Raw genomic sequence first — 53,564 nt, forward strand, 5'->3', positions numbered from 1 at the left:
GAGAATTTGGCCGGCATGCCGCTCCTGGCCGTCCGGGCCGTCAAATGGCAAGACAGGCAATTCAGGGACCTCGGCTGCCAGCCCCGCATCCATCGGACCCAGCCGCAAGAGTGCCTGAAACAGGTCTGCTTCTCCATAGGCCCAGCCTTCACGCTCAAAAAGCTGCAGGAGTGACACCAGCCGGCCCAGTTCCACACGGAAGTTGTCATAACTCGGTGTGGCCAGGGAGTAGGGCACCGTTCCTGCCTGGACCATCAACTCGCTTTGACGAAGGATGTGGATTGCGGCCAAAGGGCTCGCCGAGCCAAATGGGTCGTCCGTACCCGAGGGGCGGGACAGTGATGCCCGGACCAATGCGGTCAGATCCCGGTGAGCGGTCAGGTCGTGCTCCCCTGATGCCCACATCGCCAAGGCAACCTCCGGGCCCGGGCTTGCCCACCGCCGCCAACTCGTCGGCGGATCCGGCCAGCGCCGCCAGCTGGTCGGCGCCCCCGCAAGTGCACGGTACCGCTCGAAGCCATCTGCGTAACCGGTCTGAGCAGCAAATCTTTGGCGATACCAGTCCCGCACGTTTGGGGCACGGCGGTAAACGGTCCGCAGGAAGCGATCAATGTATTGCTCTTCGGCGACGGAATGCTCGCGCGGTCCGGTCCAGCGCGGCAGCGGATTCTTCGAATCGACCTCTTGAGCCACGTATCGGGGAATTTCCGGAGGCTGTCGGACCCCCGTTCCCCAGAGCGATGCGGCGTCCAGCGGCTCTTCAAGGTCCGTGGCCAGAGGTCCCCCCGCCATCTCCTCCGCCGTCGCCCGGACTAATAGATCCGCGGATCCCGCCGCCGCTTCCCAGCAGGCGGCAAGGACGTCGCCATCGTATGGCTGCGAAGCTTGGAGCGATTTGAGGTGCCGAACCAAAAGCTCTTGGGCCTTCTTCTCCGGCCTGCCGAACACGGCAACACTCAGGTCGCAGAGGTCGCCGCCGCCCATGGGCGACTGGACCAAGAGTCCAAGAACCGGGAAGGACAGGAATCCGGGGGCTGTGGCGACTGTGGACAGCAGGAGCGGAATGCTCGCGGCGACCTCCCCAGGACTGGGCGGACATGACTTCAGGACATCGGCCAGCACTCGCTGGGTCGGGAGTCCATCGTCGCGTGCGAGTGCCGTGCGGAGCTTGCCGAAGACCTCTTCGCTGAGGAAGGTTCCCCTGTTGAGGTAGCCGCGGATTGCGGCCCCGACGGTCCACTCTTTCGGCGTTCCTACCTTGGCCAGGGGTCCCAGCGCGTCCGGCAGGTCAAAGCAACGCAGGAGTGTGTTCGCGGCGGTCAGATCCTGATCCCACAACTCCAGCAACGATTTCTGCATCTTCGGAAAGACCACCGCGCGTCCGGCGGGATCGATGCGGAACCCCAGTCCAGACCAACCGGGGTACTCGAAGTCCGCCGCAATCTCATCGCTCCAGACCTCGTGCAGCCGGCCGGCCGCGAGCTCCCGATAATAGAACGCCCAAAGCCGCGGATACGCCTCAAATTTTTCAGTGGCAACTCCAAAGTGCAGAATCAGCGGCAGGCAATAACGGATGACGGTGGTGGCGCTCTCCTTGCCGGCTCTTGCGTTCCCGCTGATCGCCGCGGCCACGAAGCGCCGACACCAGTCGTCGCCTTTTGAAACAAGAACGTCCAACAACATCAGGATGTGGACGTTGCGGTTCCATGCCATCGCCCGCCAAGGCAGGAACCTGGCAGCATCGGCAGGTGCGCTGACGGCGACGGTGACCATCTCCCTGACAATTGACCGGGAGCGCGAGTCGACAAGGCTGATGACCCCATGGAGCCGAAAGTCCAGGTCCTGGGTCAGCAGGGTCCGGCCGCCTTTGGCGAACCACGTCCTCGTCTCCGCGAGATGAGCCGGCGGGGGCGCTTTGATGTATTCGCGAAGGGCAATCCAGTCTTCGGCTGTGGCGAGCCGGCGTATTTCCTGCACGAGCGGCGGGTCGCCGCGGCCCTCCGGCCCCGTCACGTGTTTTCCAGTCCGTGGCCCGGTGCCGTCTCGAGCCGCACAAGCTCCACGGCGAGCGCATGCTTGCAGGGACCCCGGGCGCCGCGAAAGTCGTACCACCAGGCACAGGTGCACTGGTAGAGTCCGGCCCTGGCCGTGACCCGGTACACATACACTCCGTCTGCGGCCAGAACATCCCAGCGGTCCTCCAACCGGGATACCCCGCCCCGGGCCACAATGCCGCGGGCTGCCTGCAACCGCGGATGGTCCTTGACCGTCCGGTCCTGGTCCAGCGGCAGTTCCCGGTGGAAGTAGGCATTTTCCAGCAGGTCGAAACCCACCTTCCCGGACGCACCTAACCAGGCCAGCCCGTGGCTGACGCGCTCCGCCGCAAGCCGGGTCCTTGCGCTGAGCGCCTCGGTCGAAATGACCGCCTGCCATCCTAGGAAGTCCAGGACTGTCATCCCCGCTTCCGTGACGCCAGGGGCGGCGAGCGCAGCAAGGATCCCGCCTTCCCCCGAGAAACCCCGGCCGGCCGCCGGCGACAGCAGCAGTGTGAAGTCGGCACCGGGGAGCCTAAACACCCAGCCGCTGGCCCCGTTGTCGTGACGGAAGATGTCCAGGCGAGAGGCGAATCGGGCGACCCGCCTGGCGGCGGCAAGCCGTCCTGTACCGGCCAGCGTGACCGTTGACGGCTTCGCCGCCGCCACTTCGCGCAATCCCCGGACCGATGGCAGCAGGAAGACCGTGCGCCCGGGCTGGGCTGCCGGCAAGGAGGCCAGGAACTGACTGATGGCGGGGCCGGTAAGGGCAGCCAGATGCGTCATACCTGCAGCGATGGCGGGTGTTTCGGCGAAGCCGCGAACCCACCGGTCGGGCAGATCCACCTTCCGTTCGACATGGCTCTGATCGGGAGTGGAGACCACCAGCCGGTCCCGGCCGACGTCAAAGTGGAGCAAGTCGTTCCGGTGCACGTTGGCGAGCGCAGAGCGCAGTGGGCTGTTGATGTCCACGTTGGTGGTTCCGAAGCCGATCTCACCGCCGTCCAGGCCGCTGCCCAGCAAGTCCAGCCGCGCCTGGACCCCGTTGCATGCCGAAAACGACTCACACCGCAGGCGGTCTCCGCCTGCGGTCATGACCGGGTCCACGACATCGCTGAGCCGGAACCCTGCATCGTAGTACCTCGACGCCGCGACGTCGGCAACGGCGAGCAGCGCGCTGGACACCACGTCCGGCCTTGCCGCAAACCCGTGAAAGAAGCTGGGGTTTTCCACCAGTCCTTGAGGGGTGGCGCCCAGACCTGACTCCAGGAGGAGCCGCTTGGCGCCGTGAGCTTCATCGAGTACGGATTCGGCTAAATAGCCGCTCATTCCGGTTCCCGCAGCCGGCGGGTCCACACGCGGTCAGTTCCCCGTGTGGACAGCACCTCAGGCACGTCCGGAATTGGTGTTCGCTCCCCCATGTCCGGAAGTATAGGCCGCGTTTCCGGACTAGCAACACCCCCCCGCACGGCGGAGGGGACGCGCTGTCCGCGGGACATGCCCACTGCTGTCCGCGGCCGGTGGACATACGACCACCCTGTCCGATGCTCTCCTCGAGGAATGAGCATGTCCCGCGGACCCCGCCGCGAACAATGAGCATGTCCCACGGGGGGAGCCGGCAGGCGGGAAGCTAGCCGACGCCCCCGGAGCTGAGCGCGGCGCGCAGCTGCTGGACCGCCGTCGTGCCTCCCGCGATGAACCAGTCGAGTCCGTTGACCCGCACGACGTCGGTCGCGCCGCCGGCCGCCTCGACGATGGCCTTCCCGGGCAGCCAGTCCCACTCGGGGCAGCTGTGCTGGAACCAGCAACCGAGCTCTCCGTCCGCGACCCGGCCGAGGTCGCAGGAGCCGGACCCGAACATGCGCAGCGCGGCCGCCGACGTCGCTGCCGCATGCCAGGGCATGGCACACATCGGATCGGCAAGCCACGTCGGGTGGATGTAGGTTGCCGCGCCGAGGTCAGACAGCGGCGTGTCGGAGCGTCCGGCGCTTCCAGACGCTCCGGGCACGAATGTGACCAGTTTTTCGCCGTTGAGCGTTGCCGCCCGGGACGTCCCGCCCAGCCAGAGTTTGTCCTCCTCCGGCTGGAAGATGGCGCCGAGCCCTGCACCGTAGGAATCCTTCAGGGCAATGGCCGAGCACCAGTACGTGGATCCATGCAGGAAGTTGAAGGTCCCGTCGACGGGGTCAATGACCCAGGTCCGGCCGCTGCTGCCCGCCACAGAGGCGCCCTCCTCGCCCAGGACGGCGTCATCGGGCCGGCAGCGCCGAAGCTGTTCCAGGACATAGGATTCGGCGGCGTGGTCGGCGGCCGTGACCACGTCCGAGACCGATGTCTTCTGCCTGCCCTCAAGCCCGGCCTGCCGCATCAACAGCGCCAGCGTGCCTGCCTCGCGGACCAGGGCCTCGGCCAGTTGGTAGTCATCCAGTGAGGGGTCGAGATCTGCGGTGCTGTGCCGGCCGAGCCGGTGTTTTCCTAGTTCGGTCACGCATCCCAGACTATCGGCGCCCGTTGGCAGTGAACAGCCGGCGCGGACGGCCGGGCAGACGGCGGCGCGGAGGGGTGTGCAGGACGGGCGATAATGGAGCCATGGCCAAGACACCCGCGCAGCGGATCAAGAAGCACGGCGCCAACGCGGCGGTCCCCCAGCACCATCTTCCTCCGGTGATCAATCCGACCACCAGCCGGACACCGCAGAAGGCACAGAGCAACAGCAATCTGATTGTCATCGCCGGGGTCGTGGCCAGCCTGTTCCTGTTCTGGTATCTGCACCTGCTCACCCTCAACCAGCTCACCCAGTTGTCGGGCGGCCAGGCAATGCCCGACTCGTTGGTGGGCGGCTTTGACCTGGGGTTCGTGGAGCAATTGCGCGCGGCCATGGACGCCGATGCCCGGGGCCAGCTGAACTATGTCCACAAGACGGCCGGGATGCTCTTCCCGCTGATCTTTGGCTTCACCTGGCTGCTGCTGATCGGAACCAACGTGGCACGGAAATCCCTGCGCTGGGCGCTGTGGTCGCTGCCGCTGCTTTTTGCTGCGGTCCGGCTGTGGGGCAACACGGTGATCGATGAAATGATGTCCGCCGACACTCTCGACGGCGGTCAGGTCGCCGTGGCCTCCGGGCTCACCGTGGCCGGCTGGGTCCTTCTGGCGCTGAGCGTCGTGGCCGGCGTCGCCGCCGTGTTACTCGGACGCAAGGCTGCCGCGGCTTCCCCCACCCCGGGACATGTCCAGTCCTGATTCGCGCGGCAGGGCTAGTTCTCTATTCCCGGCATAGGACACGGGACATGTCCATTCTTGGTCGCGGCGGCAGGGCTGTTTCCCGATCCGCGGCATAGGACACGGGACATGTCCATTCTTGGTCGCACCGGCAGGGCCGTTTCCCGATCCGCGGCATAGGACACGGGACATGTCCATTCTTGGTCACGGCGGCAGGAGTCGTCCCTCGAACCCGGCCTCGAGCGCGGGACATGTCCAGCGTTCGGCCCGGTCGGTGGACAACTTGCCATTTTGTCCATCCCTCAAGTCCAGGGGAGAGCATGTCCAGTTCAGTGCGAAGTCAGGGTACTTCGGTCAGGAATTCAAGGGCCTGTTCCGCACGTTGGGAGGCTCCTGCTTTCTCAAAGTAGTCGGCAGCTTCCATCAGGTACTTCCGGGCTTCGGCCCGGTTCCCCAAGGAAGCATGGGATCGGCCCAGAAGCAGGAATGCCTCGCCCAGAATCTGCGGGGAAGGCGTGTCCAGATCAACACAGATCTGTTCGAGCAGTACGGCTGCGGCGGCGGATTCGCCTGCAAGGTAGTTCCAGTGGCCTCGATTTAATTTCAGTAACAAGAAATCGTTGGGGCTGCCGCCAATGACGTCTGTGGCGAGTTCCGCGCGTTCAATGCAGCGCAGGGTGTCCGCGTCCGCAACATCGGCGGCGAGCCGCATGGCCGCTGAGGCTTTGTTGAATTTAGCCCAAACAGTGAGGTTCCGGGCTGGCGAAAAAGTGGCCGCGGCGAGCTCGTGATAGTGCAGCCCCTCGGCGACCTTACTGCAAAGAAACGCGACGTTTCCAATGACCCAGTAGGCCTTGCCCACCAACTGGTCATCCACTTCGCCCGAAATGATTTCGGCCATGATGAGGCTTTCGGTCCATGCTTCGTCGAGTCGCCCGCTATCCGCGAGGGCCGCGATAAGCGCCTGGCGGGCTTTTACGGCGATCTCGATGTCGTCTTCGCCGTTCAGGAGGTCGGCCGCTGCCCTGGCCTCATCCGCCGCTTGTTCCAGGCGCCCGAGTCCTTGATGCGCCTTGGCGAGGAGGATATGCACCTGCGCTTGGAGTTGCGGCATTGCATCGCCGGGTTCCGCAAGTAGGGCACCGGCAACATCTGCGCTGGCTTCAAAGTCACCCGCGGCAAGCAGGCACTCGGCACGAAACAATGTCATGTTCCACCAGGACGCGCCATCGCCATCCACCCGCCCGATTTCGGCGGCCGCCTGCGCAGCAGTGGCGGCCTCTCGGAACTCGTGATTAGACCGGTGTTCGCGCGCCTGCAGCTCTGCAGTGGCGTACGAGGGCGAAACGGAGCTCTGTTGCATGTCTCAATTATCCGTTGCCGCGGGAGCGGAAACGAACAAACCGCGCAAGCAAGACCTGCACAATATTGACTCAGGACTTCCGAAGCTTCGCGCGGATAACACGAAACCACCCATTGCGGAGCGAATCGTTATACAGCGGCGTGTCGTTTGGCCCTATACTAAATCTGCACCACAAGTCACATGAGTCACATCAGCCTCTTACGTATCAGGAGTCCTAATGAAGAAGACCATTGCAACACTCCTCGTCGCCGGTGCGCTGGCCGCCGCTGGCCTGTCTGCCACATCCGCCATTTCGGCTAGCGGCAGCACCTCAGGTCAGGGCTCGGTCGAAGCTGTGAACTGGTGGCCGGACTCCATCAAGAAGTAACGGAGACTGCATTGACAGGCGGCGGGTGTCGGAAGTGATTCCGGTACCCGCCGTCGATGTTTAACCATCGTTCAACCCGCCCCGCCCAACGTCCATCAACCCGGGGCTACAAAAGCTTTCCACCCCCCGCAAACAACGCCACAATCTCGCCCGCCGGCGCAGGCCGGCCAAAGTAGTAGCCCTGCCCGCTGCCGCAGCCCATCTCGCGCAGTACTTCCGCCTGTTCCGCCGTCTCGATCCCCTCGGCCAGCGCCTTCAGGCCGCAGGCGTGGATGAGGTGCAGCACCGCGGCTACGAAGTCCCGCTGTTGCTCGTCGTCGCCGAGGCCACTGATCAGGCTCCGGTCGATCTTGACCACGTTCACCGGCAGCTTGCGCAGGTAGCTGATGGAGGAATAGCCGGTCCCGAAGTCATCGATCTCGAGCTGCACGCCGAGCCGGCGAAGGCCGTTGAGCGAATACTGGTCGACGTCGCCGCCGTTGACCGCCATGGACTCGGTCAGTTCCACGATCAGGTTTGATGCATCCACGCCGGTCTCCCTGAGGATGTCCCGCACATGTTCGATCAGCTCGAGGTTTTGCAGTTCGGTGGTGGATATGTTGACCCGGACGTTAAAGGTGCTGTCCACCTGCAAGTCCTTCTGCCATTTGCGCAATTGGCGCACGGCATTGCGCAGCACCCAGTGGCCCAGGTCCACGATCATGCCGGTTTCCTCGGCCAGGGGAATGAACTGATCCGGCATTAGCAGACCGCGCCCGGGGTGGTTCCACCGGACCAGCGCCTCCACGCCCTCGATCCTGCCGGTCGCGAGGTCCACCACCGGCTGGTAGTGCAGGGTCAGCTGGTCCTGCCGGATAGCTTCGCGCATTTCCGTAACCATGACGCTCTGCAGCCGGCGCGCGTACAGCAGGGCCGGCTCGAAGACTTTGATGCTGCTGTGCTGCTGCGCCTTTGCCGCGTACATGGCCGTGTCGGCCTCCATGACCAGGTCATCGACGGACTGGCCGGGTTCCGCTATCCGCAGGCCGATGCTCGTTCCGCAGGTGACTTTCAGGTCCCCGACGTCGAGGCTTTCACTGAGTGCCTTGAGGATCCTGTTCGCCACCCTGCGTGCCCGGACCAGATTGGACTTCGGCAGCATGACGGCGAATTCGTCGCCGCCAAGGCGCGCCACGGTGTCAGTCTCGCGGACGGCGTCCTGGAGCCGGCGTGCGATGGCCCGCAGGACGTCGTCGCCGGCGCTGTGCCCCAGGGTGTCGTTAATGCCCTTGAAGGAATCGAGATCAAGAATCAGGAGGGCCGGCGGCATTTCGCCGCGTGAGGACTCCGCCAGGGCGTGGCTCAGGACCGAGTTCAGTGCGGTGCGGTTGGCGAGTTGGGTCAGGGGGTCGGTCAGCGCCATGCGTTCGAGCTCCACCTGCGCCTCGCGCAGCATGGCCGTGCGGCTTTCGACCCGCTCTTCCAGCTCCTGGTAGATGGTCTGCAGGTCATCGGCCATCAGGTTGATGCCGGCGATGACGGCGGCGACGTCGTCGCGGGCTCCCGAATGCGGGATCCGGGTGCTCAGATCGCCTCCGGCGATCCGCACGATGCCTTCCACGAGGGCGTGCAGCCTGGGGTCCGGTGCTTCATTCTTCACGGGTGTACTGCCTTAGCCACTCAACGGCCGCGGATTCGGAGGTGAAGAACTGGGCCGGGATCGTCTCGCTTCGGGACCGCAGGAGGTAGTGGGCAATGACCCTGTCCACCGGGCTCTCGCCCACCAGGGCGAACGCTGTGGCCGCTATGGAACCGCTGTAGACCCGGCGGGCCTCCATGCTGACACCGACGACGCCGGTGATCACCAGGAGCACCGGCATCCGCCGTCCCGCGGCGAGCGTGCGGACGATGTCGCCGGCGATGCGCGCCTCCGGACCCTCGATCTCCTGGTTGGCGGGCAGCAGGACCTCGATGATTCCGCCGTCGATCATCCGCACCCCGATGCTACGGGCGGCACCGTCGGTCGCCCGGGCCGCGGTCACCGCCGCCGCCCCCAGAACGACGCCGGCCGCGGCCGCTGCCGTGTTCGGCAGGCCCTCCGGCAGCCACCCTTCGGGCCCGGCCAGGGCCTCGAGCGTCATCGGACCGCAATTCGACGGCGGCGGTCCGCGGAGCCTCGGAGGTCACGGTTCAGCCGTCGGTCGCCGTGATAGAGAATCGTTTCCCAGTCGACTTCCTCGGCTGTCTTGGCAATCACGGGACTCTCCTTCACTTTCTTGGGCCTGGGACTGACATACAGCCAGTTAACCACCCCGAGGAAGACATCCACCGCGGAGTTGAAGGCGCTGTTGGGGCTGAAATGGTCGCGGAAACCGCGAAAGGCTCCTGGGCGGACCACACACATTAGGGTCGAAAGCGTCAGGAATATTACGACGACTGGATAGGAAATCGCCCCAACCCGACGCCCGCGAACTGCGTTCGGGTGGTCGGCGTGCGCTTTCAGGGCGGTGGAAATAACGTAGCTGGTCGGAGCGGTCAGCGAGGTGAGAATTCCTAGCCGAACAGTGACCATTTTGCACATGAACAGTCTCAGATGACCAAGCGACAGCGCCCCGGGACGAACTTCGGGGCCCCACTGACGGGGCCGGAACGCAACCTTTTGTTCGGTCGTCACGCTGTCCGCACCGAAGAGCGGCAAGACTCGCTGATTTAACATTCGTCCCCGTATGACTGCAAAGTCTGCATACTGGCGCGTTGATGGACAAACCCACACGCCCGCACCGGGATGTTCCGGTGGGTGCCCTCATGATAATGCAAGGTCAGACCCCTGCCGGTTATCTGACACCCTGAAGCCCTCAGCGGGCCTGGGCCCGGGCGAGCTTGCGTGCCGTGCGTTCGTGCTGGACGCGCTGGGCGATGACAAGGCCTGCCGCGGCGACGCCGACGGTGATGGGATAGCCCATGAGCCGTTCGAGGGCACCGGGTTCCGGCACGTGCATGCCCGTCAGCCCGCCCGCGATGAGCGCCGCCAGGGACACGGCCCCGCAGCCCAGGATGAACCACCCGAGCGGCGTCTGCCGGAGCCAAAGCCAACCGAGGATCAGGAGCGCCAGGGCCCCGGCGGCGAAGTACATCAGGGCGCCGGCCACGTGCCAGGCCGATCCCGTGTCCTCGGGCACCAGCCCCACGATGACCGTTCCTGCCCCGGCGGCGCCGGTCAGCAGCCGGGCGGCGGCCGCTGCCATCACCCCTGCGCCCCAGCGCGCGCGGCCGTGCGCCCGCGCCGGCACCCGGCCGCGCCGGAGGGGCACTCCGGTCCGCGCGGCACAGCACAGGAGCGCCGAGCCGAGCAGCAGCGCGCCGACCACCATGCCAAGGCCTTGGACCACAAATGACGCGTTCATCAGCAGGTGCGCCGGCGAGCAGACGTCCCGGCCGGAGAACTCTCCGCACGCCACGGCGCCGAGGTCGCTGATGTAGCCCGTGCGGCGGCTGTATGGCTCCGCTCCCGCCCAGGCGCCGATCACAGCCGACTCGGCCACGAAATACTGCAGCACGCTCAGCTTCGCCAGGGCCCCGACGTAAAACCTGGTGGCGGCCACATCGGGGTAGTAAAGGGCTCCGGCGGAAAGCTCGGTGGTTCCTGCAGTCATGCCAAGAGCGTAGTACGCGCGCTCACCTTGTATGCTTATATCCGTGTCCGACCGGACCGGCCCCGGCCGCCCGCGGACATCCGCCCTCGTAGCTCAGTGGATAGAGCACGGCTCTCCTAAAGCCGGTGTCGTTGGTTCGATTCCAATCGAGGGCACTTGAACATTCCTTTCCCGGACGAAACCCCGGACACGGGTCCGGGCTTTGACCTCCGCGCCTACCTGCGCGGCTCCTGGTCCGTCGACCGCACCCTCCTGGACCGCAGCACCGGCACCAGCGGAACCTTCACCGGCGTCGTACGCTTCACTGCCGACGACGACGGCGGACTGTGGTGGCGTGAAGAAGGCACCGTGCGCTGGGCGGCCCTGGGCGGTGCGCCGTTCGCCGGCCCGGCGAGCCGGGAATATCTGCTGCGGCCGGCGGACACCCCCGATGTCCTGGACGTGTACTTCCCGGACGGCCGCCCCTTCCACCGCATGGGCTTCGCCGGGCAAACCAATCAGGACGAGCACTGGTGCGACCCTGACACCTACCGCGTGACGTACACCTTCCGCGGTCCGGACCAATGCGGATACCGCTGGGACGTCACCGGGCCCGCCAAGGACCATCTGCTGGAGTCCGTCCTGCGACGGCTGAAAGCAAAACCAGACGCAAGACCAGAGGCAAGCCCAGGCCCGGATCCCGAGACCAGGCCAGGCGTGACGCCGGGAGTAACCCCGGATATGACGCCCGATGCGACGCCGGATGCCGCGCCGGATTCAGGGCGCGCCGGGTGAACCCGCGCATCGTCGTCTCCGCCGTCTGCGTTTTCGATCGCTCCGGACGCCTCCTGACCGTCCGCAAACGCGGCACGGACAAGTTCATGCACCCCGGCGGCAAACCCGAGGCCGGCGAAACAGCGGCCCAGGCTGCGGCGCGCGAGCTCCAGGAGGAAGTGGGGATCGTGCTGGCCCCGGACCGCCTGGACCTGCTGGGTTGCTGGCTGGCGGATGCCGCCAACGAGGCGGCCACCCAGATCGAGGCAACGGTCTTCACGGCGCCCGGGGTATGGAGCGCCCGGCCGTCGGCGGAAATCGCCGAGATCCGCTGGCTGGACCTGTCCGCCGAGCTGCCCGGCGACCTCGCCCCGCTACTGACGGACCATGTGCTGCCGGCCCTGTCCGCCAAGCCGTCCGGCTAGGACCCGTACCGGCCAGGGCCTCCAAAGCCGGCTTCTAAAATGCCGGCTTCCAAACGGCGGCTCAGTAGCCGGGCACGGATTCCTGGGCCACCGCGCTGGCCTCGGAGAACTGCGTCCGGTACAACTCCGCATAGCGGCCCTCGGCGGCGAGAAGCTCCCGGTGGGTACCGCGCTCCACGATCGAGCCGTCCTCCACCACCAGGATCGCGTCCGCCGCACGGATCGTCGAGAGACGGTGGGCGATCACGACGGCGGTACGGCCTTCCAGCGCGGCGCCCAGCGCCTCCTGGACGGCGGCCTCATTGGTCGAATCCAGCGCGGCGGTGGCTTCGTCGAGGATGACCACCCGCGGCTGGGCGATCAGCAGGCGGGCGATCGTCAGGCGTTGCCGCTCGCCGCCGGAGAGCCGGTAGCCGCGCTCCCCCACCACGGTGTCCAGTCCATCGGGCAGGGACCGGATCATGTCTTCGAGCCGGGCACGGCGCAGCGCATCCCACATCTGCTCTTCGGTGGCCTCCGGCCGGGCCAGACGCAGGTTGGAGGCGATGCTCTCGTGGAACAGGTGACCGTCCTGCGTCACCATCCCGAGGGTCGCCCGCATCGAGTCGAACGTGAGGTCACGGACGTCCACGCCCGCGCCGGGCGTCGTGCCGCCGAAGCGGATGGCGCCGGAGTCGACGTCGTACAGGCGCGACAGGAGCTGCGCAATGGTGGACTTGCCCGCCCCGGAGGAGCCGACGAGGGCCACCGTCTGACCCGGCTCCACCCGGAAGCTGATGCCGTGCAGCACTTCTTCGCCGCCGCGGGTGTCCAGGGTCCGCACGTCCTCCAGGGAGGCCAGCGAGACCTTCTCCGCCGAGGGGTAGGCGAAGCGGACATTGTCGAACTCCACCGAGAGCGGACCTGGCGGGGACGCCACCGCATCCGGCTTCTGCTGGATAAGCGGCTTGAGGTCCAGGATCTCAAAGACGCGTTCGAAGCTGACCAGGGCGCTCATGATCTCCACCCGTGCGTTCGAAAGTGCCGTGAGCGGCGCGTACAGGCGGGTGAGCAGCAGCGCGAGCACGACGACGTCGCCCGCGTTCAACTGCCCGGCGAGTGCGAGCCAGCCGCCCAGGCCGTAGACCAGTGCCAGGGCCAAGGCCGAGACCAGTGTCAGCGCCGTGACGAAGGTGAATTGCAGCATGGCGGTGCGGACGCCGATGTCCCGGACGCGGCCGGCCCGGAGGGCGAACTCGCGGGATTCCTCGTCGGGGCGGCCGAAAAGCTTGACCAGCGTGGCGCCGGGCGCGGAGAAGCGCTCGGTCATCTGGGTGCCCATGGTGGCGTTGTGCTCGGCGGCTTCGCGCCGCAGATCGGCCAGCTTGGAGCCCATCCGGCGGGCCGGGATCAGGAAGATCGGCAGCAGGATCATGGCGAGCACTGTCACAAGCCACGATTTATTCAGCATCACCGCAAGGGTCAGCGCCAGGGCCACGACGTTGCTGACCACGCCGGAGAGCGTGCCGGCGAAGGCCGACTGCGCACCAATGACATCGTTGTTCAGCCGGCTGACCAGGGCCCCGGTCCGGGTCCTGGTGAAGAACGCGATCGGCATCTTTTGGACGTGGTCGAAGACCTTCGTGCGGAGGTCCACGATCACGCCTTCGCCGATGGTGGAGGACATCCAGCGCGTCACTAGGCCGATTCCAGCCTCGGCGACCGCCACGATCGCGATCAGGACGGCCAGCCAGATCACGGTTGAGGCCTCCGCGTGGGCGATGATCTCGTCAACCACCTGCCCGGCGAGGACCGGGGTGGCGACCGCCAGGAAGGCCATCACGATGGACAGCAGCACGAAGGCGATCAGTTTGCTGCGGTGGGGGCGGGCAAAACTGAAGACGCGCTTCAGGGTCTCCTTCGAGAACGGCTTGGACCCGCTGGAGGCGCGGGTGATGTTGTAGAGGGAGCTCCAGGCGACCCGGTCCATGCTCATTTGGTGTTGCCTTTCGGGGCATCGGCGTGCAGTTCGGTGACGACGCCGTTCTCGACGTTCCAGCGCACGTCCAGGCGGACGTTTTCCAGCAGCCGGCGGTCGTGGGTGACCAGCAGCAGCGCGCCGTCATAGCTGTCGAGGGCTTCCTCGAGCTGTTCGATGGCGGGCAGGTCAAGGTGGTTGGTGGGTTCATCCAGCACGAGCAGGTTCACGCCGCGGGCCTGCAGCAGCGCCAGGGCTGCCCGGGTCCGTTCCCCCGGGGAGAGGGAGTCCACGGTCCGATTGGTGTGATCGGCTTTGAGGCCGAATTTGGCCAGCAGGGTGCGCACCTCGGCCGGGGTCTGCTCCGTCAGGACGGCCTCAACGGCGTCTGCGAGCAACAGCTCGCCGGCCAAGAGGCCGCGCGCCTGGTCGATCTCGCCGACGGCCACGGACGCGCCCATGGAGGCGTCACCGGAGTCGGGCAGCTGGACGCCGAGCAGGAGCCGGAGCAGGGTGGATTTGCCGGCGCCGTTGGGACCCGTGATCCCGATCCGTTCCCCCGCATTCAGCTGCAGGTTCACCGGGCCCAGGGTGAAGTCGCCCTGCACCGCGACGGCGTCGCGCAGGGTGGCCACGACGGCGCTGGAGCGGGGCGCCGCCCCGATGCTGAACTGCAGCTGCCATTCCTTGCGCGGCTCTTCCACTTCTTCGAGCCGGGCGATGCGGGACTCCATCTGCCGGACCTTCTGGCCCTGCTTCTCGGAGGACTCGGTACTGGCCGCCCGGCGGATCTTGTCGTTGTCCGGGTTCTTCTTCATCGCGTTGCGGACGCCCTGGGAGCTCCATTCGCGCTGGGTGCGGGCCCGGGAGACGAGGTCCGCCTTGGTGTTCGCGTACTCCTCGAAACGTTCCCGGGCGTGCCGGCGGGCAACGGCGCGTTCCTCCAGGTAGGCCTCGTAGCCGCCGTCGTATACCGCCACCGAGTTTTGGGCCAGATCCAGTTCCACGATCGTGGTCACGCAGCGCGCCAGGAACTCGCGGTCATGCGAGACCAGGACGGCGCCGCCGCGCAGGCCCTGCACGAAGGCCTCGAGCTTGGCCAGGCCGTTGAGGTCCAGGTCGTTGGTGGGTTCGTCCAGGAGCACGATGTCGAACCGGCTCAGCAGCAGGGCGGCGAGCGCCACACGGGCCGCCTGGCCGCCGGACAGGCCAGTCATTCCGGCGTCGGGGCCCACATCGAGGCCAAGGTCCGCCAGGACGGACGGGATGCGCTCCTCCAGGTCAGCGGCGCCGGAGGCCATCCAGCGGTCGAAGGCCAGGGAGTAGGCGTCGTCGGAGCCCGGAGCGCCGGAACCCAGCGCCTCCGCGGTGGATTCCATCTCCAGGGTCGCCTGGGCACAGCCGGTGCGCCGGGTGATGTAGCCCGCGACCGTTTCGCCGGCAATGCGTTCGTGTTCCTGCGGCAGCCAGCCGACAAAGGCGTCGGCGGGGGCCAGGCTCACGGTGCCTTCCTGCGGACCGTCGACGCCGGCCAGCAGCCGCAGCAGGGTTGATTTGCCGGCACCATTGGCGCCGACGACGCCGACGACGTCGCCGGGGGCTACGGTCAGGGACAGCTTCGAGAAGAGTGTGCGGTGATCGTGTCCACCGGAAAGATCCTTGGCAACAAGGGTTGCAGTCATTACTTCATCCTCTCACTGCGGCCCAAAACGGGCCGTCCAGTCTGGCAAAAACGGGCCGTGCTGACTGGGAGAAACGGGCCGAAAACCAGCCGGGCATAGAAGAACCCGCCGGTCCGGACTTGGGGGGTGTACGGACCAGCGGGTTCGACCATTTAGCATAGTTGAATTAGGACCTCACGCAAAATCCCAGCCCGCACCGCCACACCGCCGCCACCCCCCGCCTCAATCGCCGCTGCCCCACCGCATGCCAGTAGCCATACTGCCCGTCGACTCCGCAGGAAGCCCTAGATGCCACTACCCGCAAAGGCGTTCCAACTCTGGCTTCACCGCGTTGCCCCGTCCGCGAGCACAGCCGATCTCTGCCGGATCTCCGGGATCAAGCGCACCACCTTCGCCCAGCAGTTGGTCCGCGGGAAGGTGGCCGAAACCACCCTGGTCAGCATCAGCCGGGCCCTGGAGTTGAGTCCGCTGGCGGAACTCGCTTCCTTCGAGCACTATGCGGAGCTGGCCGCCCCGCCGCAGCCGCCGACCCCGGCCGAACTCGTCAGCCAGGTCGCCACCATGGACCTGTTGCGCGCCGTCATTTCGCGTTCTTCCCCGGCCTACGGCGGCTACGGTGACCAGGGCAGCTCAATGACCCCGGCGCTGAGCCCCGCACCGCACGCCACGTCGGTCCGGAACTGGGTGGATGCGATTGACGACGGTGAATTGCGCCACCGGGTTTCGGCCGCCACCGGGGTGGCACCGCAAAATTACTCCGCGCAGCTCACGGCAAACCGGCTGTCCCCCGAGCTTGCGGTCGCGACGGCCCGCGCGGCGGGCGTAGGCTTCACGGGCGGGCTCGTCGCAACGGGCCTGATAACCGAGGCTGAGGCCGGCTGGACGGCCGGGGCGAAGCAAGCCGCGTTGGATGCTCTTTCCGACGGCGACCTTAGCGCCCTGGCCGGGGAACGTCTTCAGGCGCTCGGAAAATCGCTGCGGCGCCATGAGCAGGAGCAGGCACAAACACGAAAGATTTGGGAGAACCTCGGATGATCGCGATCCTGCAGTGGACCACACTGGCGATTTGCTGCGTCGCCACGCTCGTCCGCGTTCCCAGTGTCCTGCGGGGTGAAAACCGGTCCCTGTTCTGGATCCTTGCGCTGATGACCCTGGCGATCCTGCTCAGCATCGATGCCCCGTATCTGGCCGTGGACCAGGCCCTGGGAGGCATGAACATCGCCAACCTGCTGCTGCGCTTCGTCATTTTCGCCGTCATCTTCTTCCTTGGTCTCCGGATGGCCCGGGGCTTCAGCGCGGACGATGCCCTGCGGCTCATCACCGGCCCCATCGGCATCGCAGTAGCCGCTGCCGCCTCGGCTGTGGTGGTGGTGGTCTTCCTCATGATGGATACCGCCGGCTCCTCGGCGGGTTTGGTCGCCGTTTTCGCCAAGGATGATCGCAATGCCGCCTTGGTGGAGTATTACGGGGCCGCCGGGCGCCTGTACCCCGCGTTCATCACCGCGGCACTGTTTCCGGCGATGCTGCGGACCCTGCGCAGCGGACTTCCGGCCCTTGTCCGGTCCAGCGCCGGGCTGCTGGCCGTGGGCACCGTGGCCATCTGTCTCAGCCTGCTCTCCCCGGTCGTCCCTCCGCCCCTCGGGTTCATGCGGTTCGTCATCAACTACTCGGCGGTCCTGTGCCTGGTCCTGGGACTGTGCATGATCTGGCTGGCTAAGACGCTTGCGAAGCATGCACCGAAGAAGCATGCTGGCATGATCTGACCACTTTGGGGCTGAGCAGGCAAGCGATGTGGGAGAACCGGGAATGATTGCAACCCTCCAGTGGGGCACGCTGATCATCTCCACCGTGGTGCTCCTCCTCCGCGTTCCGGATGCGATCCAGGGACGGAACAGGACCGTCTTCTGGATCCTGGTGCTCGCGACCCTGTGCAGCCTGCTCTCGGTGCCCGGCCCCTATGAGGCGATCGATGGGGCGCTGGGGGGATGGAACCTCGCCCACCTGATCTTGCGCTTCCTCGTATTCGCCGCGGTCCTGCTGGTCGGTCTGCGCGTGGCGCGGGGCCTGGCAGACGAGCCCGGCTACCGCCTCATCGCGGGGCCGGCCGGGCGCTGGGCCCTGGCTCTCAGCGCCGTCGCCGTGGCGTTGACCTTCTTCCTCATGGACACCCGCGGGTCCTCGTCGGGCCTGCTGGGCATCGCCGACAAGGGGGGCCCGAATGCAGTCCTGGCGCCGTTCTACGCCGCCGCCGGCCGCACCTACCCTGCTTTTGTCTCCCTCGCCCTGCTGCCGGCATTGCTCGCCACCGCCAGGAGCCGATTGCCGCGTCTCGTGCGTGCGGCGGCCCTCCTGACCTGCCTCGGTGCCCTGGCAACCGCGTTCACCATCCCCGCCTCCTTCGCCACGAAAGACTGGCTCCTCGCGCAGCAGACCGTCAATTATCTGGCCGTCCTGGGCTACGTCCTGGGCCTGGGACTGTTCTGGGCTTCCGGGCTCGCCGCCAAAGAATCCCATAACGCTCGCGCAACATTTCGCAAGAACCAAAAGTAGGCATTCACAAAATCATTAGACCGTGAGAGAATCATGAATGTGTGAATGCGGCAATCGCTTCGTGTACGGAAGTCAGCCGTGCGAAGCAGAGGCAGCCGTCCAAGCGCCATTGGGGGGATGAGTGGTAGCGGTCCGGTAGGACCGCTCCCACTCAGCCTGTTTAAGGGGTTTTCCGGTTGTTCCCGACAACATTCGGATTCCCCGACACTGCCGGCCGGATTCCCCTGCAGGAAAGGCGGCGGCAGGCGGCCCTGGCTGTCAGCGCACAAACCTCAGCGTGACCAGCTGGAAGGGCCGCAACGTCAGCTCGGCGGAATTGCCGCCCGCCGTCACTCCCGGAGCATCGACGGGCCGTTCCAGCAGATCCACGGCATGCAGCCCGCGGACCGGGAAATTGGCCTTCACCGCGCCGGTGGACCGCTCCCCCAGTGCTTCGTAGAGCCGGACAATCACATCCCCCGAACCGTCTTCAGCGAGTTTGACCGCTTCAATGACAAGGGCCTGGTTGAACACCGTGACCAGCGGCTCCACCCCGTGGGCCCCATGCACCACCCGCGGTGCCAGGTTGGTGCGGTAGCCCTCTTCGACGGCGTCGGCGATCGTGGCGCCCGGACGGACCGTGACGTGCAGCTCGTGCCTGCCCTGGTCCGCGCCGGGATCCGGAAACTTCGGTGCCCGCAGGAGCGAGAGCCGCACTGTGGTGGTGGTGCCGCCGTCGTCCTCCCGGACGTTGCGGGTGACGTCGTGGCCGTAGCTGGAAGCGTTGGAGATCGCCACCCCATAGCCCGGCTCGGCGACGTGGATCCAGCGGTGGGCGCAGATTTCGAATTTCGCGGCCTCCCAGGACGTGTTGACATGGGTCGGGCGGAAGACGTGCCCGAACTGCGTCTCCGCCGCCGACCGGTCGGCCCTGACATCCAATGCAAAGCCCAGCTTGAGCAGCTTTTCGCTCTCCTGCCAGTCCACGGCCGTGGTGATCGCGAGCGAGTCTGCACCCGGCGCGAGCGTAATCCGTTGGGTCACCGCGGAGGACCCGGCCATCCGCTCCACCACCACGACGGCGTCCGGGCTTTCGCCCCGGTGGTCGCGCTCTGGTGCCACCGAAAGCGCCTGGTCCAGACGGACGACGTTCCTGCGGTAGAAGGCGTCGACGTCCCACGCGTCCCATTCATTGGGCGTGTCCCGGTGCAGCTCCAGGAGGTTTCCCACCTCGCCGGGAGCAATCGCCTCTCGTCCGGAGGCCCGGTCCGCGAGGGAGACCAGCAGTCCGCGGGCATCCACCACGGCACGGATGATGCCATTGTCCAGGATGTAGCCGCCGCCGTCCTCAGTGATCTCTACCGGCTGCCCGGGCCGGACCGGTTCGGCAGCCGCCAGGGCAGGCACGCCCAGGCGCTCGTGCGGGGCAGCGTTGAGCAGGAATTCCCGGCTGCCGGTGCCGAGGGCCGCCGCCGCGGCGTTCGTGATGACCGCTTCCAGTCCCCGTTCGACGGCGGCATAGTTCCGTTCGGCGTCCTGGTGGACCCAGGCGATGGAACTGCCCGGCAGGATGTCGTGAAACTGCTGCAGCAGAACCAGCCGCCAGAGGCGCTTGAGCTCCGCAGCCGGATAGCGGTGCCCGGTCCGCACAGCCGCCGTGGCACTCCAGAGCTCGGCCTCCCGGAGGAGGTGCTCGCTGCGCCTGTTCCCCAGCTTGGTCCTGGCCTGGCTGGTGTAGGTGCCGCGGTGCAGTTCCAGGTACATCTCCCCCACCCAGACCGGCAGGGGCTCATACTCGGCCTGGGCCTGGCTGAAGAAGCTGGCCGCCGAGCCGATCCGCACCTTCGGAGATCCTTCCAGATCCGCCGTGCGCTGCGCTGCGGCCAGCATCTCGCGGGTTGGGCCCCCGCCGCCGTCGCCGTACCCGAACGGAACCAGCGACGTGCCTCCGCGTCCGTGGTCCCGGTAGTTCCGTTCTGCGTGCGCCAGGTCCCGGGCACTGAGGTCGGAGTTGTAGCTGTCCACAGGTGGGAAATGGGTGAAGACCCGGGTGCCGTCGATTCCCTCCCAGTTGAAGGTGTGGTGAGGCATCCTGTTGACCTGGTTCCAGGAGATCTTCTGGGTCAGGAACCAGCGGCTGCCTGCGGCCTTGATGATCTGCGGCAGGGCGGCGGAATACCCGAACGTATCCGGCAGCCACGCCTCCTGGCAATCGATCCCGAATTCGGCCAGGAAGAAACTTTTACCTTCGAGGAACTGCCGTGCCATGGCCTCGCCGCCGGGCATGTTGGAGTCGGATTCGACCCACATCCCGCCGACGGGAACGAACCTGCCGGCGCGGACCTTGTCCCGGATGCGCCCGAAGAGCTCCGGATAGTACTCCTTCATCCACGCGAGCTGCTGGGCGGAGGAGCACGAAAAGATGAAATCGGGATTCTCGTCCATCAGGGCGACGACGTTGGAGAACGTCCGGGCGCACTTGCGGATGGTCTCCCGGACCGGCCACAACCAGGCCGAATCGATGTGGGCGTGGCCCGTGGCCACGAGCTGGTGCGCCGAGGCATAGGCGGGCCGGGACAGGGCATCGGCCAAGGCGGCCCGTCCGGCCTCCGCGGTCCCGGCAACGTCGTCGGGGTCCATGATGTCCAGCATGCGTTCGAGCGACCGCAGGATGTCGTGGCGGCGGGGCAGGTCCATGGGCAGTTCGTGCATGAGCCCGCTGAGCGTGAGGATGTCCTGCTGCAGTTCCCAGACAGTCTGGTTGCGTTCGGCGATGGCGATCCTGCCGAGGCGGTACTTCGGCTCGCTGCCCGACGTCGCCTTGTCGCCGTAGGGGGTGGCGGCGAAAGTCCAGTTCTGGGACAAGTCGGGGTTGGCCGCGGCTTCGACGTAGAAGTCAACGGCCATGCCACTGCCCAGGAGCTTGAGCGGGATGTACTGGTTCCGTGGCGAGATCGCCTTGATGATGGTCCCGTCGGACCGCCAGGCAATGCCTTCGCACTGGAAACCCGGGAGGTCGCCGCTGAAGCCGAGGTCCACGAGGACTTCCACGGAGGTTCCGGCCGCGGTTCCCCAGGCGTCCGGCACCTCACCCCGGAGCCGCAGCCACTTGGTGCTCCAGGGCCGGCCCCAGGCCACGCCGTGTTCCTGGGGCGTGAACTCCTGCCGCAGGGCCTCGAGCACCGGCACGGGTTCGTCCGGCGCGTCCCAGCTGCTCAGCGTCAGCGGCACGTTGCGCGGGTAGACGGCCGGGCCGATCCGGTCACGCAGAAAGCGGTCCAGCCGGACTTCCGTAAGACGGCGGTCGTCGTGCAATGTGATCCTCTTCAGCGCTGGGGGGTCCGATCGACTCCAATCGATGGATAAAACTTACGCCGCGGAGAACCCATTGGCCAACTGTTGCCCCTAGCCGGCGGCAGGCGCCGGAACCGCGACGCGTTGTTGGCCCGCGTACACGTTCAGGCTGGTCCCGCGGCTGAACCCGGCCAGTGTCATCCCGCTGGCCTCGGCGAGCTCGACGGCCAGGCTGGAGGGGGCACTGACAGCGGCGAGGACCGGGATGCCGGCGAGGGCCGCCTTTTGGACGAGCTCGAACGATGCCCGGCCGGACACCTGCAACACGGTGCCCCGGAGCGGGAGCAGGCCCTCGCGGAGCGCCCAGCCCACCACCTTGTCCACCGCGTTGTGCCGGCCCACGTCTTCGCGCAGGCACAGCAACTCGGCCGAGCCGTCGTCGGAGATCCTGAAGAGCCCGGCGGCGTGCACGCCGCCGGTGACTTCGAAGACCTCCTGGGCGGACCGGAGGGCGTCCGGGAGGGCCGCGAGCGTTTCGACGGGGACGGTCAGCGGATCGTGTGCCGGGCTGTAGTGCGAGGACTTCCGAACGGCATCGATCGAGTCAGTGCCGCAGATGCCGCAGGAACTGGAGGTGAAGACGTTGCGTCCGGTCTCGGGCCGGACGACGTCGGGCCTGAGCTGCGCCTCCACCACGTTGAAGGTCTGCATGCCGTCGGCGTCTTCGCCGGCGCAGAACCTGAGCGAGACCAGCTGTTCGGGTGCCCAGATGATCCCCTCCGAGACGAGGAAGCCTGCGACGAGGTCGAAGTCATTGCCCGGCGTTCGCATGGTGACGGAGAATGACATGTTGCCGAGCCGGATTTCCAGCGGTTCCTCGACGGCAAGGACGTCCTCCCGGTGCCGGACCGGAAATTCGAGGGCCTGCGGGGACCCGTCCAGGACGATCTTGTGCACCTTGCGGCGCTGTGTCACACGGCCCATCCGGTGCTCCTAAGCAACATTGTGTGCCGCTGTTTGAAGCTAGCGGCTGTTTGAATCTTTGGTTGGTTCCATCATTGTAAGTGCCTGATCCTGGCGGCGTGCCTTGTCCCGGTGCCGTCGCAGCAGGCCAGGGCTCAGCCCAAAAGGGCACTCCAGTCCACCGGACCGTCGCTGGCCGCGGTTTTCCTGGCGGTCCGCTTCGCCGCCGGCTTCTGTTCGGCGGCCGCCGCCGAAGCGTCAGGCAACGGCGCACTCCACGGGAGGGCGAAGGCGGGGACGAGTTCCCCCAGCTGCACGCCATGGGGCGGGACCACCAGCACACCGTCGGCGGCGGCCAGCCCCCGCATCATTCCGGGGCCGGTGTGCTGCGCCGGCGATGCCATGCCGTAGAGCAGCCGGAAGGGCATGAGCCGGGTCCGGCCCGGGTCGGCGTCAATCGTCGAGCCGCAGGGCACCTCGCTGAGCGGGGGGATCACGCCGTGCCCGAGTGCCGCCAGGAGTGGGGCACCGATCGTGGACAGCGCCATCATGGCCGCGAGCGGGTTTCCTGGCAGGCCAAGGATGTAACGGCCGTCCGGCAGTTCGGCCAGCACGGCGGGGTGGCCCGGGCGCATGGCGATTCCGTCGATCAGCAGGCGGCCGCCGAGCTCGGCGACCGAGCGCCTGAGGTGGTCTGTCCCGGAGCGCCCCGTGCCGCCGGTGGTGATCACGACGTCGGCAGGCAGGTTTTCACCGGCAGGATCGGTGTCCTCGAGGGCGGCGAGCCACTCGGCGTAGGTATCGCCGACTTTCACTTCTTCGGTGCAGATCCCGCCGAGCATTCCCACCACGGCGGCCAGTTGGGGTCCGAAGGTGTCGCGGACCTGCCCGGGTGCCGGTATCCCGCTCGTCACGACCTCGGAGCCAGTGAAAACGAGGCGGACCACGGCCTTGCCGAGCACGGGAAGGGCGTCACTTCCGGCCAGCGCGGCGAGCGCCAGATGGGCCGGATTCAGGACCGTGCCGCCCTTGATCAGGACGTCCCCGGCGGCGGCTTCCTCCCCGGCCTTCCTGATGTGGTCGCCGTTGCGCGGGTCTCCCGGCTTCGCGGTGCCGCCCAGCTTCAGGACGGGCAGGCCGTCGTCGTCGGCGTCGATGATGCCGCTTTCGCTGCGCAACACTGCCTTGGCCCCGGGCGGGATGAGGCCGCCGGTGGCAATCGGGCTGGCCTGATGTGGTGCCAGGCGCTGACCGGGTTCGGCCAGGATCCAGGGCCCGCTGCCGTTGACGGCCCAACCGTCCATGGCAGAGGAAGCGTAATGGGGCATGTCCTGCCGGGCAACGACGTCCGCCGCGAGCGTCCGGCCAAGCGTCTGCCGCAGCGGAACAGGGGCGGCCGGGATGGGAACGGCGCACTCGAACGCGAGTTGCCGGGCCTCCTGCCACGTGTGGGCCAGGTGCCTGTGCGGCTCCGCGGCAGTGTCCTCGTCCCCTGAGTCCTGGTCCGCGGTGTCCTGGTGCGCGATGTGAGGGCCTCCAGGGCCGTCTACGAGAGCCTCTCCACCGCCATCTCTGACGCCATTTCCGCCGCTATCGTTGACGCCATCTTCACCTGCGGCGGTGGCGGGGCCATTGCCGTCCGGGGCCGCAGCCGTCATGCCCCGGAAGTTTCGGCGGCTGCGTAGTCCTTGGCGAGCCGGCGGGCCACGGCCATCGCGGACTCCATGGACACGGAGTCCGTGGCCTGCCCGGAGCCGGAGGCCAGGCCGGCCGCAAAGCCGGCAATGAATGTGGTCAGCGGTGCCGCCGGGCGCACCACGGAATGGGCGGCCACGCCGGCCAGGGCGAGGACCTCATTCACGTCAATCTCAACGTCGTCCAGCTCCAGGGCCTGGAGCAGGGCACGGCACCAGTCTTCCAGTGTTTCGTCCTGGCTTTTCACCGTTTGCCTCCATGGTCGAGTTCAGCTGTGCAGAGCCGGGCCGGAGCCCGGACCGCCGTCGGGAATCCTGCCGGATACCCCCAGTGCGGACGCGTCATCCCAGGTGTCGACGTCATCCGTGGAACCCGGGGGAACGCGAACTTCCCGCACGTCCAGCCTAGCAAGAAGGGCGAACACCGACGCGTTTTCCAGCCGGTCCCGGGACGCGGCGTCCGCGACAGAACGTTGTAGCACGGCCGTGCCATAAAAGCCCACGAGCGGCTGTTTCCGACTGTCGGCCGAGACGGCCATGACGCCGTCGGCCCCACCCCTTTCCGGTGTGCCTGCAGCAGACGCGGCCAGCGCCTCGGCCAGGGCACGGACCGCGCCGGCCGACCGGGGCATGTCACACGCCAGGACGAGGGTATAGGGCGCGGCTGCTGCGTGCCGGCTCGCGTGATCGGCGGCCAGGGCGGCCAGCCCCGCCGCGATGGCTGCGGCCGGACCCGCGAAGGGCGGCTCTTCCCGGCAGGTCAGGACGCCGCCGGGCAGGCCCCCGGGGTCGGGGCCGACGACGACGGTGCGCCCCGCCGCGCCCGCGGCCCGCAGTGACCGCTCCAGGAGGGTGGCGCCGTCGTAGATCAGCCCGGATTTGGGCACGCCGCCGAGGCGTGAGGACCGCCCCCCGGCGAGAATGATGGCATCGAACTCCATCGGTTCAGCCTAGCGCGGCGCCAGCGGCCACTGAACAAGCCGTAATGTGCGCCGGCAGCGTCTTCACCGGCTGATCAATCAGCTAGGAGGCCGATCAGGCAGCCGATTCAGGCAGCAGGAACGGATCCCAGGCCGGCGTCGGCTTCTCGAGTTCCTTGATCTGCCAGATGGCACCCTTTGGCGGGCCCGGAACAAAACCGATCTTCCAGCCCATCTCCGCCGGCGTATGGTCGCTCTTGGCGTTGTTGCACCGCAGGCACGCCGCCACCAGGTTCTCCCAGGAGTCGGCTCCGCCCCGCGATTTGGGCTGGATGTGGTCGATGGTGTGGGCAGCCTTGCCGCAGTACGCGCAGCGGTGGGCATCCCGGCGCAGCACGCCGCGGCGGCTCACCGCAGTCATCGTGTTGTACCTTGGCCGGATGTAGCGGTTCAGCAGGATCACGGACGGGCGGCCCAAAATGTCCTGGGGGCCGACCACGGGGTCGTCCCCTTCGGCCACCACGCTGGCCTTTCCGGTCAGGACAAGGACGAGCGCCCGGCGGAAGGTGATGACCGCCAGCGGTTCATATCCAGCATTCAGAACGAGAGTGCGCATCCGCATACCTCTTCACGGCCGCACCCGCCAGCGGCACGAGGGCCGGCTGCCCTCTGCATGGTCGGGCTATGGATCGACAACACAAGAGTAAACACTCAAGTGCCGGATCACCGAATATTTTTTCACCGGCGCGGTCCTCAGCGCGGAAAGTTCACTGCGCGGCAACGCAAAAGACCCCCGCCTGGAGGCGGGGGTCTTTCGGAATGCTGGGGTTCGTGCTTAGGCGCCGACGCGGATGAAGACCGGACCGGAGCCGACGTTGACGCTGTACAGCGCGGTGGTGCCGCCGTTCCAGCCGCCGTGCACTGCCATGCCGTTGCCGACGTAGACCGCGATGTGAGCCATGCCCACGCCGCCGTTCTGGTAGTAGGCGAGGTCGCCCGGGCGTGCCTCGGCGGCGCTCACGGTGCGGCCCAGGGACAGGTAACCTGCCGGCCAGCCGTGGTAGTGGATGCCGGCCGCGGCCAGGGCGTTGGTGGCGAGGGCGGTGCAGTCCTGCGCCACGCCGATCTGTGCGTAGGCAGCAGCGGCGATGGTCGCGCCTGCGCCGCTTCCGATGCCCGCGGGGGCCTGGGCAGCGACGCCGCCGCTGACGCCAAGCTCGGTGCCGCCGGCGCGGGTGGCTGTAGCCGTGGCCGTGGCGTCCTGGACCTTCACGACGGGCTTGGGAGCCTCGACGACGGGAGCCGGCGTGGTGGTCACGGCGGGCTTCTCGTAGGAGATCGCGATGGTGGAAGCGGCCGAGATGGTGGCCGGAGCTGCGGACTGGACTTCCAGGGCCGAAGCGGAGGTGGATTCGCGCTGAACATTGGTTTCAGCAGCGTTGGCTGCGATTCCGCTGGTCAGGACCAGACCGGAAGCTGCGGCGATGACCGCGGCCTGACGGCCCATGCCGCCGGCGTTGTCGCCGACAGCCTTAGCAATTACAGCCAGCGAGTTGGTCTTGGTGACCTCGGCGCGGTGCCGTGCAACGTTTGCACGAGTAGTCATTAAGTTCTCTCTTTCGTGATCCTTGGACCGCGCGCTTTCGGGCACGGACTGAGGACGCTCCGGCATCTTGGGGGTACGCCGGATCGCCCCGAAATGGGTTACTTAGCGAAGGGTGTACTGCGAAGACGCGCCAAAAGCGGAAACTGCATGCTGTCCGGGCTCGGTAGCGATTGAGCCTGCGGAACGTGATCCAATCCGGGCGCCGGCAAGGGCGGCACGTGATGTGGATTCCAGCGGGCTCGACAGAGCCTCGCCGGTGCGCATGCGCGCAGAATTGTGGCGTGAAGACACGAAAGTAGCCTCTCCCAATGCCTACGAGGTGAGCTGTCGGATTCGGATGGGAGTCACCCGGCCGCGCTGCTTCCTGGGAAGCTTTGCGACTTAACCCCAAGGCCTTCTTTCGAAGGCCAAAATTGGTTCCCCCGCCCCTGCCAGACGATGTAATGCGAACGGACCTTGAGCGGTGGCAGAGCTAGGCAATCCACTCAAGAGCGCCAACTTCGGAAAAGTTGGCGTGCTTCAAACCCTACAGCAGTCCTGATCCAATGTCACATTCAGATCACGGCGTGTCACAGGAAGTTGAGAGCAGCCCATCGTCTTTTTAGAGCCAGCCGAGCGGGTCAACGACATCGCCGTTGACCATCACTTCAAAGTGGAGGTGGCAGCCCGTGGAGGCGCCGGTGGTTCCGCTCATGGCGACGACGTCACCGCGGGAAACCTTCTGGCCGACCTTGACCGAAGCCGAGGACAGGTGGTTGTACGTGGTCTCCAGGCCGTTGCCGTGATCGATGACCACGCGGTTCCCCCCGCCGAAGGGATGCCAGCCGTTGAACGTCACGGTGCCGCTGGCGGCCGCGTGGACCGCCGTGCCGCACTGGGCGGCGAAATCCTGGCCGCGGTGGAACTCCCCCGCGCCCCCGGTAATGGGGCTGACACGGTAGCCGAAGGGCGAGGCCGTGACCAGCTGGTCGAGCGGCGCACCCAGGGTGCCGGCCGATGCCGCGCGGGTGATCGTGCCCACAGACTGGGCGCTCAGCAGCTGCTTGAGTTTCCCGTCCGGATCGCCCTTCGTGGTGACGGCCGTGCGGTTGAAGTCGACCTTGGCGGCGGCGGCAGCGGTGACATCCGGCTGCACGGCGGCGGAGAGCGCGCCGGATCCGCCCGGATTCGAAGCCATCACCGGGCTCGTGACGGGGACCGTCACGGTAAGAACCAGACCAGTTGCGGCCAGTGCGATCCCGGCCTTCTGCCCGACTCCGCTTGCCGCGGCAAAGTCCGTGACCTGGCGGAACGGACTGCGACGGCGACGGCGTTCATCGCGGTGCACGTCCCGCGGGCGTTCGGCCGTGTGTGCGACGACGGGACGCGGCTCCGGAGCGGGACCGGTCGCGCGGCGACGGCCCCTGGCGGTCTGGGTGGTCAAGAAGGGTTCCTCTCTGGATGGCCTGCGAAGTTAGCTGTCGGATTCGGGTCAGAGAGATCAAAGACCCGGTCCGCCGTTGCAGGCAGCCACGCACAGAGGCATCCCTAGGGGATCCTTCGGTGGAAGCTGCTTGCCGCTGACGGACTTCACCCCAAGGCTGCCGAAGTAGCAGCCGAAAGTGGTTCCCCCGCCCCTGCCAGGAGGTAGTTCTGCGACTGATCCGCTGGCAGGGCTCGGCTTCGGATCAGGTAACGCTTTGGTATCGGTACTGGGCACTAACTATAGGCGATTAAGCCGCCCGGTAATAAATCCGTAACCGCAATTGTGGACAACTCGTGGGTCGTCCCATGACCGGCGCGTAGTGGCTGGTCAGGCGACTGTTACAAAGACGTGCGCGGCAACCTCGGGCGGCAGCTCCAGGGCACCTTCGATATCGGGGACGCGGACCGAGATGTACTCCCCCACCCGCTCCAGCGAGACCAGCGCGCCAGGCCTGATTCCGCCCTCGTCGAGCTGGGCCAGAAGCTCCGGCTCGACCTGGATCGGCTCCGCGAGCCGGTTGACCGTAACCCGGGAAGTTACCCCGTAGCCGGCCATGGCCTCCAGCAGGTTCACGGGCCTGTCCACGGGGGCGCCGTTGGGCACGCCGCCAAGATCCGCAAGCCCCGGAATAGGGTTTCCGTAAGGCGAGACTGTCGGGTGGTTGAGCATCTCGAAGATTCTTCGCTCGACGCGTTCGCTCATGACATGTTCCCAGCGGCACGCTTCCTCGTGGACGTAGGCCCAGTCGAGCCCGATCACGTCCGCGAGGAGGCGTTCGGCCAGACGATGCTTGCGCATGACACCGATTGCACGTTTCCGTCCGATTTCCGTCAGTTCAAGGTGCCTGTCGCCGGAAACAACCACCAGCCCGTCGCGCTCCATCCGGCCGATCGTCTGGGACACAGTGGGGCCGGAGTGGCGGAGCCGTTCGGCGATGCGGGCGCGGAGGGCAACGATGTTTTCTTCTTCAAGTTCCAGAATGGTCCGAAGATACATCTCCGTAGTATCGATCAGATCCGTCATTCAGCTCAGCTCCTCGAGCGCAGTCCTAGCGTCATTCCCACCGTACCGCGTGCGGGCTGCATGCAGGATGCGCCCAGGCGGGAATCGCCGTACGTTCGCATGCCAGCCTAGCCTATTTTGAATTACTCCGGATAATCTTTCGATCGACCTGAAGCTATTGTCCCAGCCCCAGCCGGCCGGCCGTCCCCGGCGTCTCAATGACCGGACTATGACAGGCCTTTTTCTGTATCGCCGGGAGCTGTCAGGCAAAATAAGACAGGCAGAATGAAGAGGGGTGTCCGTGGTAGCCATCCCTGCCCGCCACCTCCCAGCCACGCTACGAACCAGCCGAAAATTGGAGCCACTGTGAGCGACACCAGCATCACGATCCCCGCCAACCTCCTGCCCAAGGACGGACGGTTCGGCGCCGGCCCGTCCAAAGTCCGGCCGGAACAGATGGACGCCCTGGCCGCGGCATCGTCGAAGCTGCTGGGGACCTCCCACCGCCAGGCGCCCGTGAAGAACCTGGTCGGCTCGGTGCGCAGCGGCCTCAGCGAATTCTTCCGGGCACCGGAAGGCTATGAAGTGGTGCTGGGCGTCGGCGGATCTACCGCGTTCTGGGACATTGCCAGCTTCGGGCTCGTGGAGAACAAGGCGCAGCACCTGTCCTTCGGCGAGTTCGGCTCGAAGTTCGCTTCCGCCACCAACAAGGCGCCGTTCCTTGCCGAGTCCTCCATCATCAAGGCCGAACCCGGCACCCGCCCCACCGCCCGGGCGGAGGCCGGCGTCGACGTCTATGCGTGGCCGCAGAACGAGACCTCAACCGGCGTTGCCGCCCCCGTCCAGCGGGTGGCCGGCGCCGACGAGGGGTCGTTGGTGCTCGTGGACGCGACCTCGGCCGCGGGCGGGCTGGACGTGGACGTGGCGGAGTCAGACGTGTACTACTTCGCGCCGCAGAAGAACTTCGCGTCCGACGGCGGCCTGTGGCTGGGCCTGTTCTCCCCGGCCGCGCTGGAACGGGCGGCACGGATCAAGGCCGGCAACCGCTGGATTCCCGACTTCCTTGACCTCCAGACGGCGATCGACAATTCCAGGCTGAACCAGACCTACAACACCCCCGCGCTGGCCACCCTGGTGACCCTGGACGCCCAGGTGCAGTGGCTCAACGCCAACGGCGGCCTGGACTTCGCCGCCGGCCGGACCGCGGATTCTGCCGGCCGCATCTACGGCTGGGCCGAAGCGTCCGAATACGCCACGCCGTTCGTGGCCAAGGCCGAGGACCGCTCGAACGTGATCGCCACGATCGACTTCGATGACTCGATCGACGCCGCGGCCATCGCCAAGGTGCTCCGCGCCAACGGCGTCGTCGACACCGAGCCGTACCGCAAGCTGGGCCGCAACCAGCTGCGCATCGCCACCTTCGTGGCGATCGAGCCCGACGATGTCTCGGCACTGCTCGAGTGCATCGATTTCGTCGTGGCGGAACTGAAGAAGTAGCCCTGCGTCCGGCGTCGTCACGGCCCCTGAGGACCTAGGCCGTGACGGCGCCGTCGTCGTTTCAGGTCCGTCCGCCCTGCTGTGCCTACGGCCGCGGGTCCCTGCCGGCACCGGCCGCGCCGGTCCGGCTTTCGACGCGGAAGTACCGCAGCCCGTGGGCGCGGCGGTTGAAGTGGAGCCGCAGGTGCTTCGCGCGGATGATCCACACCAGCCCGATCAGGGCCGCCAGCAGGCCGGCGCCCGCCGCGACCGCCATGGACCAGCGGGGGCCGGCGGTGTTTGCCACCCAGCCGACGAGCGGTGCCCCGAGGGGAGTTCCGCCCATGAAGATCGCCATGTAGAGGGCCATCACCCGGCCCCGCATTACGGGCTCTGTGGTGGTCTGGACGTACCCGTTTGCGCTCGTCATCATGGTGATCGCGAACAGCCCCACGGGCACAAGTGCGACGCCGTACCAGAAGTAGTTCGGGGCCATCGCTGCGATGCCCGAGGTCACGCCGAAGGCGGCGGCCGCCCCGAAGATGACCCGCAGCCGTGGCTTGCCGCGCCCGGCGGACAGCAGGGCCCCGGCGACGGATCCGATGGCCATGATCGAATTCATCAGGCCGAAGGCCCCCGCGTCCAGGCCGAATTCGGTCCCCACCATGGCCGCGATGAACAGGGCGAAATTCAGCCCCAGGGTTCCCACGATGAAGATCGCCACCAGCACCACGACCAAATCCGGACGGTACCTCACATAGCGCAGCCCCTCCCGGATCCTGCCCCTGCCCGCCGGTGCCCGCGGCAGCCGGCGTAGCGACGACGACGGGATTTTCGCCAGGCTCAGCAACAGGGGCACAAAGGTGAGCGTATTAATGAGGAAGACCCAGCCGGGCCCGACGACGGCCGTGAGCACGCCGGCGACGGCCGGACCGATCATCCGGGCAACATTGAAAGACGCGCTGTTCAGGGCCACGGCGTTGGGGAGGTAGTCGTCCTGGACCAGTTCCGAGACGAAGGTTTGCCGGACGGGGGCGTCCAGGGCGGAAACCACCCCGAGCATCAGGGCGAAGGCGTAGACGTGCCAGAGCTGCGCCGCGCCCGTGACCACCAGGATGCCCAGCCCCGCGCTCAGCAGCGCCATGGCGGACTGCGTCAGCACCAGGAGCCGCTTGCGGTTGAACCGGTCGGCGACCAGTCCGGCCACGGGTGCCAGGAAGAGTTGCGGGCCCAGCTGCAGGGCCATCGTGATTCCCACCGCCCCGGCATCGTGCGCCGTCAGGTGGGCGAACACCAGCCAGTCCTGGGCGGTGCGCTGCATCCAGGTGCCAACGTTGGAAATAAGGGCGCCGACGAACCAGATCCGGTAGTTCAGGATGTGCAGGGATTTGAACGTGGACATCAGCACCAGCCCTCCCCAGACACGCTCCCGGACGCTTCCAACCGCTAGTCGGCCTCGCCCGTTGAGCGTTCCCGCTCGGCGTCGTCGGCGTCGGTGTCGGCGTCGTCGGCGTCGTCGTCGGTGTCGGCGGTGTCGGCGTCGTCGGCGTCGTCGTCGGTGTCGGCGGTGTCAGCGTCGTCGGCGTCGGCGTCGTCAGCGTCATCCCGCTGGTCGGCGTCGGACGCCTGCGACGGCGCTTCGGGACCGGACGGCGCCTCGGCAGCCTCGTCAGCCTGCGCGTCTTCCGGCCGGACCCGTTCGGCCCACGGAACCCAGGCCGGTGCCAGGATGGAGTCCTCGGAGGGCAGAAGGCCAAGTTCGTCCACCGTGACCACCTTGGAGCGCGAGTTGCGTGTCAGCACGGCGTACCACTGCCACCCCAGGTATCCGGGGAGCCTGGATTCGAACAGGTGGGTCACCAGGCGGTCGCCCTCGCTCCGGGCGCCGATGTGCTCGCCGATCTGCTCGGCGGGGGCAATGCCCTCCACCGCGGTGCGGGCGACGTCGACGGCTGCGGCCAGGAAGGCGTCAGGCTTGCCGGTGCGCCAGACGGGCACGCCGGCGCGCGGACGGATTCCCTGCTTGGAGCCGGTTTTGGTCCCGGCGGGCGCTGCGGTTCCGGCATCCGGCGCCGGCAACTGATCAGGTTCCTGAGTCATCAAAAGCCTTATACGTCCAGCTCGTCGGCAACCTTACGGAGGGCCGCTGCGATCGCCTTGCCCTTGTTGCCTTCCGGGTACTTGCCCGCGGACAGGGTCCCGGACAGGTTATCCAGCACGCTGACGAGGTCCTGGACCAGCGGGGCAAGGTCCCTGGCGCTGGGCCGCTTTGCCTTGGCGATGGACGGCGTCTTTTCCAGCACGCGCAGGCCCAAGGCCTGGGCACCCTTGCGTCCGTCGGCTACACCAAATTCAACACGCGTGCCGGCCTTGAGCTCCGTAACGCCTTCGGGCAGCGCGGACTTGGGCAGGAAGACTTCCTGGCCGTCCTCGCCCGCGAGGAATCCGAAGCCTTTTTCCTTGTCATACCACTTGACCTTGCCGGTAGGCACGTAATCAACCTTCTTCGTTCTGCGGGGACACGGCCGGCGGTCACCGCATCCGCATGGATACGCGGGTTCAGGGTATGACTGCCCGGACCGTGTTGGTCTGTATCTCCAAGGTTATCCTGCCTGGTTCACTTTAACGGCTTGAGGCGCGGGCGATGCCGGACTGTTAGCGTTGCCCCCATGACACTGACGCGTTACCGGCGGCCTTTGATGATCGTAGCGGCCACCCTTGCTGTGCTGTCCCTCGTTGCCGTCGGCGCTGTCATGGCCATGGCCTTCAACAATGCCGTGGCGCCGGCCTGGATTACCTCGACGGCCCTTTACGGCCTCCCGGTGGCATTCCTGCTCATGCTGGCCCTCGTTGTCGACGCGGTGGCAGCCCGGCGCCGCCCGCGCGGGCCCGGCGAAAGGTAACGTTGGAGCGATGTCCCTCATCCGCGCGCTCAGCAAGGAACTTCAGGCACGAAGCGACGAATCGTTGCGGGCCCTGTTCTCCGCGCGGCCGGACCTGATTTCTCCCGGCGTCCCGGACTTCGCCGCCCTCGCCGCCCGCGCCAGCGGACGCGTCAGCGTGCAGCGGGCCCTCGAACGGCTCAACCGCCCGCAGATGCAGGTCCTGGAAACCCTGCACCTGTGCACCAACGCCGATACCGGGCACAGCGCGTCGGCGGCGATGCTGAAGAAACTGATCAACGGCTCCTCGGTTGCCGCCGTCGACCGGCTCCTCCATTCCCTGCAGGAACTGGCCCTCGTCCACCGCGCCGATCCGCCGCACGGCGCGACCCCCGCCGCCGCCAAGCAGCGCCACTACCTTCCGGTCGGCAGCCTCAAGGACGTGATTGGCATCTACCCAGCGGGGCTTGGGCGCAGCTACACCGAACTTGTGCGGCTCCAGCCTGCTTTTGCACAGCGCGTGGTGCAGCTGGTGGGGGAACTTCACCGCGCCGGGGCGTCCATCTCCCCCGCCACGACGCCGATGGAAGCCGCCCTGTCCCTGCAGCACTGGACGGCAACACCGGAATCGCTCCAGCAAATCCTGGCCTCCGCACCGGACCGGACCGCTGCCCTTCTGGCCCGCTTCGGGAACTGGGCCATGGGCGCCGTCCCGCAGGCGCAGCGCCGGGCGTCCGTGCTCCACGAAGGCGCCGACGTCGGCCCCGTGGACTGGCTGCTGGCGCGCGGGCTGCTGGTACCGCTGGACGCCGCGCACGTCGAACTGCCGCACAGCGTCGGAGTGTCGCTGCGCGGCGGGTTTGTCATCGAGAACTTTTCGCTCACGCCGCCCGTCCCCCGGCTGGGCAACACGAGCGCAGGGCTGCGCCGAAACGCCGCGTTGGGCGCCATCGCCGAGACGCTGCGGCTCGTGGGCGAAGTGCTCTACACCGTGCGCGAACAGCCGCTGGCGACGCTGCGCAGCGGGGGCGTCGGGGTCCGGGAGATGAAGCGGCTGGCGGATTCCCTGCGGATGGAAGTGCACGAGGCCGGTGTCCTCGCGGAGCTCTGCGGAATGGCCGGTCTGCTACGCCTGGACGTCGACAGTTCTGCGTGGGTGCAGCCGCCGCAGCTGGAGTGGCTGTCGCTGCCGCGGCAGGAGCAGTGGCTGTGGCTGGTCAACGCCTGGCTGGCCAGCGAGCGCGCACCGTCCCTCGTGGGCCAACCGGTGAATGCTGCCGCCCCGGGCCCGGCAGGGCACCGGGGCCCGGCAGGGACCACCATCAATGCGCTCTCCGCCGAGGCGCAGCGGCCGGACGCCCCGGTGGTCCGCAAAAGGGTCCTGGAAATCCTGCACGAACTCACCCTTGAGGCCGTGGCGCCCGACGGGCAGGCCCCGGTCCTCGATGCCGCCGCCGTGCTGGAGCGTGCCGAGTGGACGCAGCCCCGGATGGCCAGGCGCTTCAGCTCGCTGATCCGCGGCATCCTCGCGGAGGCCGAGATGCTCGGCCTGATCGGCTCCGGGGCGCTGAGCCAGCTGGGTGCCGCGATCGCCGCCGAGCAGCCGGACGACGCCCTGGGGATCCTGGGCGAACACCTGCCGGCGGCCCTGCAGCATGTGTTGCTGCAGGCGGACCTGACGGCGGTGGCGCCGGGCTACCTCGACCCCGAACTGAGCGAACGGCTCCTGACCATGGCCACGGCCGAAGGGCAGGGACCGGCCACCATCTACCGGTTCTCCGTCACCTCCGTGCGCCGTGCCCTCGACGCCGGCCAGGACGCCGCGGCGATGCTGGACTTCCTGCGCCAGCATTCGGCCACCGCCATCCCGCAGCCCCTCCAGTACCTCATCGAAGACACTGCCGCGCGCCATTCCCGGCTCCGGGTGGGGGCCGCGGCCAGCTTTATCCAAAGCGAGGACGAGGCTGCCCTGCTGGAGCTGCTCAACGCCCCGGCCGCGGCCGGCCTCGGGCTGGTGCGCATCGCGCCCACCGTGGTCGTCTCCCACGCCGCGCCCCGGGAAACCGCCCAGGCCCTCCGGGGTCTGGGGCTCGCCCCGGTCCTGGAGGAAGCTGCCTCCGCGATCGTCCGGCTGCGCCGCAGCACCCCTGCGCCCGGCAGCGGCCGGCCGGTCTACACGGCCCCGCGGACCGCTCCGCCGGAGGCCGACATCGAGGCCCAACTGGCCGTGCTCCGCGCCAACGGGTCCCGGGCGCCGGGCTCCGGCGCCCACCCGCCGGCGGCACCGGGCAGCGAGGAAGCGACCCAGCTGGGCCTCGAGACCCTGCTGAAGGCGATCCGCCTCAGGCAGCGGGTCATCATGAACGTCGTGGACAGCATGGGGAATGCCACCCGCGAGACGGTTGTTCCGGTAGCTGTGAATGGCGGGCGGGTGCGGGTGTTCGATCCGGACAAGGAGATCGAGCGGGTCCTGTCCATCCACCGCATTATCGACGTAGAAGCTACAGAGGAATTGTTCCAGTGAATGACGGGCCCCTGATCGTCCAGAGTGACAAGACCATCCTGCTGGAGGTCGACCACGAACTCGCAACGGAGGCCCGGCACGCCATCGCGGCGTTCGCCGAGCTGGAACGGGCCCCGGAGCATGTGCACAGCTACCGGCTGACGCCACTGGGGCTCTGGAACGCCCGGGCGGCCGGGCTGGACGCCGAAAAAGTGCTGGACACCCTGCTCACGTATTCCCGTTTCCCCGTGCCCCACTCCCTGCTGATCGACGTCGAAGAGACCATGTCCCGGTACGGCCGGCTCCGGCTGGAGAAGGACCCGCAGCACGGCCTGGTCATGCGCACCTCCGACTACCCGGTGCTCGAGGAAGTCAGCCGCGCCAAGAAGATCGCCCCGCTGCTCGGGCCACGGATCGACGGCGAGACGGTGGTGGTGCATTCCTCCCAGCGCGGCCAGCTCAAGCAGCTGCTGCTCAAGCTTGGCTGGCCGGCCGAGGACCTGGCCGGCTACGTGGACGGCACCCCGCACCCCATCATGCTCAACGAATCGGGATGGAAGCTGCGGCCCTACCAGCAACTGGCCGCGGAGAACTTCTGGGCCGGCGGCAGCGGCGTCGTCGTCCTTCCCTGCGGCGCCGGCAAGACGCTGGTCGGGGCGGCCGCCATGGCCACCAGCTCCACCACCACACTGATCCTGGTGACCAACACCGTCGCCGCGCGGCAGTGGAAGGACGAGCTCCTCAAACGCACGTCGCTGACCGAGGAGGAGATCGGCGAGTACTCCGGCTCCGTCAAGGAAGTCCGGCCGGTCACGATCGCCACCTACCAGGTCCTGACCACGAAGCGCGGCGGGCTGTACCCGCACCTGGAGCTCGTGGACGGCAACGACTGGGGCTTGATCATCTACGACGAGGTCCACCTGCTGCCCGCGCCGATCTTCCGGATGACGGCGGACCTGCAGGCCCGCCGACGGCTCGGGCTGACCGCCACGTTGGTGCGGGAGGACGGCCGGGAGGGCGAGGTCTTCAGCCTGATCGGTCCGAAACGCTACGACGCGCCGTGGAAGGACATCGAGGCCCAGGGCTACATCGCCCCGGCCGATTGCGTGGAAGTCCGGGTGGACCTGCCCCGCGACGAGCGGGTGGCCTATGCCATGGCCGAGGACGCCGACAAATACCGGCTGTGTGCCACCTCCGAGACGAAGACCCGGGTGGTCGAAGAACTCGTCGCCGAACACGCCGGGGAACAGCTCCTGGTGATCGGGCAGTACATCGACCAGCTCGACGAGATCGGCGAGCGCCTGGGCGCGCCGGTGATCAAGGGCGACACGTCGGTGAAGGAGCGCCAGCGGCTGTTCGACGCGTTCCGCGCCGGCGAGGTGCAGACCCTGGTGGTGTCCAAGGTCGCCAATTTCTCCATCGACCTGCCCGAGGCGTCGGTCGCGATCCAGGTCTCCGGTTCATTCGGGTCCCGCCAGGAGGAGGCCCAGCGCCTGGGCCGGCTGCTGCGCCCGAAGAAGGACGGCCGCTCCGCCCGGTTCTATTCGCTCGTGGCCAGGGACACCCTGGACCAGGATTTCGCCGCGAAGCGGCAGCGGTTCCTCGCCGAGCAGGGGTACGCCTACCGGATCATGGACGCGAAGGACGTCGGCACCGCTGGCTAGGCGGGTGCCGGGGATGCGGCCATGCAACACACAACCTCCATTCAGAAAACTCCCAGAGTCTGGGAGCATCATGGGAACATGAAGAAGAACGGTCCCGAAGCCAAGCTGCTTGTCGTCGATGACGAACCGAACATCCGCGAGTTGCTCTCCACGTCCCTGCGCTTCGCTGGTTTCGAAGTCGTCTCGGCCGGCAGCGGACGCGAGGCACTGGCTGCTGCTGAGTTGCACTCCCCCGATCTGGCGGTGCTGGACGTCATGCTGCCGGACATGGACGGCTTCACCGTTACCCGCCGCCTGCGCGCCGCCGGCAAGCACTTCCCGGTCCTGTTCCTCACGGCCAAGGACGACACCGAGGACAAAGTCACCGGCTTGACCGTGGGCGGGGACGATTACGTCACCAAACCGTTCAGCCTCGACGAGGTGGTGGCCCGCATCCGCGCCGTACTCCGGCGCACGCAACCCCAGGTCGACGACGACGCCGTGATCCGGGTCGATGACCTTCAGCTCGACGACGACGCCCACGAGGTCCGGCGCGGCGGGACCGTGATCGAGCTTTCGCCCACGGAATTCAAGCTCCTGCGCTATCTCATGCTCAATCCGAACCGGGTCCTGTCCAAGGCCCAGATCCTCGACCATGTATGGGAGTACGACTTCAACGGCGACGCCTCGATCGTGGAGTCCTACATCTCCTACCTGCGCCGCAAAGTGGATATCGATCCCGATGCCCCGGCACTGATCCAGACCAAGCGCGGCGTCGGCTACGTTCTGCGGACTGCCGAGAAGCGCTGACCTTGCTGTACCGCTGGAAATCGGCGTCGCTGCGCTCGCAGCTCGTGGCCATCATGATGGCGCTCATGCTGGTGGCCCTCACGGCTACCGGGGCGGGCACGCTGACGCTGCTGCACAGCTTCCTGCAGGGCCAGGTGGATGACAAGCTCCGGGCCGCCGTCGAATCCGCGCGCCAGCAGCAGTCCTTCAGCCAGCTGCAGGAGACCAACTCCACCGTTCCCACCGACTACTCGCTGATGCTCTTCAGCCCCGGTCTTCCGCCCTACACCTTCGGCGGCGACAAGGAATCCCACCCCGCGCTCAGCACCTTTTCTTCGGTCGAGGCCCGGGAACGCCAGCAGATGCCCTTCCAGGTCCGCGGATCCGAGGGCGGCAACTGGCGGGTGGTGGCCGTCAGCGTGGTGGACAACAACAACCGTGGCGCCGTCGTGGTGATCGGGCTGCCGCTGGACCCCGTGGATTCGGTGATGGAACACGCTGCCCTGGTGGTGGTGGGTGTGGGCCTGCTGACGCTCGTGCTGGCGTTCTTCATTGCCACCTGGACTGTTTCGCGGTCCTTCCGGCCGCTGGCCCGGGTAGAGAAGACTGCCGCCGCGATCGCCGCGGGAGACTTGTCCCAGCGTGTGGAAGTGGAGAACCCGGGCACGGAGGTGGGCCGGCTTGGGAGCTCACTCAATGCCATGCTCGCGCACATTGAGACGGCCTTCGCCGCCAGGATGGCGTCCGAGGCGCGGATGCGGCGCTTCGCCGCCGACGCCTCGCACGAACTACGCACCCCGCTGGTGACCATCCGCGGGTTCTCCGAGCTGTACCGGCACGGGGCGTTGTCCACTCCGGAAGACGTGGCCACGGCAATGGGGCGGATCGAAAGCGAAGCCAAACGCATGGGAGCCATGGTCGAAGACCTGCTGCTGCTGGCCAGGATCGACGAACAGCGGCCGTTGCAGCAGAAACCCGCAGACCTGCTGCTGCTGGCCAACGACGCCGTGGTGGACACCCAGGCGAGCGACCGCAGCCGCACCATCACCCTCACCGGGGTTGACGGCGCAGCCCCTGCCGCCGCCCCGGTGCTGGGCGACGAAGCCAAACTGCGCCAAGTGGTCAGCAACCTGGTCGGTAATGCCCTGCGCTACACGCCGGAGGGCACCCCTGTCGAAATTGGCGTCGGGGTCCGGACCGCACCGGACGGAACACGACAGTCCGTGATCGAGGTCCGGGACCACGGACCGGGGGTTCCGGATGACGAGGCGGCCCGGATTTTCGAGCGCTTCTACCGCGCCGACACCTCCCGGACCCGGGAGACCGGCGGCAGCGGACTTGGCCTGGCGATCGTGGCCGCCATCGTCGGCTCGCATTCCGGGTCCGTGCGGGTCGGGAAGACCGACGGCGGTGGTGCCACGCTAGTGGTCAGCATCCCGCTCCTGGACGAAGAGGCCACGGAACGGTCCACAGCGGACTTATCCACATAGGGGCCGACGGCGGTGTCCGGCCGGCGCGCCGCCCGCCTACGCTCGAGGTGTCCGGAAGATCCGGATGAGGCAGCCGCTCCCCCGCCAGCTCTCACCGAAAATGTCAGCGCAATACGTCACCGCAGACACGCTGACGGTCACCGTGCTCCGCCGGGCCGCGGCCGCCTCCCGAGCATTCGAGAGGCCTTTCCATGAGCATCATCTCCGTCGATACGGAACTCCTCCAGCTGAAGTCCGCCAACGTGCAGGCCACGGTGGAGAGGATCAGCGCGGACGTCCACGCCATGAAACGGGGGCTGGACGAGCTCCAGGGCAGCTGGCGGGGCTCCGCGGCGACTAATTTCCAAACCCTCGTGGCCGAGTGGACGCTGACCCAGGGCAGGGTCGAGGCTTCCCTGGCGTCCATCAACCTCGCGCTGAACTCCGCTGCCGCCACCTATGCGCAGGCGGAACAGGGCAATGCGCAGCGCTTCACGTGAGCCGCACGCGCCCTCAGGCCTCGGGTGTGCCCTGGTGGAAGCGGAGGCGCCATTGCGCGCCTTCAAGGACCCACAGGGAGCTGCGCAGGGCCGATCCCTCACGGGTGTGGCTGCGGTAGGTCAGGAGGATGGTCTTCTCACCCAGCCGGTCCGCGCCCAACAATTCCAGCTCCACGGCTCCGCCCGGGTTGTCCTCGAGTGACATCATCATGGCGTCGCGGGTCCAAATCCGGCCGGAGCTGCCGATTTCGGTGAAGTCCGGGTGGAGCAGCACGCCCGTGCGGCCCAGGTCCGCCCGGGTTTCGGGGCGGAGCAGTTCGCGTTCGAGGGACTCGACGACGGCTTCGGCGCTGGCCTCCGCCCGGTCTACGGCACGTTCTTCTTCGAGTTCGCTGAAGAGGTCCGGTTCGTCGTAGGTCCCCGGCACACCAAAGAGTTCCTGCTGGCCGGCTGGCGCCGGGGCTGCCTGCGGCCGGGCCGCGGGGGCGGCGTCCGCAGGGGTGGCGGCGGGCTGGGCGTCGGGCTGCAGGGCGGCGGGCTGCATCTTGTCCTGCTGCATCTTGTCCTGCTGCATCTTGTCCTGCGGTGTCTTGCCCGCTGGCGGTTCGCCCTCCGGGGTGCCGAACCCGGGACCCTGCCGGACGGCCACGCCCTGCTGGTACGCCGTGGCCGCTGCCCGGGCGCGGACGTCCGCCGCCTCGTTGAGCTCGTGCCCCGCGTGGCCCCGCACCCACTCGAAGGTGTACTTGCGGCCCACGAGCGTCTGGTCGATGTCCTTGAGGAGGTCCACGTTCAGCACCGGCTTGCCGTCTGCCTTGCGCCAGCCCTTGCGTTTCCAGCCGGGCATCCACTTGGTCACGGCGTTGATGACGTACTGGCTGTCGCAGAGGATCAGCAGGTCTTCCCCGGGCATGTGCGCCGTTGCCCGGAACAGGTCCAGCACCGCCATCAGTTCGCCCTGGTTGTTCGTGCCGTGGGGCCATCCGCCGGCCCGCCAGCAGTCGTCATTCACGTACCAGGCCCAGCCGGCCGGGCCGGGATTTCCTAAGGCCGAACCGTCGGCCGCTGCTGTAATCGTCACTGACCTATCCTGCCAGAACCCGCCGACACCCACCGACGCTCCCTTGGCCAGGTGCCGCGCTTAACCGGCGACGGCGGCCCCACCCGAAGGTGGGACCGCCGTCGTCGAACAGCCGGTGATGGCTGGCGCGGGTGGTTAGAAACCGCCCATGCCGCCCATGCCGCCCATGTCGTCGCCGCCGCCCATCGGGGTGCCACCCTTCTCGGGCTTGTCGGCTACAACGGCCTCGGTGGTGAGGAACAGGCCGGCGATGGAAGCCGCGTTCTGCAGGGCAGAGCGGGTTACCTTGACCGGGTCGTTGATGCCGGCGGCCAGCAGGTCGACGTACTCGCCGGTGGCGGCGTTGAGGCCGTGGCCTGCGGGCAGGCCGCGGACCTTGTCCACGACGACGCCGGGCTCGAGGCCGGCGTTGAAGGCGATCTGCTTCAGCGGGGCGTCGATGGCAACGCGGACGATGTTCGCTCCCGTTGCTTCGTCACCGGAGAGCTGCAGGTTCGCGAATGCCTTGGCGCCGGCCTGGATCAGGGCAACGCCACCGCCGGCGACGATGCCCTCTTCGACAGCAGCCTTGGCGTTGCGGACGGCGTCCTCAATGCGGTGCTTGCGTTCCTTGAGCTCGACCTCGGTTGCGGCGCCGGCCTTGATGACTGCAACGCCGCCGGCCAGCTTGGCCAGGCGCTCCTGCAGCTTCTCGCGGTCGTAGTCGGAATCGGAGTTCTCGATCTCGGCGCGGATCTGGGACACGCGGCCGGCGATCTGGTCGGCGTCGCCTGCACCCTCGACGATGGTGGTCTCGTCCTTGGTGACAACAACCTTGCGGGCCTTGCCAAGGAGTTCGAGTCCGGCGGTCTCAAGCTTGAGGCCGACTTCCTCGGAGATGACCTGGCCACCGGTGAGGATGGCGATGTCGGCCAGCTGCGCCTTGCGGCGGTCGCCGAAGCCCGGAGCCTTGACGGCGACGGACTTGAAGGTGCCACGGATCTTGTTGACGATCAGGGTGGCCAGGGCCTCGCCCTCGATGTCTTCGGCAATGATCAGCAGCGGCTTGTTGGACTGCATGACCTTTTCCAGGACAGCAACCAGTTCCTTGACGTTGGAGATCTTGGAGTTGACGATCAGGATGTACGGATCCTCAAGGACCGTTTCCTGGCGCTCGGCGTCGGTGACGAAGTAGGCGGAGATGTAGCCCTTGTCGAAGCGCATGCCTTCGGTCAGCTCCAGCTCGAGGCCGAACGTGTTCGACTCCTCGACGGTGATGACGCCTTCCTTGCCGACCTTGTCGAGGGCTTCGGCGATCAGGGCGCCGATCTCGTTGTCGCCGGCGGAGATGGACGCGGTGGCGGCGATCTCTTCCTTGGTCTCGATTTCCTTGGCGGAGGCCAGGAGCTCGATGGTGACCGCGTCAACAGCCTTCTCGATGCCGCGCTTGAGGGACAGCGGGTCAGCGCCGGCCGCGACGTTGCGCAGGCCTTCCTTGACCAGGGCCTGTGCCAGCACGGTTGCCGTGGTGGTGCCGTCGCCTGCGACGTCATCCGTCTTCTTGGCAACTTCCTTGACCAGCTCGGCGCCGATCTTTTCGTAGGGATCGTCCAGCTCGATCTCCTTGGCGATGGAAACACCATCGTTGGTGATCGTGGGGGCGCCCCACTTCTTTTCGAGGACGACGTTGCGTCCCCGCGGGCCGAGGGTGACCTTGACGGCGTCGGCGAGGATGTTCAGGCCCCGCTCAAGACCGCGGCGTGCCTCTTCATCAAATGCAATGATCTTGGCCATAACGGCAGTAGTCCTTTCGGGACAGTCGTTAAGAATGAACCTTCGCTGTGGTGCCCGCGACGGACGATCCCAACCCCGCGGCCTCTGTATGCCGCCGGGTCCGGGATCTCACCCCAGCAAGGTGTTTCTTTAGCTCCTGGACCGGCTGCCCCACTTCGCGGCCGGGCGGACCGGGCGTCGTGTTAGCAGTCAGTGCGCTGGAGTGCTAAATCAATAATTAGCACTCCCCCGGGGAGAGTGCAAGCAGTGGCCGGCCGGAACCGGCCGCCACGCGGGCACAATACGCTACGAGCGATCAGCCGCCGCTGCTGCTCGCGGCTTCCGTGCCGTCCACAGTGGGCAGGTTGTCCTCGCCGTAAGTCGAGACCATGTAGTTCGCTTCGGTGATGTCGCCGTGGGCATCAATTGATCCGTCCGGACTGGCCGTCGTAGTCGGGCCGCTGGCCTGCCCGGAGGACGCCGACGCAGTCCTTGTAGCTCGTGCATGACTTGCTGGGCGGCTGGCTGCCGCCGGCCCCCGTTCCGCCTGCCGCGGGGGTTCCGCCGGAGACCGCGACGAGGGACGCTGCGATGGAGGTCCCGGCGTCGTCCTCTGCTGCGGCGGCGGCGACGGCGACCAGGACGACGGCGTCGTACGTCTCGGCGGCGAACACCATGTCCTTCAGCCCGGGATCAACGGCCACGAGGTCCGCCTGGAAGGCGGCGGAGGGAAACACGCCGGGCAGGATCCCGCGTGCACCCTCGAGCGCCCGGGCGCCCAGGCCAGCGCCGTACTTGCTGACTGCTCCGTCGCTGAGGACCAGCTTCTTGCCGGCGAGGCCGGCGTTGTTCACCTCGGCGATGGCGCCCTGTGCGCCGTCGCGCGAGACCAGGATGACGGCGTCGGGGTTGGCGGCCTTAGCGGCGGCGACAGCCTGCTGCGCCTGGCCGGGGGTGAACTCCGCGTCCGCCACCACTTCCAGTCCGGACTGTTTCGCCGCACCGCCGACGGCGGCGGCGACGTCTTTGCCGTAGTCGCCTTCCTCATGCAGCACCGCCAGGGTCCTGGCGCCTCCGTCTTTGACCAGTTTGGCGAGGACGGAGGCCTGGGCGATGTCGGCGGCCGAGGTGCGGAAATAGTAGCCGCCGCTCTTGTAGTTGCTGAGCGCGGCGGCGGTGTTTGCCGGGGAGATCACGGCTACCTTGGCGTTGGCCAGCACGTCGATGGCGGCCGGGGCACGGCTGGAATCGGTCGGGCCGATCACGACGTCGGCCTTGGCGGCAACCAGCGCTTTCGCCTGGGCGGCGGTGTCCGTGCTGATGGTTTCCGGCAGCAGCTCCACCGGTTTGCCTTTGTGCCCACCGGCAGCGTTGATCTCCTTGACGGCAAGTTTGGCCGCCGCGAGCTCGGAAGCGTTGAGGAAGTTCTGCTTGCCGGTGTTGTCCAGGATCAGGCCGATGCGCAGGGTGCCGTCACCGCTGGCGTCCGCGCTGGTCACGCGGGCGCTGCCCGCGGGGCCCAGGCAGCCCGTCAGGGCCAGGGCCGCTACTGTGCCCGCCGCCAGGGCGCGGCCCAACGGCAAATGTCCTCCGCGGCGCCCGGCCGCGTTCCTTGGGGCGTTCGTGACGGCAGCCAGTACCACTAGGCGGGCCGGACACTTTCGGCCTGCGGGCCCTTTTCGCCCTCGCCGACTTCCAGTTCCACCCGCTGGCCCTCGTCCAGGGCGCGGTAGCCTTCCCCGACGATCGCGGACCAGTGCACGAAGACGTCGTTCTCGGAACCGTCCACGGAGATGAAGCCGTAGCCCTTTTCGGCGTTGAACCATTTGACGGTTCCCAGTGCCATGGTGTCCACACTTTCAGCTAGCTTGCGTGCGGCCCACCTCGATGTGCGCCGCGGACTGCGAAGAGAAATCCGCAGATACTGTACCCACAGCGTCCCCCAGGAACGCCGGCGGCGGGCAGGGCCGCCGCCTAATAGTTATTGAGGCGTAACCGGATTGGCTACTGGTAGCCGGGGCCGAGCACGACTACAAGGGGCATGTTGAACTCGGCAGAGTCCACGAGGGTGTCCACGCCGAGGAGGGCTCCGAGTGCCTCCGCATTGTCCTTCTGCTCGACGCCGCTGTAGAAGATCACCGACGTCTGTTGCGGGACACCGCCCCAGTTGCCTGTCTCGCCCAGGACCCAGCCGTCGGAGGTGACGGTGCCGCCGACGCGGGTGGCGAGGCCGGCGGTGGTGGTCGCGTTGTAGATCGTCACCGGCTGCGTCTTGTCGACAGCGGCGGCTGTGGCGCTCGGCGTAGCTGACGGCGAAGCCGCCGGCGCGGCGGCGTCCGTGCCGGCCGGCTCCGGGCTCGTCGGCGTGGGACCGGGGCTCACGGTGCTCGTGGCGGACGGGCTGCTGCTGGCAGATGCGGACGGGCTGCCACCGGCGGTCACGGCCGCGGCCTGGCCTGCGGAGAAGCCGAGCTTCGGCAGGATTAGGAAGGCCACCAGGCCGATGGCCAGGGCTACGCAGCCGGCCGCCAGGATCGGCGCCAGGCTCCGCCGCCGCGATGCCGCGACGGCCCGGTGGACTCCCTGCCGGGCAGAGGTCTCCGGGACCCGATCAAATTCATCCCGAGCGTATTTGGTCATGGTAAAACGACGTCCTTGCTGATTTCATACGGGGTGCCCGAGGCCGGAACGGACGCAACAGGACGTGCGCATCCGGCTGCTCGTGACGCGACTTTACGAATCTGTTCCCAGACGACGGGCAGTGCGGGCACGTTGGCGTGATGTACGTAGTCTACGCAATCTCTTGACCAGCATGGGATCGTGGGCCAGCGCATCCTCGGTATCGATGAGGGCATTGAGGATCTGGTAGTAGTGCGTGGCGGACAGATCGAACAGCTCACGGATGGCCTGTTCCTTGGCCCCGGCGTACTTCCACCACTGCCGCTCCAAGGACAGCATCTGCTGGTCGCGGGCGCTCAGCGCAGACTCCGCCGACACCCCGTCCGCACCCGCGCCGGCGGTTGGGAAGACAGCAGAATCCCCCGCGAGCACGTGCTCTTGCGCTGTTTCGGCCACGACACACTCCCTGGCTGATTCCAAAAAACCTGGCTGGATCCGGTAAAAAGTCAGTCCCCATGCTACGGCCGAATGACAGGGTTGTCATTCGGGAGGGCGCAGAAACGGGCCGCAGCTGGGGAAGAATGGGTGCTGTGTTTGATGCCGAGTCTGACCCCGCCAGTGAACCCGACGCGCTGTTCGAGCTGGAGCCCGCAGCCGCGGACACCCTCAGCTTCGCGGACCTGGCCCGCCGACCGCTGGACGCGCTGGTTGCTCCGGACTGGGCGGAGCCGCTGGCGCCGGTGGAGGCCCAGTTGCGCGAAGCCCTCGCCTTTGTCGCGGGCGAAGTGGCCGCCGGGCACGGCGTACTGCCCTCGCCGGCAAACCTGCTGCGGGCTTTCCGGCAGCCCCTGGCCGGCGTCCGCGTGCTGGTGGTAGGCCAGGACCCGTATCCGACGCCGGGGCACGCCGTGGGGTTGTCCTTCGCCGTGGACGGCGCCACCCGGCCGATCCCCCGCAGCCTGGCAAACATCTACAAGGAACTTCAGGCCGATCTCGGCTTCCCCCCGCGCGTCCACGGGGACCTCAGCCACTGGGCGGACCAAGGCGTACTGCTGCTCAACAGGGTGCTCAGCGTCCGTGCCGGCGCGGCGGGCTCGCACCGGAACAAGGGCTGGGAGGCTGTGACGGCGGCGGCCATCCGGGCCGTCGCCGGCCGCTCGTCCGTATCCGGTGCGGGCCATGCCCCCCTGGTGGCGATCCTGTGGGGGAAGGATGCCGAGTCCGTGCGGCCGCTGCTGGGGTCCGCCGCCGTGATCGCCAGCGCCCACCCCAGCCCGCTATCGGCCTCGCGCGGCTTCTTCGGGTCCCGGCCCTTCAGCCGGGCCAACGCCCTGCTGCTGGAACAAGGCAACGGGACGGTCGACTGGGAGCTTCCGCCGTTGCCGTAACAGGCCTCCGCGCAAAGCTCCCGCCGGGGGTTCTTGGTTAGGCTTAGCTGCATGACATCCGTCCCCGCAGCCACCACCGCCACCCGGAACTCGCGCCCCCAGACCGATCTGACGGTCCTGCGCAGGGAGCAGCTCTCCCCGCACATGGTCCGGATCATCGCCGGGGGCCCTGGCTTCGCCGGGTTCGTCAACAACGACTATGTGGACCGGTACGTCAAGATCGTCTTTCCGCAACCCGGCGTCGAATACCCGGATCCGCTGGATTTGTGGGCCATCCGGGAAACCATGCCGCGCAGTCAGTGGCCGCACACCCGGACCTACACGGTCCGCTGGGTGGACCCGGCGGCGCAGGAACTGGCCATTGACTTTGTGATCCACGGCGACGAGGGGCTCGCCGGCCCCTGGGCGGCTTCGGCCCAGCCCGGCGATCGACTGACTTTCACCGGCCCCGGCGGCGGGTACAACCCGGATCCGGCCGCGGACTGGTACCTGTTTGCCGGCGATGAATCAGCGTTGCCGGCCATCGGCGCGGCGATCGAATCCCTGCCGGAGGATGCCCGCGGCCTCGCCCTGCTCGAAGTGGACAGCGACGCCGACGTCCAGGCCATCGCCGGGCCGGCCGGCGTCGAGCTGCGCTGGCTGCTGCGCGGCGGCGCCCCCGCCGGTGAGAGCGAACTGCTGGTCACGGCGGTGCGCGACGCCGAGTGGCCCGAGGGCCGCGTGCAGGTCTTTGCCCACGGCGAGCGGGGCTACATGAAGGGCCTCCGGGACGTGTTCTACGTGCAGCGCGGGCTGGAGCGGGCCCAAGTGTCCCTCTCGGGCTACTGGGCCAAGGGCCGGGTGGAGGACGACTTCCAGGCGGAGAAGAAGCTCCCCATCGGCAAGATCTAACGGCGCAAGATCTGACGGCGCAAGATCTAGCAGAGCGAGATTTGGCGCTGCGGAGTTTCCCCACCTTTGCCACCACGACGCCGGGACACGCCGGCGCGGCGGGCAGACACGCCGTCGCGTCCCGGCAAACGTGGGGAAACCCGGCGCCTTAGGGGAGCCTACGGGCATTCCTCGCAAGATCTAGCGGCGGCGGGCCCTGCGCCGTTCGTTGCTCGCCAGGCTCCGCGTCAGGGGCCGCGCCAGGGTGTCGCCGAGCACGATGCCGGCAGCGACACCGAGCACAATGGCCCCGGCGTTAAGCATCCCGCCGGCGCCCATGAGAATCTCCGATTCCTCGATGGTCAATACATACATCGACCGGAATATAGTGAGTCCGGGGAGCAGAATCAGCGCAGCGGGAACGGCCACCACCAGCTGTGGGGCGCCCATCCGGAGGGCCACGACGCGGGCCAGCAGGCCGATCACCACGGCAGCGAGGGCCGGGGCGAAGCGGGATCCGATACCCAGGGCGTCGCCGCCGATGAGGACCAGGTAGCCCACCACCCCTACGGCCGCCGTCGGCAGCAGCAGCTTCCAGCTGGTCTGTTCCGTGATGCCGATCATCAGCACCGCAATGGCGATCAGGATGACGATCACCCACAAGTCATACTTGGGCGGGAATGTTTTGGTGACATCTATGGGATCCATGCCGGTCATGTCCCCCACGACGAAGCCGACGGCGATGCCGGCGACCAGCGCCCCGAAAGTCAGCATGGTGGACAGGAACCGTCCGGCCGCCGTGACGGGGAAGCCGTTGATCGCATCCTGCACCGAGGACACCAAGCGTCCCGTCGGCAGGAGCAGCAGGATCCCGCCGACCACCACGATTTCGGGGGCAATCTGCACTCCCAGCGGGCTGCCGAAGCGCCACAGCAGCAGGGCGATAATGGTCACCAGGAACGAACACGAGGCAGTGATGAAGAAGTCCGGCGTACGCCAGCGGCCCAGCTGGCGGGCCAGCAGGCTGACCAGAAGGTTGGAGAGGAACGCGACGACCGAGGCGCCCAGTCCGCCGCCCAGGACACCGACGAAAACGGCAGAGAACACGCCGAAGGCCACGGTGACCATCCACCGCGGGAACGGCTTGGCGCTGCGGGTGATGTCCTCAAGCCGGCGCACGGCTTCCTCGCGGCCGACGCCGCCGGCCACGATGTCTGTCACCAGCTGGTGCACTTGCGAGAGGCCCGCGTAGTTGTTGGTCCAGGACCGCACCACCCGCAGCAGTGAGATGGGCGTCTGGTCCTTGGGTGCGTAGTTGATGGCCACCGACTGGTTGGTGATGTCCACCTCGATGTTCTTGAGGCCAAGCGCGGCGGTGATGGCGATGATGCTGGTCTCGACTTCGAGGGCGCCGGCCCCGTACCGGAACATGGATTCGGCCAGCTTCAGGGCGAAATCGATGGTCTTGCGGGCTGCGGCATCCACCCCGCCAACCTGAATCATCGGGTTGGCGTAGGGGCTGCCGGCGAGCCGGTCGACGATGCTCATCGGCGCGGTGGGCGGGTTTTCGCCCTGGACCAGGCGGCGCAGCATTCTCTTGGCGGCGGCGTTCTGGCGCACCTGCATGGCCGACATCGGCTGGGTCCGGGGCAGGCCGTCCGTGGGTGGCCTGCGGTGGCCGTCGGTTCCGTTGTTCATTCCGGCCTCCTCACTGTCCTGGCTGACCTTGATTGTCTTTGGCTCGGTTTAGTAAAACTGCTGGCCCGTGCGCCGGGTGTAGACCTGGCGTGCGACGCGCTCCCCCGCCGTCATCCAGGCCTTGTACTTCAGCGGGCTCAGAACCTGGTCATAGCAGCCGACGAAGTCGGTCACGGTCTTGCTGAAGCTGGTCTTGAAGAGCCCCAGCCCATGGAACGGGTTCGACGTGTCCTTGAGCTTGTGGCTCGGCGGCGTGCCGCAGAAGTCGTATTCGGTGCAGCCGAGGTCCTTGACCTGGTTGATCGCGGTCCACTGCACGAGGTGCGAGTCACCGTACTGGCCACGCTTCTGCAGGGAGCCGCCGTCCTTGTACGTTCCCTTGCGGCCGTAGTTGATCACGAACGCGCCCACCGAGGGCACCCCGTTTTCGTACACGAAGAGCAGCCTGCCCTGGTCCCGGGCCAGGAAGTTGGTCCAGAACTGGCGGTAGTACTCGTACTCGCGCACCCGGACCTGGGACTTGGCTTCCACCGTGGTGGTCATCAGGGCATACATGGCCCGGAAGTTCTCTTCCGTGGGCTCGACGTTGTGGACTTCCACGCCCTCGCGGATGGCGCGGCGCACGGCGTTGCGGCCCCGGGAATGCAGGTTGCGCAGCAGCTGGTTTTCCTCGGGCGCAATATCGAGCAGCGCCGTGGAGTCGTTCGGCTGCAGGTTGTGGGTCTTGACCAGGCCGGCGCCCTCAAGGATCCGCGCGGCGTCGTCGGACAAGACAACATCCGGTTCGATCTTGATCGCGAAGACGCCCAGCTTGGCCCTTTTGACGAAGTCCGCGTTGGCCGCGACGATCCCGGGGATGTCCTCGACAGACGCCACGTCGGGTCCCTTGATCAGGTACCAGAGCTTGCCGAGGACCGGAAAGGACTTCTCCAGGACCAGGTTGTAGCTCGTGTAATCGGCCGACTCGTACACCAGGTGCAAGGGCTTCCAGCCAAAGTGCTGTTTGACCTCGGCGAAGGCTTCCGATTGCAGGAGATTGCCGCCGTTGGGGTTCGCGGTGACGTGGGCATCCCAGTTGGCAATCTCTTCGGCAGAGGCAAAACGGGCAGTGAATTCTCGCAAGGGTGCGGTATCCAATCATTGCGGTACGAGCTTCGGCGGCATGCGGACATGCAGCCCCAAGTCTATCGGTCCGCACCCTGCCGCCGGTCCGGGTCAGGCGGTTACGCTGGTCTCATGCAGGCTCAGCAACAACCGCTGGAAGGCCGTCCCGGGGCGCCCGGCGGCCACTCTAAGGGCGCCGGAAGCGGCACGGGCGGCGGCTTCTCCCAGGTGGTCGCGCTGCTGCTGTTCCTCGGCGCGTCTGCGTTCGTTGCGGCCTTGGGCGGCCTGGCCACGGCCAACCACGTCAACGGCTGGTACGCCACCGCGGACAAGGCCCCGTGGTCCCCGCCGAACTGGGTTTTCGGGCCCGTCTGGACGGTCCTGTACGCCGCCATGGCCGTCGCGGCGTGGCTGGTCTGGCGCAGCCGCGCCCCGGGGTCCAAAGCGGCCCTGACAGCCTACGGCGTGCAGTTGGGGCTGAACCTGCTCTGGACGCCGGTCTTCTTCGCCCTGTACCCGGCGCTCGGGACGCCGGCGCTGTGGATCGCGTTCGGGATCATCGTGGCTTTGGCCGTAGCCGTGGCCGTGACGGTGGTGCTCTTCGGACCGATCAGCCGGACGGCAGGACTGCTGATGCTGCCCTACCTGTCGTGGATCGTGTACGCATCCTCGCTGAACCTTTGGGCGGCACTGCACAACTGATATGTAGGTGTTCTTGTCAATAGGGCAAGGGTGAGCGGTCCAGGGCTGGTTTGTCTTGGACCGCTCTTTTCGTATCCGTTCTTCGGCGTCGTCCGGTTGGCTGGCGCGTCATGTTCGACGAGGGAGCGCTGTCTGGCTGATATGCGCGGGTTGGTTACCGCAGGACGAGGTGTTCGGCTGGAGGGGTGCCGCTGGTCTAGGAATGTCGGGCGTCACCGGTGTTAGCCGGTTGTCCATAGTTGTGTCGCGGGTCTCCTCCACGCTGCCGGGCCTTGGGGTCGGGGCCGGGAACGGTACGTCTAGTCATCCGTCCATGGGTGTTCCTTTTGGACGGGGGCTGCCAGGGACCAGCACCAGCCGGCCAGTTCCCGGGCGATGGCGACGTTGGCGATGACCCGGCGTTTGTGACGGGTTTCGAACTGTTCCCACTTGTGGTGCAGCCGGTGGTTTCCCTGGTGGCCGCGGACCCGGGACGCTTCGTCGGCTGCATCCCAGCGGGAGCGCATGTCACGACTGGCATTGTTGTACGGGCGGCGGTGGTGCCAGGCGGCCTCGACCAGCAGACGGCGGGCATGGGTGTTCCCGGTCTTGGTGATCGCGCCCTGGGACCGGGACGCACCCGAGGAATGCTCCGAGGGGACCAGGCCCAGATACGCGCCGATGGTGGAGCCGGTGAAGCGGTTCCAGTCGCCGATCTCCACCGCGAGCCCGAAAGCGGTCAGCACCGAGACACCGCGCAGGCACATCAGGGCCCGCACCACCGGGGCATACGGTTCCGTTGCCGCCATCGCGGTGATCTTCGCATCCAAACGATTTCTGCGGTCCAGCGTCAGTTCCGCCATCTCCAGGCCGGCCTCGTATGCGGCTTGCAGGGCAGGGTCATCGAAATGTTGCCGGTGCAGCCAGGTGTGGTGGGCGTCGGTCCAGGCCTGGCCGCCGGAGTAGACCAGGCCGTGGCGCAGCAGAAGCTTGGAGACCCGGTGCCGTGCTCTCATCAGATCCGCCCGCACGTCCTCGCGGGCACGCACCAGATCCCGGGCGGCCTCCTGGGAAGGGCCCGGGACCCGCACCGGGGTGATTTGCCCGAGCAGGGCCAGCCGGGCGAGATGTTCGGCATCCCGGGCATCGGTTTTCACCCGGTCTCCGGGAGGGCGCTGGAGCTTCGACGGCGCCGCGACCACGCATTCAATCCCTGCCGCATTCAGAAGCCGGGCAAGACCGAATCCGGTGGGTCCTGCTTCATAGACAACCAGGACCGGGCTTGGTAACCGGGCTACCCACTCGGCGATCCCGGCATCGTTGGCGGCCAGGCTCTGGCGCAGAATTTCGCCGGTTTCGTGGTCAATCGCGCAGCCCTTCACGCGGCGCGCATGCACATCCAAACCGATGTAAGTACGCTTATTCATGACTGGAACCTCCAGACGTTCAAATGTGGCTCTACCAGTCCACACCCCGCACCAGAATGCGGAACAGACCGTGGGCCGGCAATCCACGAATCTCTTTGAACCCGGGGTTCCAGTCCTACTTCAGGCAACCACCACACTTCATATTGTCTAGGGCCTGCACAGCTGCAGGCGCTAGTTGTAAGTTGCACAGCCGGAGCCGCCGGCCAGCGCCACGGCAGCCCCTGCCGGCGGCGGTCAGCTTCCTAGCACTCCACGACGTTGACGGCGAGGCCGCCCATTGCGGTTTCCTTGTATTTGGAGGACATGTCCTTGCCGGTCTCGCGCATGGTCACGATGACTTCGTCGAGGGAGACCCGGTGGGTGCCGTCGCCCCAGAGGGCCATTTTGGCGGCGTTGATGGCTTTCGCGGCGGCGATCGCGTTGCGTTCGATGCACGGGACCTGCACGAGCCCGCCGATCGGATCGCAGGTCAGGCCCAGGTTGTGTTCCATCGCGATTTCCGCGGCGTTTTCCACCTGCGCCGGTGTGCCGCCCATGACTTCGGCCAGGCCGGCGGCGGCCATCGAGGACGCGGAGCCCACCTCGCCCTGGCAGCCGACTTCCGCGCCGGAGATGGAGGCCTGCTCCTTGTAGAGCACCCCGATCGCGGCCGCGGTCAGCAGGAACTTGACCACCACGTCGTCCCGGTCGGCCTGGGTGGCCTGGTCCATGCCGGGGACGAAGTGCAGCGCGTAGTAGAGCACGGCCGGGATGATCCCGGCGGCGCCGTTGGTGGGGG

General features: G+C 67.3%; 48 protein-coding genes, 1 tRNA gene, 1 pseudogene and 2 riboswitches (1 of these 52 only partly in view). Of the genes and pseudogenes, 18 read left to right on the forward strand and 32 right to left on the reverse strand.

The window, feature by feature from the left end; all coding sequences use genetic code 11:
• The 3 genes from ARTB_RS17060 to ARTB_RS17070 form a co-directional block, all read right to left on the reverse strand.
• Positions 1-2,013: the 5' portion of a hypothetical protein gene (locus tag ARTB_RS17060; protein ID WP_243181598.1), read on the reverse strand. The gene continues 753 nt to the left of window position 1, outside the view; only the first 2,013 of its 2,766 coding nucleotides appear in the window; its start codon is at positions 2,011-2,013; the stop codon falls past the left edge of the window.
• Entirely contained in the window at positions 2,010-3,362 is a 1,353-nt protein-coding gene (locus ARTB_RS17065; RefSeq protein WP_243181599.1) for an SWIM zinc finger family protein, read from the reverse strand. The genes ARTB_RS17060 and ARTB_RS17065 overlap by 4 nt, the downstream gene beginning before the upstream one ends.
• A gap of 301 nt (positions 3,363-3,663) precedes the next feature.
• Positions 3,664-4,521 (reverse strand): inositol monophosphatase family protein, encoded by an 858-nt coding sequence (locus ARTB_RS17070; RefSeq protein ID WP_243181600.1) that lies wholly within the window; start codon positions 4,519-4,521, stop codon positions 3,664-3,666.
• A 101-nt stretch (positions 4,522-4,622) separates the two neighbouring features.
• Here ARTB_RS17070 and ARTB_RS17075 point away from each other — a divergent pair, with 101 nt between their 5' ends.
• Positions 4,623-5,273: a hypothetical protein gene (locus tag ARTB_RS17075; protein WP_243181601.1), complete on the forward strand. Its 651-nt coding sequence runs from the start codon at positions 4,623-4,625 to the stop codon at positions 5,271-5,273.
• Positions 5,274-5,592: 319 nt separating this feature from the next.
• Here ARTB_RS17075 and ARTB_RS17080 read toward each other — a convergent pair whose 3' ends face one another.
• On the reverse strand, positions 5,593-6,615 hold the full coding sequence (locus tag ARTB_RS17080) for a tetratricopeptide repeat protein (RefSeq protein ID WP_243181602.1): 1,023 nt from the start codon (positions 6,613-6,615) through the stop codon (positions 5,593-5,595).
• A gap of 217 nt (positions 6,616-6,832) precedes the next feature.
• Between ARTB_RS17080 and ARTB_RS17085 the strand changes: the two genes are divergently transcribed.
• The gene (locus ARTB_RS17085) at positions 6,833-6,982 is read left to right on the forward strand and encodes a hypothetical protein (protein ID WP_243181603.1); all 150 of its coding nucleotides are present in this window, start codon (positions 6,833-6,835) and stop codon (positions 6,980-6,982) included.
• A 106-nt stretch (positions 6,983-7,088) separates the two neighbouring features.
• On the opposite strand, the gene ARTB_RS17090 is transcribed toward ARTB_RS17085, so the two are convergent.
• The 4 genes from ARTB_RS17090 to ARTB_RS17105 form a co-directional block, all read right to left on the reverse strand.
• Positions 7,089-8,621, reverse strand: coding sequence for a putative bifunctional diguanylate cyclase/phosphodiesterase (locus tag ARTB_RS17090; RefSeq protein WP_243181604.1), 1,533 nt, complete (start codon positions 8,619-8,621; stop codon positions 7,089-7,091).
• Complete coding sequence (locus tag ARTB_RS17095) at positions 8,611-9,102, reverse strand: DUF7793 family protein (RefSeq protein ID WP_243181605.1); 492 nt, start codon at positions 9,100-9,102, stop codon at positions 8,611-8,613. The genes ARTB_RS17090 and ARTB_RS17095 overlap by 11 nt, the downstream gene beginning before the upstream one ends.
• The gene (locus ARTB_RS17100; RefSeq protein ID WP_243181606.1) at positions 9,099-9,635 is read right to left on the reverse strand and encodes a hypothetical protein; all 537 of its coding nucleotides are present in this window, start codon (positions 9,633-9,635) and stop codon (positions 9,099-9,101) included. Before ARTB_RS17100 ends, ARTB_RS17095 begins: the two co-directional genes overlap by 4 nt.
• A gap of 181 nt (positions 9,636-9,816) precedes the next feature.
• Positions 9,817-10,614, reverse strand: coding sequence for a hypothetical protein (locus ARTB_RS17105; RefSeq protein ID WP_243181607.1), 798 nt, complete (start codon positions 10,612-10,614; stop codon positions 9,817-9,819).
• A gap of 82 nt (positions 10,615-10,696) precedes the next feature.
• Between ARTB_RS17105 and ARTB_RS17110 the strand changes: the two genes are divergently transcribed.
• From ARTB_RS17110 to ARTB_RS17120, 3 genes and pseudogenes are all read left to right on the forward strand, one after another.
• Positions 10,697-10,769 (forward strand) — tRNA-Arg (locus ARTB_RS17110).
• 64 nt (positions 10,770-10,833) lie between these two features.
• Positions 10,834-11,253 (forward strand): annotated as a pseudogene (locus tag ARTB_RS17115) (DUF6314 family protein); the annotation flags it as partial.
• Between the two features lie 131 nt (positions 11,254-11,384).
• The gene (locus ARTB_RS17120; RefSeq protein WP_028276934.1) at positions 11,385-11,792 is read left to right on the forward strand and encodes an NUDIX hydrolase; all 408 of its coding nucleotides are present in this window, start codon (positions 11,385-11,387) and stop codon (positions 11,790-11,792) included.
• Between the two features lie 61 nt (positions 11,793-11,853).
• Here ARTB_RS17120 and ARTB_RS17125 read toward each other — a convergent pair whose 3' ends face one another.
• Positions 11,854-13,767, reverse strand: coding sequence for an ABC transporter ATP-binding protein (locus ARTB_RS17125; RefSeq protein WP_243181608.1), 1,914 nt, complete (start codon positions 13,765-13,767; stop codon positions 11,854-11,856).
• Positions 13,764-15,431: an ABC-F family ATP-binding cassette domain-containing protein gene (locus ARTB_RS17130; protein WP_243181609.1), complete on the reverse strand. Its 1,668-nt coding sequence runs from the start codon at positions 15,429-15,431 to the stop codon at positions 13,764-13,766. Before ARTB_RS17130 ends, ARTB_RS17125 begins: the two co-directional genes overlap by 4 nt.
• A 288-nt stretch (positions 15,432-15,719) precedes the next feature.
• Here ARTB_RS17130 and ARTB_RS17135 point away from each other — a divergent pair, with 288 nt between their 5' ends.
• Genes ARTB_RS17135 through ARTB_RS17145 form a run of 3 tightly spaced genes read left to right on the forward strand, consistent with a single transcriptional unit; the run spans position 15,720 to position 17,981 of the window.
• Complete coding sequence (locus ARTB_RS17135; protein WP_243181610.1) at positions 15,720-16,466, forward strand: hypothetical protein; 747 nt, start codon at positions 15,720-15,722, stop codon at positions 16,464-16,466.
• A complete protein-coding gene (locus ARTB_RS17140; protein ID WP_243181611.1) occupies positions 16,463-17,194 on the forward strand; it encodes a hypothetical protein in 732 nt (243 codons plus the stop codon). The genes ARTB_RS17135 and ARTB_RS17140 overlap by 4 nt, the downstream gene beginning before the upstream one ends.
• Positions 17,195-17,237: 43 nt before the next feature.
• Complete coding sequence (locus ARTB_RS17145; RefSeq protein ID WP_243181612.1) at positions 17,238-17,981, forward strand: hypothetical protein; 744 nt, start codon at positions 17,238-17,240, stop codon at positions 17,979-17,981.
• 258 nt (positions 17,982-18,239) lie between these two features.
• On the opposite strand, the gene ARTB_RS17150 is transcribed toward ARTB_RS17145, so the two are convergent.
• From ARTB_RS17150 to ARTB_RS17190, 9 genes are all read right to left on the reverse strand, one after another.
• The gene (locus tag ARTB_RS17150) at positions 18,240-21,275 is read right to left on the reverse strand and encodes an alpha-mannosidase (protein ID WP_243181613.1); all 3,036 of its coding nucleotides are present in this window, start codon (positions 21,273-21,275) and stop codon (positions 18,240-18,242) included.
• Between the two features lie 90 nt (positions 21,276-21,365).
• Positions 21,366-22,238 (reverse strand): formate dehydrogenase accessory sulfurtransferase FdhD, encoded by an 873-nt coding sequence (fdhD, locus tag ARTB_RS17155; protein WP_243181614.1) that lies wholly within the window; start codon positions 22,236-22,238, stop codon positions 21,366-21,368.
• A 134-nt stretch (positions 22,239-22,372) separates the two neighbouring features.
• The gene (locus ARTB_RS17160; protein ID WP_243181615.1) at positions 22,373-23,875 is read right to left on the reverse strand and encodes a molybdopterin molybdotransferase MoeA; all 1,503 of its coding nucleotides are present in this window, start codon (positions 23,873-23,875) and stop codon (positions 22,373-22,375) included.
• Complete coding sequence (locus tag ARTB_RS17165) at positions 23,872-24,159, reverse strand: DUF6457 domain-containing protein (RefSeq protein WP_079555354.1); 288 nt, start codon at positions 24,157-24,159, stop codon at positions 23,872-23,874. The genes ARTB_RS17160 and ARTB_RS17165 overlap by 4 nt, the downstream gene beginning before the upstream one ends.
• A gap of 21 nt (positions 24,160-24,180) precedes the next feature.
• Positions 24,181-24,852 carry a molybdenum cofactor guanylyltransferase gene (gene mobA / locus ARTB_RS17170; RefSeq protein WP_243181616.1) on the reverse strand — a complete coding sequence of 224 codons (672 nt, stop codon included), beginning with the start codon at positions 24,850-24,852 and terminating at the stop codon, positions 24,181-24,183.
• A 94-nt stretch (positions 24,853-24,946) separates the two neighbouring features.
• Positions 24,947-25,447 carry an HNH endonuclease gene (locus tag ARTB_RS17175; RefSeq protein WP_026266867.1) on the reverse strand — a complete coding sequence of 167 codons (501 nt, stop codon included), beginning with the start codon at positions 25,445-25,447 and terminating at the stop codon, positions 24,947-24,949.
• A gap of 219 nt (positions 25,448-25,666) precedes the next feature.
• Positions 25,667-26,437, reverse strand: coding sequence for an NlpC/P60 family protein (locus tag ARTB_RS17180; RefSeq protein ID WP_243181617.1), 771 nt, complete (start codon positions 26,435-26,437; stop codon positions 25,667-25,669).
• A gap of 295 nt (positions 26,438-26,732) precedes the next feature.
• A riboswitch (cyclic di-AMP (ydaO/yuaA leader) is annotated at positions 26,733-26,902 on the reverse strand.
• 136 nt (positions 26,903-27,038) lie between these two features.
• Complete coding sequence (locus ARTB_RS17185; protein ID WP_243181618.1) at positions 27,039-27,860, reverse strand: M23 family metallopeptidase; 822 nt, start codon at positions 27,858-27,860, stop codon at positions 27,039-27,041.
• Positions 27,861-27,864: 4 nt separating this feature from the next.
• Positions 27,865-28,079, reverse strand: a riboswitch (cyclic di-AMP (ydaO/yuaA leader).
• 150 nt (positions 28,080-28,229) lie between these two features.
• Positions 28,230-28,925, reverse strand: coding sequence for a metal-dependent transcriptional regulator (locus tag ARTB_RS17190; protein WP_243181619.1), 696 nt, complete (start codon positions 28,923-28,925; stop codon positions 28,230-28,232).
• A gap of 345 nt (positions 28,926-29,270) precedes the next feature.
• Between ARTB_RS17190 and serC the strand changes: the two genes are divergently transcribed.
• Positions 29,271-30,401 carry a phosphoserine transaminase gene (gene serC / locus ARTB_RS17195; protein ID WP_243181620.1) on the forward strand — a complete coding sequence of 377 codons (1,131 nt, stop codon included), beginning with the start codon at positions 29,271-29,273 and terminating at the stop codon, positions 30,399-30,401.
• 85 nt (positions 30,402-30,486) lie between these two features.
• On the opposite strand, the gene ARTB_RS17200 is transcribed toward serC, so the two are convergent.
• Genes ARTB_RS17200 through ARTB_RS17210 form a run of 3 tightly spaced genes read right to left on the reverse strand, consistent with a single transcriptional unit; the run spans position 30,487 to position 32,872 of the window.
• Entirely contained in the window at positions 30,487-31,782 is a 1,296-nt protein-coding gene (locus ARTB_RS17200; protein WP_243181621.1) for an MFS transporter, read from the reverse strand.
• Between the two features lie 44 nt (positions 31,783-31,826).
• Positions 31,827-32,480, reverse strand: coding sequence for a DUF3027 domain-containing protein (locus tag ARTB_RS17205; RefSeq protein WP_243181622.1), 654 nt, complete (start codon positions 32,478-32,480; stop codon positions 31,827-31,829).
• Between the two features lie 8 nt (positions 32,481-32,488).
• Entirely contained in the window at positions 32,489-32,872 is a 384-nt protein-coding gene (locus ARTB_RS17210) for a cold-shock protein (RefSeq protein WP_243181623.1), read from the reverse strand.
• Between the two features lie 177 nt (positions 32,873-33,049).
• On the opposite strand from ARTB_RS17210, the gene ARTB_RS17215 reads away from it, so the two are divergent.
• The 6 genes from ARTB_RS17215 to ARTB_RS17240 all read left to right on the forward strand — a co-directional run bounded on the left by ARTB_RS17215 (position 33,050) and on the right by ARTB_RS17240 (position 40,166).
• On the forward strand, positions 33,050-33,283 hold the full coding sequence (locus ARTB_RS17215; RefSeq protein WP_079555362.1) for a hypothetical protein: 234 nt from the start codon (positions 33,050-33,052) through the stop codon (positions 33,281-33,283).
• 10 nt (positions 33,284-33,293) lie between these two features.
• A complete protein-coding gene (locus tag ARTB_RS17220; RefSeq protein WP_243181624.1) occupies positions 33,294-35,786 on the forward strand; it encodes a helicase-associated domain-containing protein in 2,493 nt (830 codons plus the stop codon).
• Complete coding sequence (locus tag ARTB_RS17225) at positions 35,783-37,429, forward strand: DNA repair helicase XPB (RefSeq protein WP_223914292.1); 1,647 nt, start codon at positions 35,783-35,785, stop codon at positions 37,427-37,429. The genes ARTB_RS17220 and ARTB_RS17225 overlap by 4 nt, the downstream gene beginning before the upstream one ends.
• Before the next feature lie 78 nt (positions 37,430-37,507).
• Positions 37,508-38,218 (forward strand): response regulator transcription factor, encoded by a 711-nt coding sequence (locus tag ARTB_RS17230; RefSeq protein WP_018775770.1) that lies wholly within the window; start codon positions 37,508-37,510, stop codon positions 38,216-38,218.
• A gap of 2 nt (positions 38,219-38,220) precedes the next feature.
• Positions 38,221-39,687, forward strand: a complete 1,467-nt coding sequence (locus ARTB_RS17235) for a sensor histidine kinase (protein WP_243181625.1) — start codon at positions 38,221-38,223, stop codon at positions 39,685-39,687.
• A gap of 191 nt (positions 39,688-39,878) precedes the next feature.
• Positions 39,879-40,166, forward strand: coding sequence for a WXG100 family type VII secretion target (locus ARTB_RS17240; RefSeq protein ID WP_028276951.1), 288 nt, complete (start codon positions 39,879-39,881; stop codon positions 40,164-40,166).
• A 13-nt stretch (positions 40,167-40,179) separates the two neighbouring features.
• Here ARTB_RS17240 and ARTB_RS17245 read toward each other — a convergent pair whose 3' ends face one another.
• The 6 genes from ARTB_RS17245 to ARTB_RS17270 form a co-directional block, all read right to left on the reverse strand.
• Positions 40,180-41,247 (reverse strand): ribonuclease HI family protein, encoded by a 1,068-nt coding sequence (locus ARTB_RS17245; RefSeq protein ID WP_243181626.1) that lies wholly within the window; start codon positions 41,245-41,247, stop codon positions 40,180-40,182.
• Between the two features lie 135 nt (positions 41,248-41,382).
• Positions 41,383-43,020: a chaperonin GroEL gene (gene groL / locus ARTB_RS17250; protein WP_243181627.1), complete on the reverse strand. Its 1,638-nt coding sequence runs from the start codon at positions 43,018-43,020 to the stop codon at positions 41,383-41,385.
• 401 nt (positions 43,021-43,421) lie between these two features.
• On the reverse strand, positions 43,422-44,576 hold the full coding sequence (locus ARTB_RS17255; RefSeq protein ID WP_308197251.1) for an ABC transporter substrate-binding protein: 1,155 nt from the start codon (positions 44,574-44,576) through the stop codon (positions 43,422-43,424).
• Positions 44,577-44,641: 65 nt separating this feature from the next.
• A complete protein-coding gene (locus tag ARTB_RS17260; RefSeq protein WP_028276955.1) occupies positions 44,642-44,845 on the reverse strand; it encodes a cold-shock protein in 204 nt (67 codons plus the stop codon).
• Between the two features lie 158 nt (positions 44,846-45,003).
• Positions 45,004-45,639 carry a LytR C-terminal domain-containing protein gene (locus ARTB_RS17265; RefSeq protein ID WP_243181628.1) on the reverse strand — a complete coding sequence of 212 codons (636 nt, stop codon included), beginning with the start codon at positions 45,637-45,639 and terminating at the stop codon, positions 45,004-45,006.
• Between the two features lie 93 nt (positions 45,640-45,732).
• Positions 45,733-45,996 (reverse strand): DUF3263 domain-containing protein, encoded by a 264-nt coding sequence (locus tag ARTB_RS17270; protein ID WP_230008022.1) that lies wholly within the window; start codon positions 45,994-45,996, stop codon positions 45,733-45,735.
• Positions 45,997-46,199: 203 nt separating this feature from the next.
• Between ARTB_RS17270 and ARTB_RS17275 the strand changes: the two genes are divergently transcribed.
• Together ARTB_RS17275 and ARTB_RS17280 are read left to right on the forward strand one after the other, a co-directional pair.
• Positions 46,200-47,006 (forward strand): uracil-DNA glycosylase, encoded by an 807-nt coding sequence (locus tag ARTB_RS17275; protein ID WP_243181629.1) that lies wholly within the window; start codon positions 46,200-46,202, stop codon positions 47,004-47,006.
• Between the two features lie 51 nt (positions 47,007-47,057).
• Complete coding sequence (locus ARTB_RS17280) at positions 47,058-47,897, forward strand: siderophore-interacting protein (protein WP_028276959.1); 840 nt, start codon at positions 47,058-47,060, stop codon at positions 47,895-47,897.
• A 180-nt stretch (positions 47,898-48,077) separates the two neighbouring features.
• Here ARTB_RS17280 and ARTB_RS17285 read toward each other — a convergent pair whose 3' ends face one another.
• Positions 48,078-49,574: a threonine/serine ThrE exporter family protein gene (locus tag ARTB_RS17285; protein WP_243181630.1), complete on the reverse strand. Its 1,497-nt coding sequence runs from the start codon at positions 49,572-49,574 to the stop codon at positions 48,078-48,080.
• A gap of 48 nt (positions 49,575-49,622) precedes the next feature.
• Positions 49,623-50,696, reverse strand: coding sequence for a lipid II:glycine glycyltransferase FemX (locus ARTB_RS17290; RefSeq protein WP_243181631.1), 1,074 nt, complete (start codon positions 50,694-50,696; stop codon positions 49,623-49,625).
• A 114-nt stretch (positions 50,697-50,810) separates the two neighbouring features.
• On the opposite strand from ARTB_RS17290, the gene ARTB_RS17295 reads away from it, so the two are divergent.
• Positions 50,811-51,380 (forward strand): TspO/MBR family protein, encoded by a 570-nt coding sequence (locus tag ARTB_RS17295; RefSeq protein ID WP_243181632.1) that lies wholly within the window; start codon positions 50,811-50,813, stop codon positions 51,378-51,380.
• A gap of 299 nt (positions 51,381-51,679) precedes the next feature.
• Here ARTB_RS17295 and ARTB_RS17300 read toward each other — a convergent pair whose 3' ends face one another.
• Positions 51,680-52,786: an IS110 family transposase gene (locus ARTB_RS17300; RefSeq protein ID WP_243181633.1), complete on the reverse strand. Its 1,107-nt coding sequence runs from the start codon at positions 52,784-52,786 to the stop codon at positions 51,680-51,682.
• 242 nt (positions 52,787-53,028) lie between these two features.
• Positions 53,029-53,564, reverse strand: a 536-nt coding sequence (locus ARTB_RS17305) for an L-serine ammonia-lyase, iron-sulfur-dependent, subunit alpha (protein WP_243181634.1), incomplete at its 5' end; no start/stop codon positions are given.

Source organism: Arthrobacter humicola, from assembly GCF_022803015.1.
Lineage (GTDB): Bacteria > Actinomycetota > Actinomycetes > Actinomycetales > Micrococcaceae > Arthrobacter > Arthrobacter humicola_A.

Bases quoted from the DNA above. Each gene is read 5' to 3' on its own strand.
- ARTB_RS17205 (WP_243181622.1), bottom strand. From the start codon at position 32,480: ATGACTCAGGAACCTGATCAGTTGCCGGCGCCGGATGCCGGAACCGCA.
- ARTB_RS17085 (WP_243181603.1), top strand. From the start codon at position 6,833: ATGAAGAAGACCATTGCAACACTCCTCGTCGCCGGTGCGCTGGCCGCC.
- ARTB_RS17180 (WP_243181617.1), bottom strand. From the start codon at position 26,437: ATGACTACTCGTGCAAACGTTGCACGGCACCGCGCCGAGGTCACCAAG.
- ARTB_RS17280 (WP_028276959.1), top strand. From the start codon at position 47,058: ATGACATCCGTCCCCGCAGCCACCACCGCCACCCGGAACTCGCGCCCC.
- ARTB_RS17160 (WP_243181615.1), bottom strand. From the start codon at position 23,875: ATGACGGCTGCGGCCCCGGACGGCAATGGCCCCGCCACCGCCGCAGGT.
- ARTB_RS17080 (WP_243181602.1), bottom strand. From the start codon at position 6,615: ATGCAACAGAGCTCCGTTTCGCCCTCGTACGCCACTGCAGAGCTGCAG.
- ARTB_RS17230 (WP_018775770.1), top strand. From the start codon at position 37,508: ATGAAGAAGAACGGTCCCGAAGCCAAGCTGCTTGTCGTCGATGACGAA.
- groL (WP_243181627.1), bottom strand. From the start codon at position 43,020: ATGGCCAAGATCATTGCATTTGATGAAGAGGCACGCCGCGGTCTTGAG.
- ARTB_RS17145 (WP_243181612.1), top strand. From the start codon at position 17,238: ATGATTGCAACCCTCCAGTGGGGCACGCTGATCATCTCCACCGTGGTG.
- fdhD (WP_243181614.1), bottom strand. From the start codon at position 22,238: ATGGGCCGTGTGACACAGCGCCGCAAGGTGCACAAGATCGTCCTGGAC.
- mobA (WP_243181616.1), bottom strand. From the start codon at position 24,852: ATGGAGTTCGATGCCATCATTCTCGCCGGGGGGCGGTCCTCACGCCTC.
- ARTB_RS17065 (WP_243181599.1), bottom strand. From the start codon at position 3,362: ATGAGCGGCTATTTAGCCGAATCCGTACTCGATGAAGCTCACGGCGCC.
- ARTB_RS17285 (WP_243181630.1), bottom strand. From the start codon at position 49,574: ATGAACAACGGAACCGACGGCCACCGCAGGCCACCCACGGACGGCCTG.
- ARTB_RS17075 (WP_243181601.1), top strand. From the start codon at position 4,623: ATGGCCAAGACACCCGCGCAGCGGATCAAGAAGCACGGCGCCAACGCG.
- ARTB_RS17215 (WP_079555362.1), top strand. From the start codon at position 33,050: ATGACACTGACGCGTTACCGGCGGCCTTTGATGATCGTAGCGGCCACC.
- ARTB_RS17095 (WP_243181605.1), bottom strand. From the start codon at position 9,102: ATGACGCTCGAGGCCCTGGCCGGGCCCGAAGGGTGGCTGCCGGAGGGC.
- ARTB_RS17130 (WP_243181609.1), bottom strand. From the start codon at position 15,431: ATGACTGCAACCCTTGTTGCCAAGGATCTTTCCGGTGGACACGATCAC.
- ARTB_RS17240 (WP_028276951.1), top strand. From the start codon at position 39,879: ATGAGCATCATCTCCGTCGATACGGAACTCCTCCAGCTGAAGTCCGCC.
- ARTB_RS17300 (WP_243181633.1), bottom strand. From the start codon at position 52,786: ATGAATAAGCGTACTTACATCGGTTTGGATGTGCATGCGCGCCGCGTG.
- ARTB_RS17105 (WP_243181607.1), bottom strand. From the start codon at position 10,614: ATGACTGCAGGAACCACCGAGCTTTCCGCCGGAGCCCTTTACTACCCC.
- ARTB_RS17190 (WP_243181619.1), bottom strand. From the start codon at position 28,925: ATGACGGATCTGATCGATACTACGGAGATGTATCTTCGGACCATTCTG.
- ARTB_RS17220 (WP_243181624.1), top strand. From the start codon at position 33,294: ATGTCCCTCATCCGCGCGCTCAGCAAGGAACTTCAGGCACGAAGCGAC.
- ARTB_RS17275 (WP_243181629.1), top strand. From the start codon at position 46,200: ATGGGTGCTGTGTTTGATGCCGAGTCTGACCCCGCCAGTGAACCCGAC.
- ARTB_RS17175 (WP_026266867.1), bottom strand. From the start codon at position 25,447: ATGCGCACTCTCGTTCTGAATGCTGGATATGAACCGCTGGCGGTCATC.
- ARTB_RS17200 (WP_243181621.1), bottom strand. From the start codon at position 31,782: ATGTCCACGTTCAAATCCCTGCACATCCTGAACTACCGGATCTGGTTC.
- ARTB_RS17140 (WP_243181611.1), top strand. From the start codon at position 16,463: ATGATCGCGATCCTGCAGTGGACCACACTGGCGATTTGCTGCGTCGCC.
- ARTB_RS17295 (WP_243181632.1), top strand. From the start codon at position 50,811: ATGCAGGCTCAGCAACAACCGCTGGAAGGCCGTCCCGGGGCGCCCGGC.
- ARTB_RS17265 (WP_243181628.1), bottom strand. From the start codon at position 45,639: ATGACCAAATACGCTCGGGATGAATTTGATCGGGTCCCGGAGACCTCT.
- ARTB_RS17260 (WP_028276955.1), bottom strand. From the start codon at position 44,845: ATGGCACTGGGAACCGTCAAATGGTTCAACGCCGAAAAGGGCTACGGC.
- ARTB_RS17125 (WP_243181608.1), bottom strand. From the start codon at position 13,767: ATGAGCATGGACCGGGTCGCCTGGAGCTCCCTCTACAACATCACCCGC.
- ARTB_RS17135 (WP_243181610.1), top strand. From the start codon at position 15,720: ATGCCACTACCCGCAAAGGCGTTCCAACTCTGGCTTCACCGCGTTGCC.